The sequence below is a fragment of the Paraburkholderia sp. J10-1 genome, assembly GCF_905220165.1.
Taxonomy (GTDB): domain Bacteria; phylum Pseudomonadota; class Gammaproteobacteria; order Burkholderiales; family Burkholderiaceae; genus Paraburkholderia.
In genome coordinates, this window is sequence record NZ_CAJMYW010000004.1 from 1 (window position 1) to 57671 (window position 57671).

The following is a 57671-nucleotide window of genomic DNA, read 5'->3' on the forward strand; positions in this document are numbered from 1 at the left end:
CTGGCCCGTGCTCAGACCCGAAACCTGTGCGCTCGTCAGCAGGTTCACCGACAGCGTCGCCAGCTGCGACGTCGTCAGCGCGTTGAGCGCCGTCGAGGTCAGCGATTGCACTTGCGACGAGCTCAGCTGGCCGATGCCTGCCGAACCCAGCGCCTGCACTTCAGCCGTGTTCAGCGCGTTCAGGTCGGCCGTGCTGAGCTGTGCGACCTGGCTGGAAGTCAGCGCCTTGATGCCCGCCGAACCCAGGCCGTTCACGACCTGGTTCGTGCTCAGCGCCTTGATGTCGGCGCTATTGAGCGCATCAACCTGGGCCGAGGTGAGATTCGACAGTTGAGCCGTGCTCAAACTGGCGATCTGGAACGTCTGCAGCGTGCCGATCGCGTCGGTGCCAAGACCGACGATGGCGCTTGCATTGATCGCTGCGATCTGATTCGTCTTCAGCGCGTGGAGCGCCGAAGTGGACAGTCCCGCAAGTTGATCGGAGTGAAGCTGGTTGATCGCTGCGCTGCTAAGCGAAACGATCGCCGATGCACTGATCGCGTTGAGCTGGCCCGAACTGAGGCTGCTCATGTCCGCTGTTGTCAGTGCTGCGACATCGGCCGTAGTAAACGTCGCAAATTGCTGTGTTGACAGCTGCCCGACCTGCGTCGGTGATAGCGACGAGATGATCGAAGTCATGTTTTATTTTCCTTCCGATTGCATCCAGTGAGGTTCGCGTGTGGCCCAACTGCAGCCTTTGCCGCCGACAGTCACACCAAACCAAAAAGTGTCGGCCCTTTGTAAACAATGGCCACTGCCCAAGCTCTCAGCGCTAGAGTGCAGCCTCCGTGCATAACGGCACCGGCCAGGGCGAGTTAAGGGTTTGGAAGAAAAATTTGGTAAGAACTTCAGAATATTGGTAAGGATGTCGATGAGATGACCACTGCCGACAATTTGCATTGGAGCGGCGCAAACGTTTCAACAGAGAAAATCGATGCTTTCAGAGGGGAAACTGCATGACTGGCGGCCGTTCGGCGGCGATTGCCGAAGGCAAGCGCCATGCGATGCCAGGTCGATTCGACACGCTTTCGAAGGCGTGTTCGGCCCTGCCATTTCCGATATATTTGCTGCGGCCGCCCAAGCCGGGCGCGCAGGAACGCCGGCTTCAGGTCATTTTCGCGCCGTAAGTCTTACCAATTACCACCGCAGTAAGTAATACGTGTCGCCGCACGAGTCATCGATGACGGCAATGCGCAGTCACAACCTTACAGTTGAATAACGCGATCGATCATGCGCACTGGAATTGTCACAATACAAAAGAACCGGGCTCCCTGGATTCCGGAATGGATTGCGTTTCATCACCTGGCCGGTTTCAACCAATTTTATTTTTACGCCCACAACTGCACCGACGATACGGCGCAGGTATTGCAGACTTTGGGCCAGTTTTACGACATCAAGTCGTTCACGCTTACCACGGATCAAAATCACGTCCAGCTCAGCGCCTATCAACATGCCTATGAGAATTTCGGGCACGAGTGCGACTGGCTTGCGTTTATTGATGGGGACGAGTTTTTGTTTCCGGTTGCGGACCCAACGATCGGCGCGGCGCTCGACCGATTCAACTACGAGAGGATTTCCGCAATCGGCGCGTATTGGGCGTGCTTTGGAAGTTCAGGCCACGTTGTCGAACCCGCGGGCCTGATCGTCAAGAACTACCGACACCGGTTCGCCCTCGACGCGCCGGCCAACCGGCACGTCAAGAGCATCGTGAGAGGAAGGCAAAATACGTCGGTCGGTCCCAACGCCCACCTTTTCAACACGCCATACGGAACCGTCGATGAAAACATGCGGCCGGTAACCACGGGGGCGGCCCCTTACGATCCCACCCACCAGTATTTCCGGATCAATCACTACGCCTGCCAAAGCCTTGAGTTTTTCCGCAAATTCAAGCAGCGCTCAGGCGCGGCCGATGCAGGCCAGGCATTCGTCAGGCCCGATAGCTGGTGGACCGAATACGATCGCAACGACTGCTCCGACGCTTCGCTGGAGGCGTGGTACCCCCAACTGGAAGCCGAAGTTCAGCGCATCGGCTTCACTGATTTCGCCGGGCGATTTACGCCGCCTTCCGACGCTTGACCTTGGCTCGCGGAGCCGGCGGCGCTTGATCGGCTAACGGCTCGGCAACCGCTTTGACCACGTACTGAAACGCGATGGCGTCCTGCTTCGCCTGTTCCGGGTCGACGCCGGTCGCTTGAGCCATCTGACCAATGGCGGCCAGTACCTGAGGATCGGGCTGATGGAAGATGCGGGCGCGCATATCGACGACCTGGAATCCACTCGAGTGGAACAGATCGATCAGCGTTAGCCGCGTGAACCAGCGAATATGCGTACGGTCCAGCAGCCCCAAGTCCTGATAGATGAACCGGCCGGAGTTCAAGCAGGTCTGCAGACTCCAGTTCTGTGCGTTCGGCACACAGGCGATCACCTCCACAGGACCGCTCGCGTTCTGCCTGATCTTCTTCAGAAGCTTCCACGGATCGTACAGGTGCTCGAGCGCGTCGGCGAATACCCAGCTTTGGGCCGAGGAAAGGTCGCTGAAGGTCTCGTCGTCCAGCTTTTCGACGTTGCCGCAAATCACGTCCGTGCAATGGCGCCTGGATGCCTGCGCATATTCCTCGACAATTTCGATCCCGACGTAGCGGCAATCGGCGTTGATCTCGCGATAAGCGCGTGCCAGCGCGCCGCTGCTGGATCCGACCTCCGCCACGCAGGTGGCGTCCTTGCGCATCAAATGAAGGACATCGGCATTGTGAATGTCGTTAATCGGTGTTTGCTGGATGTCTTGAACGGGTTGCACCGCGAACCTCTCGTAGGAGCGACTGGATTGAATAGCGTGTGGGGACTAGGCCTGCGCCGCGCGCTGGGCAGCAAGACGATCGAGCAGACTGGCTCGCATCAGGAAAAAGGCCGTGAGGAATTCTGGATGCCCGGTTTCCGTGGCCGCGCGTTTGAGCGCGTCCATTGCGACGAGATCCAGGGCATTGCCCATTAGCGGAGAGTTGTATGAAAACGGCAGTTTCATTCCGTTGAAACTGCGCACTTTCCATTGCGGCTCAGTCCCGAGGATCAGTGAAGCGATTCGCTCGACGAGAAAAACCTTTGCCGGCGCAGCCTTGTGGTCGTATTTGACATCGCCGCTCAGCAGCCGGCCGAACTCGCTGGTTTCGTCCTCCGCGAGATTGAACAGAAGCTCGCATTTTTCCAGCCAGCGGCGCCAGAACGCCGGCTTCGCGACGAGGTAATTGCAGAAAATCGTGCTGGCTGTGCTCATGACGACGCCATCGACATCAACGCCCGGCGCGACCAGCGCGAGCGCCTGCTTGATGATTTCGTCGCTCCCGGCGTGCAGAAACTTCATCTGCTCGAAAACGTTTAGAAAAAGCGCAGAGTGATCGAAAAATGGCGAAAACGTCACGACATCGACGTCATCGTGAGTTTCCGCGAGAAATTGCATGACCTGCGCGGAACTCAAACCCGTCTTGCCGGCGAATTTGGGTGAAAGAAATCCGTAGCGCGTGTTTTCGTCGAGCGATTCGCGCATCAGAAAACGTCTGATCGGCCAGTATTCGTACCAGTCTGGCCGCTCTCCCGTGTTGTCGAGCGGGAGAAAGCCGGAATCGAGACCCGCGTAAGTTTCCGGAGAATAAAAGATCTGAAAGACGCGATTGTTCATTGCCCGCACGCTCGTCGCCGCGACCGACTCCTGCGGGACGGCTTCTTCCGGGGTGGCGTCCCCGCTCTGGGGGTGGATATCGGACATGGGCAAACTGGCGCTGTTCTGGATGCAATTGGGCTGCGGGGCAGTCTAAGGCATGCCCTTGCGCCGCAATCCTCCAAGCTGGCACCGAGTTCACCGGTAATTCATCGTTTGACGCCGCACCCATGCGCAAGCGCAAGCGAGCTTCCCCGGCAGGCCGGATAGCGGCAAATCTGAAGAGGGAAGCGACGGGCGGGAAAAGCGGTAGATTCTTGGCGCGCCCGGCTGGGATCGAACCAGCAACCCCTGCCTTCGGAGGGCAGTACTCTATCCATTGAGCTACGGGCGCATTGACTTGCTGGCGCCGCCGTTTGACCGAGGAACCCGGAAAAAGCAGCGCCGAAGAGAGACCGAGAGAATAACCGGTTTCGATTAAACCGTCCACCGCGCGGCCTGGCTGCAGGTTATTCGGGGTCATATTGCACGGCGACTATGCACAGGTGCGCTGCGTGGCCCCGCCAGCCCTCCCGCTTCGGGTAAACGCCCGCTGAACTACGCCCGCACACGCCCACCAGCCGGAAAACCTTCCGTCTATAATCGTCGGTGTTTGATCCGCCGCATGGCCATTGCCGTCCTGCTGTACCGCTCACCATAAAACCAACGGGAGTCGAGACAAGCATGAGCGAAGCACCCCACGGAGCCCCGATCAAAACGCCCGGCCAGCTGATCGCCGCTGTCATCGCCGGGTTTGCCGTCCCCATCGTCATCATCATTCTGCTCGCGTATTACGTCGACAACACGACGCGCACCGGCGCGGGCACCGACGAACTCTCGACCCAGCAGGTCGCCGCGCGCATCGCGCCCATCGCGCAAGTCAACGTGCGCGACGCGAACGCGCCGCGCGTCTACAAGACCGGCGAGCAGGTCTTCCAGGCTGTCTGTTCCGCATGTCACACGTCCGGCGCCGCTGGCGCACCGAAGTTCGGCAATTCGGGCGACTGGGCGCCGCGCATTGCGCAAGGCTTCGATACGCTGTGGAAAACGGCGCTTTCGGGCAAGGGCGCGATGCCCCCGCGCGGCGGCACGAATCCCGACGACTACAGCGACTACGAAATCGGCCTGGCCGTCGCCTATATGGCGAACCACGCCGGCGCGAACTTCCAGGACCCGCCCAAGCCCGCACCGGGCGCCGCCAATGCGGCCAATGCCGCTTCGGCCGCGCCTGCCGCTGCGCCGGTTGCAGAGGCATCGGGCGCCGATGCGAACGCGGCCCAGGCGCAAGCCGCCGCGGCGGCGATCGCGGCCATTCCGCAAGCGTCGTCGGCTGCTGCGGCAGGCGGCGACTCGCAAAGCGCCGACGCTTCGCAGGCGGGCAAGGCGCTCTATCAGCAGGTCTGCCAGGCGTGTCACGCCGCGGGCGTGCTGGGCGCGCCGAAGTTCGGAAACAAGGCCGACTGGGCGCCGCGTCTGAAGGACTCGATGGACACCGTCTACAACTATGCGCTGCACGGCAAGGGCCAGATGCCGCCGAAGGGTGGCTCGACCGCGTCGGACGCCGACGTGAAGGCCGCCGTCGACTACATGGTCAGCTCGGTGAAATAGGCCGTCGCAGCGCCAGCGCGCGCAACGATCCCCGCCCGTAGCGATACGGCGCGGGGATTTTTATATCCATCGATAGAAAGGCCGTCGCGCGTCAGCGTACGGGATGCGCAAATGCGAGCGCGAATTCGAACGCACCCGACGCGTCCTGCGCAAGCGCACCGTAACGCGCGGCGAGCTCCCCAGCAGCGAGCCACGGATAGCTCAACCCGTCTTGCAGCCGCTCGAGCCGCGCACCATCCGGGTCGTCGATCACGTCCATCCGCGCGATGTGAATGTGGAATGCCGATACGCGCGGCGCGGCGTCGTTCGCATCGAACGTCCAGCGATAGGTGCCGTGACCGATGCGCAGCGCGCCTGCCGCGTCCTCACGCATCACGACGAGCCAGGGCAGCGCATCGATCGTGCGCTCGCGAACAACGAGTGCATCGGCCGCACCAAGGTAGTACGTGCGGCAGCGCGAATAACGCTCACCGAAATCGCTGACCAGCGTCTTTGCGATCGCCTCTGCGCCAACGCTACGCGCCGGAAACGTGATATTCGGCGTGGCCAGCGAGAACGTCAGTTCTGCATCCGGTGCGAACGCTTCGTGAATCCGTGCGGGCTTCGTGTTGTCCTTCGCGTCGATATACGTCTCGAGCGCGTGACGGTAATGCGGCAATAGTGGGTTTTCCATCGGCGGCAGCGAGCGGAACAGGGGCGTTCACTCTACTGCCGCCCGCGTCCCAATAAACCAAACACCCGCTGCACGTCAGGGTCATCACCCCTTCTGCAACAACGCCTTCAAGCTCGCCAGCCGGTCCTTTGGCGTCATCGGCGCCTCTTCGGCGGTTGGCGGCGGCGCGTCGTCGAGGCCCATTTCCGGAATGAAGCGCGACGCCTCGCACACCACCGTCTCGCGCGCCCGCTTGCGCTTCTTGCACCAGTTCAGATGCAGGCTGCGCTGCGCACGCGTGATCGCCACGTACATGAGGCGGCGTTCTTCTTCGATGCGCCCTTCGTCGATCACGTCGTCTTCCGAGCCGCCGCGGTGCGGCATGATGCCCTCTTCCACGCCTACGAGGAACACGTGCGGATACTCGAGCCCCTTTGACGCGTGCACGGTCGAAAGCCGCACGGCGTCCGGGTCCTCTTCCTTGCCTTCGAGCATCGACATCAACGCGACAGTTTGAATGAGGCCCATGAGGTTCTTGCCGGTGTCGGCGAGACCGTCGGCGTTGTCGTAGCCGGTCGCCTCACTGTCTTCGCCGATCTCCTGCTCGGGCTTCGTGCCCTTGCGCTTGAGCCACTCCATGAATTCGAGCACGTTCTGCCACTTCGACTGCGCCTGGCGCTCGTCGAAGGCGTCGTACAGATACGCCTCGTAGTGAATCGCGTCCATGAGCTCGTCGAGCACGACGGTCGCCGGGTCTTTATGCGCGCGCTCGGCGAGGCGCTGCATGAAGTCGCAGAACACGCGCATCGGCTCGACCTGGCGCGCCGAAAGCCGCGCCTCGATACCGCCCATGTACACGGCCTCGAACAGCGACACCTTCGCCTGCCCCGCGAACGAACCGAGCGCTTCGAGCGTGGTGTTGCCCACGCCACGGCGCGGCGTGGTGATCGCGCGGATGAACGCGGGATCGTCATCGTGATTGGCGATCAGACGCAGGTAAGCGCAGATGTCCTTGATCTCGGCCTTGTCGAAGAACGACTGGCCGCCCGAGAGCACGTAGGGAATGCGCTCGCGGCGCAGCACCTGCTCGAAAATGCGCGCCTGAAAGTTGCCGCGATAAAGAATGGCGTAGTCGCGAAACTGCGCGCGCCGCTCGAACTTGTGCGCCGAAAGCCGGAACACGACCGACTCGGCCTCGTGCTCTTCGTCGTTGCAGGGCGTGACGGTGATGGTGTCGCCCATGCCGTGCTCGGACCAGAGCTTCTTTTCGAAGAGCTTCGGGTTGTTCGCAATGACGTTGTTCGCTGCCGTGAGAATGCGCACCGTCGAACGGTAGTTCTGCTCGAGCTTGATGACGTGCAGCTTCGGAAAGTCCTTGCCGAGCTGCGCGAGGTTTTCGAGCGTGGCGCCGCGCCAGCCGTAGATCGCCTGGTCGTCGTCGCCCACGGCCGTAAACGCCGCGCGCGGGCCCGCCAGCAGTTTCAGCAGCTCGTACTGGCAGGCGTTGGTGTCCTGGTACTCGTCGACGAGCAAATAGCGCAGCTTGTTCTGCCACCGGTCGCGCACCTGCTCGTTCTTCGCGAACAACTCGGCAGGCAGGCGGATCAGGTCGTCGAAGTCCACGGCCTGATAGGCGTGCAGCGTCGCCATGTAGTTGCGATACACGATGGCCGCCTGGTGCTCGTCCTCGTTCGAGGCCGTGGCCAGCGCCTGCTCGGGCATCACGAGACCGTTCTTCCAGAGCGAGACGATCGACTGGATCTTGCGGATGAAGCCTTTGTCCGTCGAGCCCACCTGTTCCTGGATCATGGCGAAGCAGTCGTCGGAATCCATGATCGAGAACTGCGGCTTCAGGCCCAGGTGTTCGGCTTCCTGGCGCAGGATCTGCACGCCCAGCGAGTGGAACGTGCAGACGGTGAGCTGGTTGGCCGGCACCTTGCGGCCTTCCTTGCCGGGCGTGGTGAGCGTCTTGCCTTCGAGCAGCTTGCCCACGCGCTCGCGCATTTCGGCGGCGGCCTTGTTGGTGAAGGTGACGGCGGCGATATGGCGCGGCTCGAAGCCTTTCGCTTCGATGAGGTGCGCGATCTTCTGCGTGATCACACGCGTCTTGCCACTGCCCGCGCCGGCGAGCACGAGACAGGGACCGTCGAGATAGCGCACCGCTTCGTTCTGGGCGGAATTGAGGCCTGCGGACATCGTTGCTGGATTGGAAAAACGGGTGGTACGGCTGGGATGCGGGAATTCGTGCCGCCGTGGCTTCGGGCAACAACCGCCGAAGCACGGCGAACCGCACGGCGCGAGGCGTGCGAACGTCGCAGCGGCCTCTCACGCGGGAGGTGCGATGTTAACACGGCCGGCGTTACGCCGATGCCGCCCCTCATGCTGTGCCACCTGGTCCCTTGCTTCGCCGCCCATCCGTCCCTCGCCGCGTTCCGCACGCTCTGCGCGCCGTGCCACAATAACGGGCTCCCGCCACCCGCACTCGCTGGAAAAAGGAAGCGCTAAATGACTGCACCGCTGCAAATCGGCCTGATGGGCTACGGCTTCGCCGGCCAGACCTTCCACGCCCCCGTGATCGCGCATAGCGGCGCCGCGCAGCTCGCGGCCATCGCAACGAGCCAGGGCGAGCGCGCCCAGGCCGACTATCCCGACGCCGCGATCGTGCCCGACCTCGACGCGCTGCTCTCGATCGACGCGATCGAATGCGTCGTGATCGCCACGCCCAACGACACGCACTACGAACTCGCGCGCCGCACGCTCGAGCGCGGCAAGCACGTGCTCGTCGACAAGCCGGTCACGCTCACTGCCGACGAGGCGCGCACGCTCGCGTCCATCGCGAAGCAGCGCGGCCTCGTGTTCGCGCCGTTCCACAACCGCCGCTGGGACGGCGACTTCCTCACCGTGCGCGAGCTGATCGCGCGCGGTGAACTCGGCCGCGTCACGCACTACGAATCGCATTTCGACCGCTTCCGCCCGCAAGTCAAGCAGCGCTGGCGCGAAGACGCCACGCGCGGCGGCGGCCTGCTCTACGATCTCGGCCCGCATTTGATCGACCAGACGCTCGCGCTCTTCGGCGCGCCCGAGTCGATCACCGCCTTCGTCCACACGCGCCGCGAAAACGCGAGCGCGCCGGACTACGTCCACCTCGTGCTGCGCTATCCGAGCCACGACGCCGTGCTGCACGCCAGCGCGCTCGCCGCGTACGCACCGCGTTTTGCGATTCATGGCACGCGCGGCAGCTATTTGAAGAACGGGCTCGACACCCAGGAAGATCAGCTCAAGGACGGCCTGCGTCCGGGCCAGCCCGGATTCGGCGCGGGCAACGAGGCCGGCCGCCTGCATGTGCTGCGCGACGACGGCCAGGAAGCCGATATCGAAGTGCCCAACGCAGCCGGCAATTACGCCGACCTGTACCGCGCGCTCGCTGCCGCGATCCGCGAGGGCAAGCCGTTCCCGGTGAGTCCGCAGGACGCCATTGACGTCATGGCGCTCATCGAGCTCGCCATGCAAAGCGCGCAGGAAGGCCGCACGCTGGCGTTCGCGCGCCGGTCCTGATCGCCCTGGCTTGCGCCTTCGGCGGCGGCGTCGACCTTGCATGGCGCCGACGCTGCTGAAAGGTCCACACAAATGGTTACATCTGGTTGCCGCTGCCGGGTCATCACGCGGCAATAGCCAGACGTTTGTAGACGTGCAGGCAAAAAGCTGCAACGACAAGACAAAGGAGAGTCTGAATGACCCGCTACACCCACGCGCTACGTTTTATCGCCGCTGGCGCGCTCGTCTCGACCCTCGCCGCGTGCGTGGTGAACCAGCCAGCGCCGCGCCCCGCGCCGCCTGGCCCCGCTGCGGGCCCAAGCGCGCACGAAGTCGCCGTCGATCGCCTGCATCAGGTCGATGGCCGTATCGACAACCTGGGCCATCGCATCGACATGCGCGTGAATCAGGGCTACTACCCGCCGCCGCAGGGCAACGCACTCCATCACCGCCTCGAAACGATCCGCGGTGAGGCGCACGACATGGCCGCACAGCATGGCGGAGGCATTTCGCCCGACGAGCAGCGCGTGCTGAACGAAGAACTCGACACGGCCGCCCGCGCCATCGGCGAGTAAGCATTACACGCGTTGGCGCCCCGGCCTGCAGGCACGGACCGCGCTCGCGGTTCGTGCACCGCTGCGGTCCACATTCGAACCGCCCCCGTTTTTAATCTGCGACGCACAACGCGTGCTGCCGCCGGGCGCAAGCCAATACCAACACGGCTCACGGCCCGCTACCCGCGCCGCACGCAGAATTCCGCATTGACATAGCCCCGAGGCGTCGCGCACAATCGCTGCGCGCGCCGGGAGAGCGCGCCGCTTGTCTTAGCTTGTTTTCGCTAGTGCAATCGGCGCCGCCGAAGGGGCAACCCACAAACTCTCAGGCAAAAGGACCGTGCGCGCCGGACCGCTGATTCGCCGTCTTTGCGCTTTTTGCGCGACATAACGCGAAGCAGCTAATTAGTCCGCAACTCTGGAGAGCGGCAGTAGAACGAACGGCGGCGGAAAATTTCCCCCAATGCGTTCAGGCTGCCCACCGAAGGGGCGCGCGCCAGCATCAACGGCGCAATCTCTCAGGTACCGAGGACAGAGGGGCCATGCAAGAACCGACCACGGGCATCGTGCCTGCGGCGCTTCCTGCATGGCCTTTTTCGTTTTCGCGCGACTATTCGCGACCGCCTGAGGCCCCATGACCGAACTCAAACGCACCCCGCTGAACGACACGCACCGCGCGCTGAACGCCCGCATGGTCGACTTCGGCGGCTGGGACATGCCCGTCAACTACGGCTCGCAGATCGACGAGCATCGCGCCGTGCGCACCGACGCCGGCATGTTCGACGTCTCGCATATGTGTGTCGTCGACTTTTCGGGCCCGAAGGCGCGCGAGTTCTTCTCCCGCGCGCTCGCCAACAACGTCGCCAAGCTCACCACGCCGGGTAAGGCGCTGTACTCGTGCATGCTGAACCCCGAAGGCGGCGTGATCGACGACCTGATCGTCTACTTCTTCGCCGACGACCAGTTCCGCACCGTCGTCAACGCCGGCACGGCCGAAAAAGACATCGCGTGGTTCGAAAAGCTCAACGCCGAAGGCGGCTTCGGCCTCACCATCACGCCGCGCCGCGATCTCGCGATCGTCGCCGTGCAGGGCCCGAACGCGCGTGAAAAGGTCTGGCAGGTCGCGCCCTCGTCGCGCAGCGCCACCGAAGCGCTCAAACCCTTCAACGCCGCGAAGATCGAAGCCACGCCGTTTGGCGAACTGATGATCGCGCGCACCGGCTACACCGGCGAAGACGGCTTCGAAATCGTGCTGCCCGACGCCGCCGTGTGCGAATTCTGGGACGCCCTGCAGCGCCAGGGTGTGAAGCCGTGCGGCCTCGGCGCGCGTGACACGCTGCGCCTCGAAGCGGGCATGAACCTCTACGGCCAGGACATGGACGACGGCGTCTCCCCGCTCGACGCCGGCCTCGCCTGGACCGTCGACATGAAGGAGCCGCGCGACTTCGTCGGCCGTGCGGTGCTGGAAGCGAACGGCTCGCGTTCGGCCTTCGTCGGCCTGATCCTGCAGAAGGAAAACGGCAAGGCCGGCGGCGTGCTGCGCGCGCACCAGAAAGTGCTCACGCCGCATGGCGAGGGTGAGGTCACGAGCGGCACGTTCTCGCCGAGCATGCAGGAATCCATCGCCTTCGCACGCGTGCCGCAAGGCGTGCAGCCGGGCGATGTCGTGCAGGTGCAGATCCGTGACAAAGCCCTTCCCGCAAGCGTGGTAAAACTGCCGTTCGTGCGCAACGGCAAGGTGCTCGCCGCCTGATCCGCGAGGATCCTGCCGCCGCGCACGCACTCCCCTTTCAAGCAACAAAAACCGAACCACGCACTGGAGCAACCATGAGCATCCCGGCCGATCTGAAATACACCGAATCGCACGAGTGGATCCGCACCGAAGCCGACGGCACGCTGACCATCGGCATCACCGACCACGCGCAGGAAGCGCTCGGCGACATCGTCTTCCTCGAGCTGCCGGAAGCCGGCCGCGCGGTCGCCGCTGGCGACGCCGTTGCCGTGATCGAGTCGGTCAAGGCCGCCTCGGACATCTACGCGCCGGTCGCTGGCGAGATCATCGAAGCCAACACGTCGCTCGTCGACACGCCCGACCAGGTGAACGGCGCGCCGTACGAGTCGTGGCTCTTCAAGATCAAGCCCGCCGCCGACGCCAAGCTCGACTCGCTGATCGACGCCGCCGCCTACGAAAAGGCGATCGGCGCGTAAATCTCAACCGCACCGGCGCGGCGGCGGACTTAGCCAGTTCCGTCGCCCGCGCCAGCAGTAAAACCCGGAACCCCTATGAAGCTCGAACACCCGGATCGTCTGATGAACTCCCCGCTCTCGCTTGCTGCGCTCGAAGCGCACGACGCTTTCGCCGCCCGCCACATTGGCCCCGACTCGGCCGACCAGCAGGCGATGCTCGACGCGCTCGGCTTCGCCTCGCGCGCCGCGCTGATCGATGCGGTGATTCCGGCGAAGATCCGCCGCACCGAGACGCTGCCGCTCGGGCCGTTCTCGCAGCCGCGCTCGGAAGCCGAGGCGCTCGCCGCCCTGCGCGCGCTCGCGGACAAGAACCAGGTGTTCCGCTCGTATATCGGGCAGGGCTACTACGACACGCACACGCCGGCCGTCATCCTGCGCAACGTGCTCGAAAACCCGGCGTGGTACACCGCGTACACGCCGTACCAGCCGGAAATCTCGCAGGGCCGCCTCGAAGCCCTGCTGAACTTCCAGCAAATGATCACTGACCTGACGGGCCTCGCGATCTCGAACGCATCGCTGCTCGACGAGGCCACGGCCGCCGCCGAAGCCATGACGCTCGTGCAGCGCGTGGGCAAGTCGAAGTCGAACGTGTTCTTTGTCGCCGACGACGTGCTCGCGCAGACCATCGAAGTCGTGAAGACGCGCGCGAAGCCGATCGGCATCGAGGTGAAGGTCGGTCCGGCCGCTGAAGCCGCTCAAGCGGGCGCCTTCGGCGTGCTGCTGCAGTATCCGGGCGTGAACGGCGACGTGCGCGACTACCGCGCGCTCGCGCAAGCCGTGCACGCCGCCGGCGGCGCGGTCATTGCCGCCGCCGACCTGCTCGCGCTCACCGTGCTCACGCCCCCGGGCGAATGGGGCGCGGACGTGGCCGTGGGCAACTCGCAGCGCTTTGGCGTGCCGATGGGCTTCGGCGGCCCGCACGCCGCATATCTCGCGGTGAAGGACGAATTCAAGCGCCAGATGCCGGGCCGTCTCGTCGGCGTGACCATCGACGCACAGGGCAACCCGGCCCTGCGCCTCGCGCTGCAAACGCGCGAACAGCACATCCGCCGCGAGAAGGCCACCTCGAACGTCTGCACGGCGCAAGCGCTGCTCGCGATCATGGCGAGCATGTACGCCGTCTACCATGGCCCGCAAGGCTTGAAGCGCATCGCGCAGCGCGTGAACCGCGTCGCCGCGATCCTCGCCGCGGGCGCGAAGCAACTGGGCTACACGCTCGTCAACGAAGCATTCTTCGACACGCTCACGTTCGAAGCGGGTCCGCGCACCCAGGCGCTGCACGACGCGGCGCTCGCGCGCGGCATGAACCTGCGCCACGTGAGCGAGACGCGTGTGGGCGTGAGCGTCGACGAAACCACCTCGCGCGCCGATCTGGCCGACCTGCTCGCCGTGTTCGCGCAAGGCGCGTTTGCCGGCGAAGTGCCTTCGCTCGACAAGCTCGACGCCGAACTCACGCAGAACGCCGCTTTGACGTTCCCGGCCGCGCTGGCGCGCGAAAGCGCGTACCTCACGCACCCGGTGTTCAACCGTCACCATTCGGAAACGGAAATGCTGCGCTACCTGCGCAGCCTGTCGGACAAGGACCTCGCGCTCGACCGCTCGATGATTCCGCTCGGCTCGTGCACGATGAAGCTCAACGCGACCTCGGAAATGCTGCCGGTCACGTGGCCCGAGTTCGGCCGCATCCACCCGTTCGCGCCGGCTGAGCAAACGGTCGGCTATCGCGAGATGGTCGATCAGCTCGAACAAATGCTCGTGGCCGCTACCGGCTACGCCGCCGTCTCGCTGCAGCCGAACGCGGGCTCGCAGGGCGAGTACGCGGGCCTGCTCATCATCCAGGCGTACCACGCCTCGCGTGGCGAAGCGCATCGCAACGTCTGCCTGATTCCCGCTTCGGCGCACGGCACGAACCCCGCTTCGGCGCAGATGGCCGGCATGCAGGTGGTCGTGGTTGCCTGCGACGCGCAAGGCAACATCGATATCGCCGACCTGAAGGCCAAGGCCGGGCAGCACGCGGCGAAGCTCGCGGCGATCATGATCACGTACCCCTCGACGCACGGCGTGTTCGAAGAGAACGTGCGCGAAGTCTGCGAAATCGTGCACGCGGCGGGCGGCCAGGTGTACGTGGACGGCGCGAACATGAACGCAATGGTCGGTCTCGCGGCGCCCGGCCAGTTCGGCGGCGACGTCTCGCACCTGAACCTGCACAAGACCTTCTGCATTCCGCACGGCGGCGGCGGCCCGGGCGTAGGTCCGGTCGCGGTTGGCGCGCACCTCGCGCAGTTCCTGCCGAACCAGCTTTCGTCGGGCTACAAGCGCGACGATCACGGCATCGGCGCGGTCAGCGCGGCGCCCTACGGCTCGGCTTCGATCCTGCCGATCTCGTGGATGTACATCGCCATGATGGGCGCGGCCAACCTGACCGCCGCGACCGAAAACGCGATCCTCAACGCGAACTACGTGGCAAACAAGCTCGCGGCGCACTTCCCGGTGCTCTACAGCGGCCCGGGCGGCCTGGTCGCGCACGAGTGCATTCTGGACCTGCGCCCCATCAAGGACGCGAGCGGCATCAGCGTGGACGACGTGGCCAAACGCCTGATGGACTACGGCTTCCACGCGCCGACCATGAGCTTCCCGGTGCCGGGCACGCTGATGGTCGAGCCGACCGAGTCGGAGTCGAAGGAAGAGCTGGACCGCTTCATCGACGCGATGGTTGCAATCCGTGAGGAAATCCGCGCCGTGGAAGAAGGCCGCGCGGACAAGGAGGACAACCCGCTGCGCCACGCGCCGCACACGGCTGCCGTCGTGGTCGCCGACGACTGGAAGCACGCCTACTCGCGCGAGCAGGCCGCATACCCGGTCGCGTCGCTCGTCGCGCGCAAGTACTGGCCGCCGGTTGGCCGCGCCGACAACGCGTATGGCGACCGCAACCTGTTCTGCTCGTGCGTGCCCGTTAGTGAATATGCCGACGAAACGGCAGGCGAATAAGCCTGGTCCCGGCCGCTGCGTTATCCCCGGATAACGCAGCGGCAGTCATCCCTCTCACATTTGCCGCCGCAAACCGCTAACATCACACACCTGTCAGCCTTGAATCAGGGAGTCGCGCATGGCGCGGAAGGTGGGAACGGATCTACTGCGGGTTCCACTGCGGGACTTGCCGCATACCGCAACGCGCAATTCGGTCCGGCAGACCCGGCACGCGCGCGGCACGTTGCAAAGCCGCCCGCAACGCGTTGCCGCCGCGCTGGCGTTCGCCTGCGCAACGCTTACCGGCACGTTCGCCGGCACAGCCCACGCGGCCATGAACTTCTGCGCGGCACCCGCGCTGCAATCGAGCGAGCGCACCAACGCCGACCCGGGCGTGAAGGCGCTCGTGGCCGAGGTGCTGACGCACGTGAACGACACGCCGCGTCCGCTGGCACGCCTTCACACCGAGGGCACGCTGCCGCACGAGGGCATCTACGATCAGAGCGTCGAGGCCGCGAAGGAACTCGACCTCATGCGCAACGCCGCGCTCGCGTGGCGCGCGACGAGCGACGAACGCTTTCTGAGGCTCGTGGACCGTTTTCTGCTCGCGTGGGTCACCACGTACAAGCCGAGCTTCAATCCGATCGACGAAACGCGCTTCGAAGGGCTGATACTCGCCTACGACATGACTGCGAGCGCGCTGCCTGTGAAAACGCGCAATGCGACCATGCAGTTCCTGAACAGCTTCGCGAACGGCTACATCGCGCAGATCGACGCGCAGCCGCGCCCGCTCAAGGGAACCTTCGCGAACAACTGGCAGAGTCATCGGGTCAAACTGGTCGCGATGATCGCGTTCACGCTCGACAACCGAAAAATGATCGCGACGGCGCAGCGGCTTTTCGTGGAGCATCTCGGCGACAACGTCGCGCCCGACGGCTCGACACTCGACTTCACCGAGCGCGACGCGCTGCACTACGTAACCTACGATCTGCAGCCGCTCGTGACGGCCGCGCTCGCCGCGCGACGCCACAACCGCAACTGGCTGACCGAGCGCGCGGCCAACGGCGCCACGCTCGCGGCTGCGCTCGATTGGCTCACGCCCTATGCGCTCGGCCAGAAAACGCACGAAGAATTCGTCCATTCGAACGTACCGTTCGACGCGAAGCGGCGCGAAGCGGGCCTGCCCGGCTACACCGGACAGTGGGACCCGAAGAACGCCGCGGAACTGTTTCACCTGGCCGCGCGGCTCGACGGCCGCTTTGCGCCAGTCGCGCTGAAACTCGCGCCCACGCCACCCGCGTGGCTCGCCGTCTGTCTGCCGTTGCCGGCGCGCTAACAAGCGCACGGGTTGCGGCGGCGGCACGGAACTAACGATGCCGCCAAAAGCGTCGCATCCCCACAAACGTCAGACAAGCAGGAGCAGTACCCATGGCAGTAAGCGTTTTCGATCTCTTCAAAGTCGGCATCGGGCCTTCGAGCTCGCACACGGTCGGGCCGATGCGCGCGGCGCTGATGTTCGCCGAAGGACTCGAGCGCGACGACCTGCTCGCGCGCACCGCCGCCGTGAAAGTCGAGCTGTACGGCTCGCTCGGCGCAACCGGCAAGGGCCACGGCACCGACCGCGGCGTCATGCTGGGCCTCATGGGCGATGCGCCCGACACCGTCGATCCCGACACCATCAACGCGCGCCTCGAAGCGGTGCGCACCTCGCGCCTGCTCGCGCTGCTAGGCCGTCATACGATCGGCTTCGTGCCGAAGGAGCATGTGGCGTTTTATCGCCAGGCGCTGCCCGAGCACCCGAACGGAATGAAGCTGCGCGCGCTCGACGCGACTGGCGAAACGCTGCGCGAGAGCACGTATCTCTCGGTGGGCGGCGGTTTCGTCGTCACGGCCGGCGCGCCGAACACGAAGGTGCTCGCCGCCGCGCAGCAATTGCCGCATCCGTTCACCACGGGCGCGCAGCTGCTCGCGCTGTGCGCCTCGACGGGCAAGAGCGTCGCGCAGTTGATGCTCGAAAACGAGCGTGTCTGGCATAGCGACGAGCAAATCCGCTCAGGTCTCCTGCGCATTTGGGACGTGATGCAGTCGTGCGTCTCGCGCGGTTGCGGCGTCAACAATCCCGACGCCGACGGCACGCTGCCCGGCCCCTTCGCCGTGAAGCGCCGCGCGCCGCAGCTGTATCGCGCGCTCACCAGCAACCCCGAACGCGCGCTGCAAGACCCGCTCTCGATGATCGACTGGATCAACCTGTACGCGATCGCCGTGAACGAGGAAAACGCCGCGGGCGCTCGCGTGGTGACCGCGCCGACCAACGGCGCAGCGGGCATCATCCCCGCCGTGCTGCACTACTACGTGCGCTTTACGCCTGGCGCGAACGAGCAAGGCGTGATCGACTTCCTGCTCACCGCAGCCGCCATCGGCATTCTCTACAAGCTCAACGCGTCGATCTCCGGCGCGGAAGTGGGCTGCCAGGGCGAAGTGGGCGTGGCCTGCTCGATGGCCGCGGGCGCGCTCGCAGCCGTCCTGGGCGGCACGCCGCTGCAAGTGGAAAACGCCGCCGAAATCGGCATGGAACACAACCTCGGCCTCACCTGCGATCCCGTTGGCGGCATGGTGCAGATTCCCTGCATCGAACGCAACGCCATGGCTTCCGTGAAGGCCGTAAACGCCGCGCGCATGGCGCTGCGCGGCGACGGCGCGCACTATGTCTCGCTCGACTCCGTCATCAAGACGATGCGCGAGACCGGCGCCGACATGAAAACGAAGTACAAGGAGACCTCGCGCGGCGGCCTCGCGGTGAACATCGTCGAGTGCTGATGCGTTAAAGCGCTGTCGCCTTGCCTGAGCTATCCAGACGTAATCACGTAACGATTGAAGGAGACTTGACCGCCATGCAGCAGCCGAACGCATCCGCCACCACCGAAGCCACCACCACCGGGGCTCGCCTCGTCGTCGATGCCCTCGTCGCCAATGGCGTCGAGCGCGTGTTCTGCGTACCGGGCGAGAGCTATCTCGCGGTGCTCGATTCGTTATCCGACGAAACCGCGAAGATCGAAACCGTGGTGTGCCGTCACGAGGCGGCGGCGGCGAACATGGCGGAAGCGATCGGCAAGCTCACGGGCAAGCCGGGCGTTGCGCTCGTCACGCGCGGGCCGGGCGCCACGCACGCCTCGATCGGCGTACACACGGCGTTCCAGGACTCCACGCCGATGATCCTGCTGATCGGCCAGGTCGCGCGCGAGCAGATGGACCGCGAGGCGTTCCAGGAGATCGACTATCGACGCATGTTCGGCCAGATGGCCAAGTGGGTCACGCAGATCGACGACGCGCGCCGCGTGCCTGAATATCTGAGCCACGCGTTCCATATCGCGATGTCGGGCCGGCCGGGCCCGGTCGTGCTCGCGCTGCCCGAAGACATGCTGAGCGGCGCGATTCCTGCATCCGAAGCGCAACCCATCGCGCCGCCCGCGCAACGCGTGCAGGCCTCGCCTTCGGCCGCGCAGATGGAGCGCGTGCGCGAACTGCTCGCGGGTGCGAAGAAGCCCTTCGTGATCGCGGGCGGACATGGCTGGAACACCCAGGCGTGTGCTGATTTCCAGCGCTTCGTCGAAAACTGGCAATTGCCGGTCGGCCTCGCGTTCCGCTTTCAGGACACGCTCAACAACGAGCATCCGAACTACGCGGGCGACGTGGGTCTCGGCGTGAATCCGGCGCTGGCCAAACGCATTCGCGAAGCGGACGTGCTGCTCGCGCTCGGTCCGCGTCTGGGCGAATCGACGACGGGCGGCTATACGCTCTTCGACATTCCCAAGACGAAGCAAACGCTCATTCACGTGCACCAGGGCGCGGAAGAACTCGGCCGTGTGTATGCAGCGGATCTGCCGATCGTCTCCGGCCTCGCGGAAATTGCGGCGCTGCTCGCCGAACTGCCCGCACCGGCTCAACCCGCGTGGGCCGGCAGCGCCGCCGAAGCGCACGAGGCATGGCACGCATGGCGCAAGCCGCTGCCGATGCCAGGCGACGTGCAACTCGGCGAAATCATGCAGCAACTGCGCGCACGCCTGCCCGACGACGCGATCGTCACGAACGGCGCGGGCAACTACGCGACATGGCTGCATCGCCACTTCGCGTATCGCCACTTCCGCTCGCAACTCGCGCCCACGAGCGGCGCGATGGGCTACGGCGTGCCGGCCGCGATCGCCGCGAAGTCGCTCTATCCTTCGCGCACCGTGGTCGCGCTCGCGGGCGATGGCTGCTTCATGATGGCCTCATCGGAACTCGCCACGGCGATGCAGTACGGGCTCAATGTCGTGTTCATCGTCGTGAACAACTCGCACTACGGCACGATCCGCATGCACCAGGAGCGCCACTATCCGAATCGTGTGCACGGCACGCAGCTCACGAACCCTGATTTCGCGGCGTTTGCGCAGTCGTTCGGCGCGCATGGCGAAGTCGTCACGGCCACGGCGCAATTCGCAGGCGCACTGGAGCGCGCGCTCACGGCCGGCAAGCCTGCGCTGATCGAAATCCGCGTGACGAAGGAAGCGAGCACGCCTGCGGCGACGCTCGAACAGATTCGCGAAGCGGGCAAGAAAATGCGCGGAGAGTGACTGAAAAGGAATCCTGAATAAGCTCACCTTTCGAGCCGGACGGGTAGTCCTGAGCACACAAACAAAAGCCCCGCAGATCTTTCGATCGTGCGGGGCTTTTGACTTCAGCCGAACGTCAGGCGCTTACTTGCCGCCCACGCTTTGCAGCGTCGTCCACTTGCCGTCGACAACCTTGTACAGCGTGATGCCACCGTTCTTCAGGTCGCCGCGCTGGTCGTACGCGAGGTCCGACGTCGTGACAGCCGGCATGCTCGTCTTCGCGAGGAACGGCAGGTACTTCGCCGGGTCCGTCGAGTTGGCCTTCTTCATTGCCGCGAACATGGCCATTGCGCCGTCATAGGCGTACGGCGAGTACGTCTGGACGTCTTCGCCGAAGCGCTTCTTGTACTTCGCGACGTAGTCCTTGCCACCCGGCATCTGGTCGAGCGGCAGGCCGGCGAGCGATGCCACCGTGCCGTTCGCCGCGTCACCCGCGATCTGCAGGAAGGTCGGCGTGTGCACCATTTCGCCGCCCATCAGCGGAGCCTTGATGCCGAGCGACTTCATCTGCTTGACCATCGGTGCCGCTTGCGAATCCGCGCCGCCGAAGTAGACCAGGTCGGGGTTCATCGCCTTCGCCTTCGTCAGCACCGACTTGAAGTCGACGGCCTTGTCGTTGGTGTACTCGCGGTCGATGATCGTGCCGCCCGCAGCCTTCGCTGCCTTCGAGAACTCGTCGGCGAGACCCTGGCCGTAAGCCGTGCGGTCGTCGATCACGACGATCTTCTTCATGCCCAGGCTCTTCACTGCGAACGCGCCCGCGACCGAACCTTGCTGCGTGTCCGAGGTCATCATGCGGAACGTCGTGTTGAAGCCTTGCTGCGTGTACTCAGGCGCCGTCGCCATGGCGATCTGCGGGATGCCCGCGTTCGCGTAGATGCGCGAAGCCGGGATCGTCGTGCCCGAGTTGAAGTGACCGAGCATGCCCTTGATGCCGTCGTCGACGAGCTTCTGTGCGACCGTCGTGCCCGTGCGCGGGTCAGCCTGATCGTCGGCCGAGTCGAGCACGAAGTGAACCGGCTTGCCGCCGATCATGGGCTTCGTCGCGTTGATGTCTTCGACTGCGAGCGTGATGCCGTTCTGGAAGTCCTTGCCATAGTGCGCCTGCGCACCCGTCATCGGACCGGCGAAACCGATCTTCACGTCTTCGGCTTGTTGTGCGTGCGCAGTCCCCGCCAGCGACAGGGCGGCGACAAGCGTCGCGCCTGCCAGCTGCTTCATCGTGTGTTGCATTGCTTCTCCTTGGTACCAGGTATCGAACGAGCGGCTTCGGATTCGTGAGCCTTGCCGCTTCCTTGTCTTGAGACGACCGACAGTATGGCTTGTGGTTAACCGATCGTCATCAGATTTGCATTACCGCCTGCTGCTGCCGTATTCACGCTGACCGAACGTTCCGCGAGCAGTCGTTCGAGAGCGTAATCTTCATCGCCGTTGGCGAGTGCGTGCGCGGCCACCCCCTGCACCGAGACGATCGGGCCAGGACGCTTCGCCACTTCCTTCACGAGTGCGAGCAGCTCGTCGCTGTCGCCTTCGAAGAGGACCGCATCGAAGTCGGCGTCGGCCGTCTTCTTGATCGCCACGTGCGCCTTGAGCGCCGCCGGGAGCGCGTTCACCAGCGCTTCGCCCGCCGCGCCCTGGAACAACGCGCGGTTGCCCGTTGCCAATGCAACGGCGAGTTGTGCGCGTGCGCCCGTTGCCGTGGAGGGCACGCACAGCACGGTGCCGCGCGCCGAAAGCGTGTACGTGTTGCGCTCGCCCGTCGGGCCCGGCAGAACCGCCGTGGCGCCTGCGAGCACGTATTCGAGGTAGCCGTCGCAGCGTGCCGCGAGCGCGGGCTCGCGCTCGGCGATGAGCCAGTCGCGCAGCGTCGTGAGCGCAGTCTGCGCCGATTGCGGCGCGCCGTTGTTGCCTTCTGCAGCTTGCGGCGCATCCACGACGAGCACATCGGCGAGCGACTTCGGCAGACCGGCCGGACGCTTCGCGAGCAAACGCGAGAGATACAGCGCGCCACCCGCCTTCGGACCCGTGCCCGACAGGCCCTCACCGCCGAACGGCTGCACGCCCACCACCGCGCCGATCACGTTGCGGTTCACGTAGATGTTGCCCACGTGCGCGCGGCCGATCACATGCGCGATCGTTTCGTCGATACGCGTGTGAATGCCGAGCGTGAGGCCGTAGCCGGTTGCGCGGATCTGCTCGAGCAGCTTGTCGAGCTGGCTGCGGCGATAGCGCACCACGTGCAGCACCGGGCCGAACACTTCGCGCTTGAGTTCGTCGAGGCTGTCGAGCTCGATGAGCGTGGGCGGCACGAACGTGCCTTGTGCGCAGGTTTCGGGCGTCGGCATCTGCTGGACCTTGCGGCCCTTCTCACGCATGCCGGTAACGTGCGTGTCGATGCCGCGCTTCGCGTCGACGTCGATCACGGGGCCAACGTCGGTCGAGAGGCGGTCGGGGTTGCCCACCGCGAGTTCCTTCATGGCGCCCGTGAGCATTTCGAGCGTGCGGTCCGCCACGTCATCCTGCAGGCACAGCACGCGCAGCGCGGAACAGCGCTGGCCAGCCGAGTCGAACGCGCTTTGCAGCACGTCGGCCACGACCTGCTCCGCGAGCGCCGACGAATCGACGATCATCGCGTTCTGGCCGCCGGTTTCGGCAATCAGCGGAATCGGGCGGCCTTCGGAGTCGAGGCGCTCGGAAAGCGTCTTGTTGATGAGGCGCGCAACTTCGGTCGAGCCCGTGAACATCACGGCACGCGTGCGGTGATCGGCGACGAGCGCCGCGCCCACGGTTTCGCCGTTGCCCGGCAGCAGTTGCACCGCGCCGGCCGGCACGCCGGCTTCGCGCAGGATGCGCACGGCTTGCGCGGCGATCAGCGGAGTTTGTTCAGCGGGCTTCGCGAGCACCGTGTTGCCGGCTGCGAGCGCGGCGGCCACCTGACCCATGAAGATCGCGAGCGGGAAGTTCCACGGGCTGATACACACCACGGGGCCGAGCGGACGATGCGTGTCGTTCGAGAACTCGTCGCGGATCTGCGTGGAGTAGTAGCGCAGGAAGTCGATTGCTTCGCGAATTTCGGCCACGGCGTTCGGCAGCGACTTGCCCGCTTCGCGCACGATCAGGCCCATTAGCGTGTGCATCTGCGCTTCGAGCAGATCGGCGGCGCGCGCGAGGCAATCGGCGCGCGCTTCGACGGGCGTCGCCTGCCAGATCGGCGCGGCGGCCACGGCATGCGAAAGCGCGGCGCTCACGTGCTCGCTCGTGGCTTCCACGACGGTCCCGACGAGATCGCGATGATCGGCGGGATTGCGCACGTCGCGCGCGGCGCCGTCCGCGATGTCGTTGTCGGCGAGCATCGGCGCGGCGCGCCACGGGTGATGAGCGCTCGCCAGCAGCGCCGACGAAAGCGACGCAAGACGATGCTCGTTCGAGAGATCGAGGCCCATCGAATTGGAGCGCTCGTTGCCGTACAACTCGCGCGGCAGCGCAATCTTCGCGTGCGGCGCGCCGAGCGGCACGACCTTCGCGGCTTCGTCGATCGGGTTCGCGACCAGTTCGCTCACCGGCACGGTCTCGTCGGCAATGCGGTTCACGAACGACGTATTCGCGCCGTTTTCGAGCAGGCGGCGCACGAGATACGCGAGCAGCGTTTCATGCGTGCCGACCGGCGCGTAGACGCGGCACGGACGGTTGAGCTTGCCTTGCGCGAGCGGGCCCGTGACTTCTTCGTACAGCGGCTCGCCCATGCCGTGCAGGCACTGGAATTCGTACTGGCCGGGATAGTAGTTCTGGCCCGCGAGGTGATAGATCGCCGAGAGCGTGTACGCGTTGTGCGTGGCGAACTGCGGATACACGGCATCAGGCGCGCCGAGCAGCTTCTTCGCGCAGGCGAGGTACGACACATCGGTGTAGATCTTGCGCGTGTACACCGGGTAGCCTTCGAGGCCATCCACCTGCGCGCGCTTGATTTCCGTATCCCAGTAGGCGCCCTTCACGAGGCGCACCATGATGCGGTGACGGCTGCGGCGCGCGAGATCGACGATGTAGTCGATCACGAACGGGCAGCGCTTCTGGTAAGCCTGCACCACGAAACCAATGCCGTTCCAGCCCGCCAGTTCCGGATCGAAGCACAGCGCTTCGAGCAGGTCGAGCGAGAGTTCGAGGCGGTCGGCTTCTTCGGCGTCGATATTGAGGCCAATGTCATAGCGGCGGGCGAGCACGGCGAGCGCGCGCACGCGCGGCAGCAGCTCGCCCATCGTGCGTTCCTGCTGCGCGCGCGAGTAGCGCGGGTGCAGCGCGGAGAGCTTGATCGAGATGCCCGGGCCTTCGTAGATCCCGCGCCCGCCCGCAGCCTTGCCGATGGCGTGGATCGCCTGCTCGTACGATGCGTAGTAGCGCTGAGCATCGGCTTCCGTCGTTGCGGCTTCGCCGAGCATGTCGTACGAGTAGCGGAAACCGCGCGCTTCGAACTTGCGGCTGTTGGCCAGCGCTTCCGAGATGTTCTCGCCCGTCACGAACTGCTCGCCCATCAGGCGCATGGCCATGTCCACGCCCTTGCGGATCAGCGGCTCGCCGCCCTTGCCAATCATGCGCGTGAGCGCCGACGACAGGCCGGTTTCGCTGTTCGTCGTCACGAGCTTGCCCGTGATCATGAGGCCCCACGTGGCGGCGTTCACGAACAGCGACGGCGCGTGGCCCACGTGCGACTTCCAGTCGCCCTTGCTGATCTTGTCGCGAATGAGCGCGTCGCGCGTGGCGCGGTCGGGAATGCGCAGCAGCGCTTCGGCAAGGCACATCAGCGCCACGCCTTCCTGGCTGGACAGCGAAAACTCGTGGATCAGGCCTTCCACACCGCCGCCGGTGCCCTTCGCGCGCAGCGTTTCCACGAGCTTGGTGGCGAGCTTCGTGACGTCGCCGGTGAGGTTGACCGGCAGGCGCGCCTCGCCGATCAGGAACGGCACGCACTCCGGCTCCGGGCGGCGGTACGCGGCCGTGATGGCCGCGCGCAGCACCGACTGCGGTTGCACGTTCTGCGCGAATTCGAGGAACGGGTGCGAGGCTGCGTCGTCGTCCTCGGCGGTAGCACCTTCCGCGAGATCGGTCGCACCGACATGCCCGTTGAGTTCGGGAGGCAGCTGGCCGTGCTCGATTTTCTCGAGGTAGGCAAAGATGGCTTGCTTGATGAGCCAATGCGGCGTGCGCTCGAGCCGCGTGGCGGCGTCCTTGAGGCGGGAGCGGAGGAGATCGTCGACTTTGACGCCAAGTGTGGTGCTAGCCATGTTTCCTTCGTATGCCGGCACATCCGCACCGGCGGTGACTAAAAAGTTGGCGAATCGTAACCCTACAAATAAAAAGGTGCAACCACTCTCTCAATATGGTTGCACCACTGTGGAAACCTTGTACAGCCGGGCTTTGCGGCCGATGGCCGCCCACCGGGCCGCGCGGGTTGCGCTCGGTATTTTCCCTGGTCCAGCAACACGCAGGACAACCCTAATCGATTCCGCGGCCGTGCCGTTATACAAACAAAGCGGGGGTTGTTCACAAGAAAGAGCGAAGGGACCGGAAAATGGAAAAGCTGCTGGTAATCGCAGGGATCTGGACGATGTGCGCCATGTGCGCCGTGCTTTTCATGCGCGGCGCGACGGCGCCGGATGAACGCCGCATGAGCTTGAAGCGCGCGGCGCATAGGGACGCGGCCGATACGGTCGGCCAGTAAGGAAGGAAACGGGAAGTCGATGCCGGGTGGCCCCGCTGTTGCCTTAGGGTGCACGTCAGCGGGGCCACGTCCGCGGCTAGATGTCGAGCGGATCGACTTCGAGATTCCAGCGCAGCACGCCGCGCAACGCGCGCAGCGCGGGCTGCCACGCGCGCAGCGTCGCCTGCAGCGCGGCGCGCGACTGGCTTTCCACGAGCAGTTGCGCGCGATGCACGTTCATCACCTTCACGATGGTGAGCGGCACCGCGTCGTAGGCCATGACGCGCTCGGCGCCCGGAATCGCGGCGAGCGCTTCTGCGGCCTGGGCAAGAAACGCCAGCGCGGCTTCCAGCGTGCGCCCTTCGGCGCGCAATAACGCCTGATAGACGAACGGCGGCAGGTGCGCATCGCGCCGCTCCGCGATCTGCGTATTCGCAAAACCCACATAGTCCTGGCGCGCCAGCGCGTGATAGAGCGCATGGCGCGGATAGCGCGTCTGCACGAGCACCTCGCCGGGCAGTCCGGCGCGACCCGCACGCCCGCTCACCTGCATCAGTTGCGCGAACAGGCGCTCGCTCGCCCGGAAATCGTGCGAGAAGAGCGCATTGTCGGCGTTCAGCACGCCAACTAGCGACACGCGCTGGAAGTCGTGCCCCTTCGCGATCATCTGCGTGCCCACCAGGATGTCGACTTCGCCCGCGTGCACGTCGGAGAAAAGCGCCTGCGCGCTGCCCTTGCGGCGCGTGCTGTCGGCGTCGATGCGCAGCACCCGCGCTCCCGGCACCGCACTCGCGAGCGCCTCCTCGATTCGCTGCGTGCCGCGCCCCATGGGCGCGATGTCGACGTTGCCGCACTCGGGGCACGAATGCGGAATGCGCGATTCCCAGCCGCAGTGATGGCAGCGCAGTGCGCGCTCGGGCTTGTGCAGCACGACGTAGGCGCTGCAGCGCGGGCAACCCGCCACCCAGCCGCAGGCATCGCACGCGAGCGTGGGCGCGTAGCCGCGACGGTTCAGGAACACGAGGCTCTGCTCGCCGCGCTCGAGACGCGCCTTCATCGCCGCGACCAAAGGCCCGGACAGCCCCTCGAACGAGGCTCGGCCGCGCCGGCGCTCCTCTTCGAGGTCGATCAGCTTGACAGTGGGCAGCACCGCGTCGGCAATGGCGCGGCGCGTGAGCGTGAGGCGCGTGTAGCGCCCCTGCTCTGCCTGCCACCAGCTTTCGAGCGACGGCGTGGCGGAGCCCAGCACGACCGGCACGCCGAGCTGCTTGGCGCGCCATACGGCGAGATCGCGCGCCGAGTAGCGCAGCCCTTCCTGCTGTTTGTAGGCGGGGTCGTGCTCCTCGTCGACCACGAGCATCTTGAGACGCGGCAGCGAGGCGAGCACCGCGAGCCGGGTGCCGAGCACGATGCGCGCGCGGCCCGTGTGCGCCGCAAGCCAGTTGCGGGCGCGCTCGCCTTCGGCCAGCCCGCTGTGAAGCGTCACGATGGCGTCGCTCGCGAGCATGGCCGCGAAGCGCGTGCGAAAGGCCGCCTCGAACTGCGGCGTGAGATTGATTTCGGGAACGAGCACCAGCGCCTGAGCGCCCGGATCGCGCTCGAGCAGCGCCGCGAGCGCGCGCAGATAGACTTCGGTCTTGCCGCTGCCCGTCACGCCATGCAACAGGAACGGTGCGAAGCCGCTCGCCGCGCCGATCGCCTCCACGGCGTCGGCTTGCTCGTCGCTCAGGCGCGGGATCTCAACAACGGCGGTGGCGTCCGCGGCGCTGCTGGCCATGCTTGCGGCCGAGCCGAACTCGATGCATTCATGCTCGACCCAGCCAGCGTCGCACCAGGCTTCGAGTGTCGCGATCGCCTTGGGATGCAACGCGCGCGCCGCGGCTGCGTCGAGTTCGCCGGCATCGGTTAGCGCCTGCGCGAGACGGCGCAGCGCCTGCGCGCGCGCCGGCAACGCGTCGGGCAGCGCGGCGCGCCCTTGCGGCAACAGCCGGTAGCGCTCCTCCGGGGCGAGGAGACGCGCCCAGCGCGACGGATCGCGCAACGCCTGAGGCAGCGCAGGCAACGCGACCTCGCCCAGGCCCCGCTGATAGTAGTCGGCGGCAAAGCCTGCCAGCGCGAGCCATTGCGCCGAAAGTGGCGGGCAGGCGGCGCACACCGCGCTCGCGTCACGGAGCTTGTTCGCGGGCACGTCGCTGTGAGCGTTCACTTCGCAGATGAGGCCGACCACATCGCGGCGTCCGAACGGCACACGCACCAGCATGCCGGGTTCGGGCGCGGTATCGAGGCTATAGCGATAGTCGTAGAGCGCGTCCAGAGGATGGTCCAGCGCCACGCGCACGAACGGCCCTGTCATGCTGCGCCCCCAGGGAAGTTCCGTACGCTAGCGCACAGACACGCAAACCTAAAGTAATACTTGAGATTTCGCGCTAAGTTTTGGATTCCGCAGAACAATCGCGCCCCCGAATCTGCGCCTGTGGATAACTTTGTTGAGAACTCGCCGGGCGTCGTCGCAGGGCGCCCGCGCAGGCTCGTTATGTGGGATACCGCACAGAGCGCCGTGGAGCGGCGAAAGCCTTGTCTGTCAAGGGTCTGATTGATTCTGCTCAGACTTAAGCGGGCGCCTGCGACAACCTTTCCCTCTTGCGCGCCGCAACGAGGCAAGTGTGCATAAGTCAAGTCTTGACAGGACCGCAATGGCGTCTGGGTGGCCTCTTGAGCCCGGTCATACCCTGATGCCCGGAGCCCAGCTTGATGCGGCGCACCAAAATGTCACGCACCGGCTGCGCGAATCGCGCGGCTGTGACGATGCACTTCGTCCACGAGTTCAGCCACGCTTTCGGGCGGCGTGAACTGCGAAATGCCGTGGCCGAGGTTGAACACGTGGCCCGGGTGCGCGCCAAAGCTGTCCAGTACCGCGCGCGCCTGCTCGCGAATCGCGGCAGGCGACGCGAACAGCACCGTGGGGTCGAGGTTGCCCTGCAGCGCCACGCGATCGCCCACGCGTTCGCGCGCACGGCCAAGGTTGACGGTCCAGTCGAGGCCCACTGCGTCCACGCCCGTGTTGGCGATTTCATCGAGCCAGAGTCCGCCGCCCTTCGTGAACGTGATTACCGGCACGCGCTCGCCGTCGTGCTCGCGCTTGAGCTGCGCCACGACCTGAGCGATGTACGCGAGCGAAAAACGCTGATAGACGCCGTCCGCAAGCGCACCGCCCCAGGTGTCGAAAATCATCACGGCCTGCGCGCCTGCTTCGATCTGCGCGTTCAGGTAAGCCGCCACGGCCTGCGCGTTGACTTCGAGAATGCGCTGCATGAGGTCCGGCCGCGCGTACAGCATCGACTTCACCGTGCGGAAGTCGTCCGAGCCGCCGCCCTCGACCATGTAGCACGCGAGCGTCCACGGGCTGCCTGAGAAGCCGATGAGCGGCACGCGCTGGCGCCCTTGCGCATTGGTGAGCGCGCGGCGAATTTCGCGCACGGCGTCGGTCACATAGCCGAGCGTCGCGCCGATGTCCGGCACGGCGAGGCGCGCCACGTCTTCTTCCGTGCGCACGGGGTGCGCAAACTTCGGCCCTTCGCCCGCCTGGAACGAGAGGCCGAGGCCCATTGCATCCGGGATCGTCAGGATGTCGGAGAACAGGATCGCGGCATCGAGCGGATAGCGCTCGAGCGGCTGCAGCGTGACCTCGGTCGCGTAATCAGGATTCTTCGCGAGGCCGAGGAAGCTGCCCGCGCGGCTGCGCGTGGCGTTGTACTCCGGCAGATAGCGGCCTGCCTGGCGCATCAGCCAGATTGGCGTGTACTCGGTCGGCTGGCGCAGCAGCGCGCGCAGGAAGGTGTCGTTCAGGAGAGTGTGGGCCACGTGCTGGATGCGCGAAGTCGCGCCAAGGTTCGAAAGCGAGCGCCCATTTTACCGGAGCGGCCGCCGTGCCATACCGCTGATGGGCGGCATCAGAAAGCGCAATAACACCGAAGTATAGGTCCTTGCATACCCAGGTAAGTCCGCGCTTATCTGTCAGGGCAAGCGAGGACTATGATCAGACGGCTTTCTAAAAAATTACATCGATCAAAACCATAGAAGGAGACACGATGAAAAAAGTCGCCCTCGGCCTGACGATCGTTAGCGCCGTTTTGTTGAGCGCATGCGCCACGAGCCAATCGGCCGGCACGCCAACCAACGCTACGCAGGCCGCCGCTCCTGCCGCTAATGCTTCACGCCTCGATGAAATCCTCGCGCGCGGCACGCTGCGCGCCTGCACGACTGGCGACTACAAGCCCTATTCGTTCTACAGGCAGGACGGTACATTCGAAGGCATCGATATCGACATGACGGAGTCGCTCGCGAAGTCGCTCGGCGTGAAGGCCGAGTTCGTGAAGACGTCGTGGTCGAACCTCATGACCGACTTCCTCGCGAAGTGCGACATTGCGGTGGGGGGCGTCTCCACGACGCTCGATCGCCAGAAACGCGCGTTCTTCACCGAGGCGTATCAAGTCGACGGCAAGACACCGATCGTGCGCTGCGACGACGTCAAGAAGTACCAGACCATTGCGCAGATCAACCAGCCTTCAGTGCGCGTGATCATGAATCCGGGCGGCACGAACGAGCGCTTTGCGAAGCAGTTCTTGCCGCATGCGAACCTCATCATGTATCCGGACAACGTGACGATCTTCAAGCAGATCCTCGCAGGCAAGGCCGACGTGATGGTGACCGACGCTTCCGAGACGATGCTGCAGCAAAAGCTCAACCCGGGCCTGTGCTCCGTGCATCCCGACAAGCCATTCCAGTACGGCGAGAAAGCGTGGATGGTGCCGCGCGGCGACGTGGTGTTCCAGCAGTATGTCGATCAGTGGCTGCATCTTGCGCGCGCAAGCGGCGAATATCAGGCAATCTCCGACAAGTGGCTGAAGTGAGGTGTTGACTCGCGCCACGTTGTTATGGCCCTTCGAATTGCTACGATGAGTTGCAAGACGATGCCGTAACACGAGGCGCGCAAAGTTTGCATTTCGCGCATGCGAGCGATGTCGACGCATTGCGCATGTGCGCAACCGGTAATTCCGTACGAAGCGCGTCACGCGCAAAAGGCCCATGCTGTGGGCCTTTCTTCATGCGATACGAATCCTCTCGCGCGAACGGCGATTCGGGCTGTCAAACCGCCTCGGAAAATAGCGGTAAAAATGACTTCCGTAAAACGCTCAGGATGGCAAAAAGAGGCTCTAAGCCTTATCTGGCGGGCGTTACAACCTGAAACACTTTGTTACCGCGAAGCCATCTTAATTCGCCCACAATGGCTTTCAACGGTTTCAACACGGATGTGGCTCGGTGCCAGTGTGAGCGGACACAAAACACCTGCCGGTCGGCACTACGCCGAAGCCCTCTCGAGGGGCATCCTTGTTGGAGCCGTGACCGGCGTCGAAGACGTTTCATGACCCGGCTCCTCCTTTGGTCTCCTCGCGCTAACCCCGTAGCGTGTGGTTTTTAGCGGGCTCCAGGCCCGCTTTTTTTTCGCCTGTATGTTTCGTTATTCAACAGGCATCGCTACGCACCCACTCCCTCCACCGCCAGATAATCGTTCGGTTTCCCGATTATTTTTGCGCGCCCATGCATCGCGCCGCGACGGGGCGATCTGTCCGCCGCGGCATTGCATTAAACCAGGCGTCAAGCCGTCTTCTGCTCACTGATCTTGAGTTCGTCGATCATGCGCGCGCGCATCACGAACTTCTGCACCTTGCCTGTCACGGTCATCGGCAGTTCGTCGACGAAGCGGATGTACTTCGGGATCTTGTAGTGCGCAATCTGCCCCTGGCAGAACGCCTGAATGTCTTCAGCTGTTGCCACCTCGCCCGGCCGCAGCACGATCCACGCGCACACTTCCTCGCCGTACTTCGCATCGGGCACGCCGAATACCTGCGCCGATTGCACCTTCGGATGGCGGAACAGAAACTCCTCGATCTCGCGCGGATAGATGTTCTCTCCTCCTCGAATGAGCATGTCCTTCAAGCGGCCGACGATGTTGCAGTAGCCTTCGGCGTCGATCGTGGCGAGATCGCCCGTATGCATCCAGCCGTCGACGATCGACTCTGCCGTCTTCTCCTCATCGCCCCAGTAGCCCTGCATCACCGAATAACCCTTCGTACACAGCTCGCCCGTTTCGCCCACAGGCACGGTGTTGCCGAGCGCATCGACGATCTTGACTTCGAGATGCGGCTGAATGCGGCCCACGGTGGTCGTGCGCTTGTCGAGCGGGTCGGTTGTCGAGCTTTGGAACGACACCGGGCTCGTTTCCGTCATGCCGTAGGCAATCGTGATTTCGGCGAGATGCATCTTCGACACTACGCGCTTCATCGTCTCGATCGGACAAGGCGAGCCGGCCATGATGCCCGTGCGCAGCTTCGAAAGATCGAAGCTCGCGAACTCCGGATGATCGAGTTCCGCGATGAACATGGTGGGTACGCCATGCAGTGCCGTGCACCCCTCTTCCGAGACGGCTGCGAGCGTCGCGCGCGGATCGAAAGCCTCGCCTGGGAACACCATGTTTGCGCCCACCGAAACGCACGCGAGCACCGCGAGCACCATACCGAAGCAGTGATAAAGCGGCACCGGAATGCAGAGCGAGTCTTCCTCCGTGAGGCGCATTGCCTGGGCGATGAAACGCCCGTTGTTGAGCACGTTGCGGTGCGTGAGCGTCGCGCCCTTCGGATTGCCGGTCGTGCCGCTCGTGAACTGGATGTTGATCGCGTCGTCGGGCGACAGCGCCGCATCAATCGCGCCGAGCCACGCCGTGCCGTCGCGGGCAATGCGCTCGCGGCCCATCTCCACGAGTTCGCTGAAGCAGAGCATGCCGGGCGTGGCCGTGTCGCACATGCGCACGACCGCACGCAACTCGGGCAGGCGCGCGGCCTGCAACTGGCCGGGGGCAGCGGTCGCAAGCTCCGGCGCAAGCGTCTGCAGCATCTCCAGATACTTCGAGGTCTTGAAGCTCTCCGCGGAAACAATGGCCTTGCAACTCACCTTGTTCAGCGCGTATTCGAGTTCGGCGAGGCGATACGCGGGATTGATGTTGACGAGCACCGCGCCGATGCGCGCGGTCGCAAACTGGGTGAGCAACCACTCGACGCGATTGGGCGACCAGATGCCAACGCGATCCCCCTTGACGATGCCGAGCTCGGCGAAACCTGCGGCGAGCACGTCCACTTCGGCGGCAAACTCACGCCAGTTCCAGCGGATGCCCTGCTCGCGAAATACCACGGCGGGCCGCTCGGGAAACCGCTTCGCCGTCTCCTGCAGGAAGGTGCCTAGGGTCGCGTCGCTGAGCGGCACGTCGATCGTGCCTCGTACGTATGAAAGCCCGTCTTTCGGCGCGATGAGCGGCTCATGTACACCGGGCGCTGCGGGCGCGCCTGCTGCGTCGATTGCCATGATGGCTGTCTCCTGGGGAGCGTCACTCCCGCGTTTGAAATGAATTTGAAATCCATTGTGCCACCGGCTTTCCCGGGGGCGGCATCAAGTCTTACCCGCGGAGCACGCATCTGGGCCGGCCGCGAACGCATGATTTGGCATTACCTTTCCGTAAACGTCAAGTATGTCAGAGCGTTTTTGTCGACCACCGTGGCTCAGGGCATTTATGCCGCGTTTTTCATCGCAATGCCATCGGGCCGTGCCCGTTCAGCTGCGCGCAAATGCAAAAAGGGCTCCCCGATTGGGGAGCCCTTTTTGCTTCGGACTACGCGCCGCAAAGGCGCGTGTACGAGAACCAATTAATGCTGGTTCATCTTGCGCAGGCGCTGGATCGCCGCGAGTTGCGCGACCGCGTAGGCCAGTTCGGCCTGGGCAGTGGCGTACTCGAGGTTCGAGCCGGCGTTCTGCAGCGTCTCTTCAGCGCGCTTGCGCGCTTCCGTGGCCTTCGCCTCGTCGAGGTCCTTGCCGCGGATCGCCGTGTCAGCGAGCACCGTGACGGCGCCCGGCTGCACTTCGAGAATGCCGCCTGCGACGAACACGAACTCTTCACCGCCGTCTTCCGCCACGATGCGCACGGCACCCGGACGAATACGCGTGATGAGCGGCGTGTGGCCCGGCAGAATGCCCAGCTCGCCCGCCTCGCCCGGAAGCGCGACGAACTTCGCCTGGCCGTCGAAGATGTTCTCTTCGGCGCTGACGACGTCTACCTTGATGGTTGCTGCCATATGTGTCGACTCCTGTGAATTGGTTGCGGCGGCGGATAAGTCACACGTGACTTATCCGCCCGTTGGCAACTCAACCCTTACTGGATCTTCTTGGCCTTTTCGAAGGCTTCGTCGATCGTGCCGACCATGTAGAACGCCTGCTCCGGCAGGTGATCGCACTCGCCGCCAACGATCATCTTGAAGCCGCGGATCGTTTCCTTCAGCGGCACGTACTTGCCCGGCGAGCCCGTGAAGACTTCCGCGACGTGGAACGGCTGCGAGAGGAAACGCTGGATCTTGCGTGCGCGGGCGACCGACAGCTTGTCTTCCGGCGACAGTTCGTCCATGCCCAGAATTGCGATGATGTCGCGCAGTTCCTTGTAGCGCTGCAGCGTTTGCTGCACGCCACGCGTGATCGAGTAGTGCTCTTCGCCAATCACGTTCGGGTCGATCTGACGCGAGGTCGAGTCGAGCGGATCGACTGCCGGGTAGATACCCAGCGAAGCGATGTCACGCGACAGCACGACGGTTGCGTCAAGGTGGCCGAAGGTCGTAGCCGGCGACGGGTCGGTCAAGTCGTCCGCAGGGACGTACACGGCCTGAACCGACGTAATCGAGCCCTTCTTCGTGGACGTGATGCGCTCTTGCAGCTTGCCCATTTCTTCAGCCAGCGTCGGCTGATAGCCCACTGCCGAAGGCATACGGCCAAGCAGTGCCGACACTTCGGTACCGGCCAGCGTGAAACGGTAGATGTTGTCGACGAAGAACAGCACGTCGAGGCCTTCGTCACGGAAGTACTCTGCCATCGTGAGGCCCGTCAGCGCGACGCGCAGACGGTTGCCCGGCGGCTCGTTCATCTGGCCGTACACCAGCGCGACCTTGTCGAGAACGTTCGAGTCCTTCATTTCGTGGTAGAAGTCGTTGCCCTCACGGGTACGCTCGCCCACGCCCGCGAACACGGAGAAACCGCCGTGCTCCTTTGCGATGTTGTTGATGAGCTCCATCATGTTGACGGTCTTGCCCACGCCAGCACCGCCGAACAGACCGACCTTGCCGCCCTTTGCGAACGGGCAGATCAGGTCGATAACCTTGATGCCGGTTTCGAGCAGTTCCGCCGAAGGCGACAGATCTTCGAACGCCGGAGCCTTCTGGTGGATCGCGCGCGTGTTTTCGCTAACGATCGGACCGGCTTCGTCGATCGGACGGCCCAGCACGTCCATGATGCGGCCAAGCGTCGGCTTGCCGACCGGCACGCTGATGGGCTTGCCCGTGTTCTTCACCACGGTGCCGCGACGCAGACCGTCCGAAGCGCCCAGACAGATGGTGCGGACAACGCCGTCGCCCAGCTGCTGCTGCACTTCGAGGGTCAGGTCCGATCCTTCGAGAATCAGCGCGTCGTAGATCTTCGGCATGGTCTCGCGCGGGAATTCCACGTCGATCACCGCGCCGATGCACTGTACGATCTTGCCTTCTACCAAAGCAGTTGTACTCATCGATTTTCCTTTAGATACCTGAATTCTTCACTCGCTCACCGGTTCAACACCGGCGCGGTTTCGCAATCGGTTCGCGACTATCAGACGGCTGCTGCGCCGCCGACGATTTCCGAAAGTTCCTTCGTAATCGCGGCCTGGCGGCTCTTGTTGTACGAGAGCTGCAGTTCGTTGATGACCGTCTTCGCGTTGTCCGACGCCGCCTTCATCGCCACCATACGGGCCGACTGCTCCGAAGCCATGTTTTCCGCCACGGCCTGATAGACCAGGGCTTCGACATAGCGCACCAGCAGTTCGTCCACGACGGTTTGCGCGTCCGGCTCGTAGATGTAGTCCCACGCCGACTTCGGCGTCGTGCCGTCGTCGTTCGCTTCGAGACGCTCGGCCGACAGCGGCAGCAGTTGCTCGATCACAGGCTCCTGCTTCATCGTGTTGACGAAGCGCGTGTACGCGAGGTACACGGCGGAAAGCTTGCCTTCCGAGTACTGGTCGAGCTGCACCTTGATCGCGCCGATCAGCTTTTCGAGGTGCGGCGTGTCGCCGAGTTGCACAACGTTCGAGACGACCTTCGCGCGCAGACGGTTCAGGAAACCGAGGCCCTTGCTGCCGATCGCAGTTGCTTCGATCGACGTGCCGGATGCTTCCAGATCCTTGATCTTCTGCAGCGTCGCGCGCAGCACGTTAGTGTTCATCCCGCCGCACAGACCCTTGTCGGTCGTGACGAGAATCACGCCTGCGACCTTCGCACCGGTGTTTTCCACCATGAACGGGTGGCGGTACTCGGGGTTCGCACGGCTCATGTGCGCAGCGATGTCGCGGACCTTGTCGGCATACGGGCGGGCGGCGCGCATGCGCTCCTGGGCACGGCGCATTTTCGACGCCGCGACCATTTCCATCGCCTTGGTGATCTTGCGCGTGTTTTGCACGCTCTTGATCTTGCCGCGAATTTCCTTCATTCCAGCCATTGCTTGCTCCTTTGTCGACCCGAGTCAGCGCTTGCACACTCACTCGGGTCCCAGTCCGATTATCTAGATTGATTCCCGGACGGATCAGTATGCGCCGGACTTCTTGAAGTCCTTGAGAGCCGCGTGGAGCGCGTTCTCGTCGTCCTTCGAAAGGTCCTTCTTGTCCTCGATGCGCGCGACGAGGTCAGCGTGCTTCGACTTCAGGTATTCGCGCAGGCCCTTTTCGAACGGCAGGACGTCCTTGACGTCGATGTCGTCGAGGTAGCCGTTGTTCGCCGAGAACAGCGCAACAGCCAGTTCCCACACTTGCAGCGGCTGGTACTGCGGCTGCTTGAGCAGTTCCGTCACGCGGCGGCCGCGCTCGAGCTGCTTGCGGGTCGCTTCGTCGAGGTCCGATGCGAACTGGGCGAATGCAGCCAGTTCACGGTACTGCGCGAGGTCGGTACGGATACCGCCCGACAGCTTCTTCACGACCTTGGTCTGAGCCGCGCCACCCACACGCGACACCGAAACGCCGGCGTTGATTGCCGGGCGGATGCCTGCGTTGAAGAGGTCGGTTTCCAGGAAGATCTGGCCGTCGGTAATCGAGATCACGTTCGTCGGAACGAATGCGGTCACGTCGCCGGCTTGCGTTTCGATGATCGGCAGTGCGGTGAGCGAACCCGTCTTGCCCTTCACTTCACCGTTCGTGAACTTCTCGACGTAGTCGGCCGACACGCGTGCGGCGCGCTCGAGCAGACGCGAGTGGAGATAGAACACGTCGCCGGGGTAAGCTTCACGGCCCGGCGGGCGGCGCAGCAGCAGCGAGATCTGACGGTATGCCCAGGCTTGCTTGGTCAAGTCGTCATAAATGATCAGGGCGTCTTGACCGCGGTCGCGGAAGTATTCGCCCATCGTGCAGCCGGCGTACGGCGCGAGGTACTGCAGCGCGGCCGATTCCGAAGCCGAAGCGGCGACGACGATCGTGTATTCGATCGCGCCCGTTTCTTCGAGCTTGCGCAGCACGTTCTGGATCGACGAAGCCTTCTGACCGATGGCGACGTAGATACAGATCAGGTCCTTGCCCTTCTGGTTGATGATCGTGTCGACGGCCACTGCGGTCTTGCCGCACTGACGGTCGCCGATGATCAGCTCACGCTGGCCACGGCCGATCGGCACCATCGAGTCGATCGACTTCAGACCCGTTTGCACCGGCTGCGACACGCCTTCACGCCAGATCACGCCCGGAGCGATCTTTTCGATCGCGTCGGTCATCTTGGCGTTGACCGGGCCCTTGCCGTCGATCGGGTTGCCGAGGGGATCGACCACGCGGCCGATCAGTTCCGGGCCCACCGGCACTTCGAGAATGCGGCCCGTCGTCTTGACGATGTCGCCTTCCGAGATGTGCTCGTACTCGCCGAGAATCACGGCGCCGACCGAGTCGCGCTCGAGGTTCAGCGCGAGGCCGAAGGTGTTGCCCGGGAATTCGAGCATTTCGCCCTGCATCACGTCCGACAGGCCGTGGATACGCACGATACCGTCGGTCACGGAGATCACGGTGCCCTGGTTGCGAACGTCGGCGCTCGCTTCAAGGCCCTGGATCCGGCTCTTGATCAGCTCGCTGATCTCAGAGGGATTGAGTTGCATTATTCGCTCCTGATGTTCAATTCTGTTGCGTGCCAGCCGCCGCGCCCGATTTTTGTAATCGAGGCGCTCAGGCGGTCAACGCCGCCTGCATGCTGGCGAGCCGCGCGCGGACCGAGGTATCGAGCACTTCGTCGCCGACCGTGACGCGCACGCCGCCGATGAGCGAGTTGTCGATCTCGACGGTCGGCTTCAGCTTGCATTTGAACTTGCGTTCGAGGCTGGCGACGAGGTCGTTCAACTGTGCGCCTTCGAGCGGGAACGCGCTGACGATCACTGCGTCAGCAGCACCTGCCTTGGCGTTCTTGAGCGCTTCGAACTGCGTCTGGATTTCCGGCAGCAGTGCCAGGCGATGATTCTCGATCAGCATCTGCACGAGGTTCTTCACCTCGGCCGATTCCTTGACCGGCGACTTCACCGCCGCGAGCAGCAGCTCGACGACCTGGGCATGGCTCACCTTCGGGCTCGTCGCGACCGACTGCACCTCGGGCAAGGCCGCAACCTGTGCCAGCTCCGAAACGAGCGTGGACCAGGCGGCGGTGTCACCAGCTTCGGCCACGCCAAACAGGGCTTCTGCGTACGGGCGGGCGATGGTTGCAAGTTCGGCCATGATCAGAGCTCGGCTTTCAGTTGATTCAGCAGTTCGGCGTGGGCCGACTGATCGACTTCGCGCTTCAGGATCTGCTCGGCGCCTTGCACAGCGAGTGCCGCGACTTCGGAACGCAGTGCTTCGCGTGCCTTGACGACCTGCTGGTCGGCGTCGGCTTTCGCTTGCGCGATGATGCGTGCCGCTTCGGCGTGTGCCTGGGCCTTGATTTCTTCTGCGACGGCCAGCGCGCGCTTTTCGGCGTCGGCGATACGGCTTTGACCCTCGTTACGGGCCGTGGCGAGCTCTTCGCCGACGCGCTTGTGCGCCGCTTCGAGTTCCGCCTTGCCCTTTTCCGCAGCGGCCAGGCCGTCTGCGATCTTCTTCGAGCGCTCGTCGAGGGCGTTGATCAACGGCGGCCACACGAACTTCATCGTGAACCACGCGAGGATCAGGAACACGACCATTTGCGCAAACAGGGTTGCGTTGAGATTCACGGTGTTTCCTTAATCGTTGCTATTCCGGGGAATTGAAACGGCAAGGCGCTCATCGGTTGTGAAACTCGATCAGCGCCTCGTCTCCCGTTCCGCCATGCGCCCACTACCCGTTATAGGTCAGGCGCAACCTTCCAGGGAACTTAGCCCGCGAGCTTCGAGAGCAGCGGGTTAGCGAACGCGAACAGCATTGCAACACCCACGCCGATCAGGAACGCTGCATCGATCAGACCAGCCAGCAGGAACATCTTCGTCTGCAGCGGGTTCATCAGTTCAGGCTGACGTGCGCAGGCTTCGATGTACTTGCCGCCCATCAGGCCGATACCGATACAGGCGCCGATTGCACCCAGGCCGATGATGATGCCGATACCGATGGCCGTGAAACCCTGGATGTTGGCGATGAAAGCTTGCATGATCACTCCTTTGTGAGATTTTCTGGAACTGGGGATTTAAAACTGCAAATCTGGTTTGACGAGCACTTAGTGCTTGTCGTGTGCCTGGCCGATGTACACCAGCGTCAGCATCATGAAAATGAACGCCTGCAGCAGAACGATCAGGATGTGGAAGATCGCCCAGACGCTGCCCGCAATCACGTGGCCGATGAAGCCAAGCACCGTCGTGTCCGCGCCGAAGCTCCACAGACCGCCCAGCAGCGCGATCAGCAGGAACAGCAGCTCGCCTGCATACATGTTGCCGAACAACCGCAGGGCGAGCGAAACCGTCTTGGCGACGAACTCGATGATGTTCAGTGCAAGGTTCGGGATCCACAGCAGCGGATGCGCGCCGAACGGGGCCGAGAGCAGTTCGTGTGCGAAGCCGCCAGGACCCTTGATCTTGAGGTTGTAGTAAATCATCAGCACGAACACGCCGAGCGCGATGCCGAACGTGCCGTTGAGGTCGGCAGTCGGAACGATACGCTGGTGCGGCAGCACTTCGGACAGGCCGAGCCAGCCGATCACGCGCGTGGGCAGATCGACAGGAATGAAGTCGAGCGAGTTCATGAGCGCGACCCAGATGAACACGGTCAGCGCGAGCGGCGCGATGAATGCGCGGTTGCCATGGACGATGGACTTGGACTGGTCCTCGACCATCTCGACCAGCATTTCGATGGCGCACTGGAAGCGGCCCGGTACGCCCGGGGTCGCTTTGCGCGCAGCGAGGCGCAAGATGAGGATCGTCACGACGCCACACAGGATCGACCAGAACAGCGTGTCGATGTTCCAGACGCTGAAGTCGACGATCGACGTCTGGTGCGAGGTCGCAAAGTTCTGCAAGTGGTGAGCAATGTACTCGGACGGACCCGGTCCGCTCGTTCCTTCGCTAGCTGCCATATCGTTAATGCCACCCAAATTGTCGAAAATCGTTTTCGGCCGCTCCCGCCGCAATACTGTATTGCGGGAACGCACCGCCGTGGATCGTGTCTTATCTGCTTCGCTTCGGCCGGCCGACTTCCACCTGCATCGCTTCGACGCCCTGAATTGAGGCGGCGCGATGTTGGTGGATCAGCGCCAGGCGAGCGCGATCCAATATGTCTTTAGTGCGATCAGGTACGTGACGAGCAAGGGGATCCACTGCACGTCGTGATACCAGAACGCGATGGCGACGAACATCGCAATCGTCGCCCCCATCTTGAAAGCTTCACCGAGCATCCAGTTCAGCACGGTGCCTGCACGACTCAACTGCCTGAGGCGTGCCGCGAACAGCGCGCCAGGAAACCAGCAGATCGCTCCGCCCAGGAACGCCGACAACGCAGCACTGCCCGGCGGCTTATAAAACAGCCACCACGCCAACGTTGCAACCAGGGACAAAACCACTTGCGCCGCCACGACACGAAACGGCGTGACGCGCGATGGGCGACTCACCTGCGCGCCGAAGATCTGCTCGGCTTCGGCCCGGGTGAGCGGAACGATGTCGTTATTATCTTGCTGGCTGGCGTCCAGCTCATCCCAGCGCGCGTTGTGATCAACGCGTCCGGAATGTTTTGCCGCTGCATCCTGCCCCCGGCTGGATGCTTCGACTTTGCCCGGCGGAACATCGGGCCCTTCATGCGCCTGCGGCGCTTCGTCTGGCCTCTGACCCACCATCGCTTTATTCCGGAAATTCGCCTGGCACGCTCTTTATTACAGCGCACTTACAGCATCGCCAACCAAATAAATCCGGGCGATTGTAAGCGATAGTTGCAGGCAATTCAAGACTTTAGGCCCTTCAATAACACCTGTGAAATGCGACTTCATGATGCGGGAAACGCGGCGCCGCGAAGGTGTGACCGGTAACTGTAAGGGACGAAGCAAGGAGAAAATAATCGTCAGGATGACCTGGTAATTTCGGGACCATCTGACGCGCAAACCTGACTATGCGCAGGATGTGGGATGTGGCGGCGTCAGAACAGATGCAACAGCAGCGCGCCGCCTAGAAAGGCCGCGATCCAGAAAGGCACGGCGATCAGGTGAAACAGCAGCCACACGCCGCGCTCGCCGGAAAGACGCACGGCGATGAGATTCGCCAGCGAGCCGATGGCGACTCCGAAGCCACCGACGCTCACGCCGAACGCGAGCGCGCGCCAGTCGTGCGTGAAGCCCGCGAGCACAATGGCCGCGGGCACGTTGCTGATAACCTGCGACAGCACCGCACCTGCGGCAAAAGCGCGCATAGGCGTTTGCAGCGACAACGACGTCAGTGCGTGATGAATGGCGGGCAGCGCGGCCACACTGCGCAGCACGATGAACATCAGCACGAAGATCAGCAGCAGCAGCCAATCGATCTTGAGCACGATGCGAATGCGCCAGATCACGAAACCCGCGGCGACGGCGGCCAGCGCGACGCCTGCGTGGTGTGCATCGGCGAGCAGCACGAACGCGACGAAGAGCACGGCCGCGACGCTCGCCAGCGCGCGATCGACACGCTGCGGCGCGGCGTCTTTCGAGAGATCGAGCGGCGTGGACCTGAAGAGAAACGCGGCGAGCAGGATCAGCATCGCCATGAGAAACGCGCAAAGCGGCGCGAGCCCCACGACGAATCGTCCGAACGACACCCCGCTAACCTGCCAGAGGAACAGATTCTGCGGATTGCCGAGCGGCGTGAGCACCGAGCCCGCGTTCACGGCAAGCGCAATGACGATCACGAGACGTTTGAGCGGCAGCGGTGTGAGCTGGTGGAGCGAAAGCACGAGCGGCACCACGACGAAAAGCGCCACGTCGTTGGTCACGATCATCGATAGCACTGCGGCCAGCACGACGAGCAGCAACGCGAGCCCGCGTTCCGAGTGAATGTGGTGGACGAGCTTGTGCGCGAGCCAGGTCAGCAGTCCTGAATATTCGACGCCCTTCGTCAGAATGAGCAGGCCCGCGAGCGTCATCACCGTTTGCCAGTCGACGAGGGCGGGCAGCGAGGCAACGGGGCGCGGCGCGTAAATCTGCAACGCCACGAACGCCACGACAAGAATCGCGAGCACGGGCTCCGATGCGGCGAATGCGCCGATACGGCGCAACAGGCTGAAGGGCTCGCGCGCGCCCTGCTCCGATTCACGCACCGGCTTTATGCGCCGGCTCGCGGGTATGCCGTGGCGACGCGCATCACGTCGCCGTTTCGCCGCGCAAACGCAGCAGGATGCCGTCGAGCGCGTCGAGGTCGCCGAAGTCGACCGTGAGTTGCCCTCGCCCGCGTCGGCCGAGCTTGATCTTCACCGATGCGGCAAGCAGGTCCGACAACTCCTCTTCGAGGCGGCGCGTGTCGCGGCCACCGTCGTGCGCGGCCTTCGCTTTGACTGCCGGCGCGGCCTTCGTCGTCGCCGAAACGAGCTTCTCCGTTTCACGCACCGACATGCGCTTGTTGACCACCTGGTTGGCCAGCGTGATTTGCGTGGCTGCGTCCACCGCGAGCAGCGCGCGGGCGTGGCCCATGTCGAGATCGCCGGCAAGCAGCATGGTCTGCACGGGCGCCGCAAGATTGAGCAGACGCAGCAGGTTCGACACCGCGCTGCGCGAGCGGCCCACCGATTCGGCCGCCTGTTCGTGCGTGAAGCTGAACTCGTCGAGCAGGCGCTGGATACCCTGCGCCTCTTCCAGCGGATTCAGGTCCTCGCGCTGGATGTTCTCGATCAGCGCCATCGCGGCGGCGGCCTGGTCGGGCACGTCCTTCACGAGCACCGGCACTTCGGTCAGCCCGGCGATGTGCGCCGCACGGAAGCGTCGCTCGCCCGCGATGATTTCGTAGCGCCCCGGCGCAATCGGGCGCACGAGAATGGGCTGCATCAAACCCTGCGCGCGGATGCTCGCGGCCAGTTCCTGGAGCGCGCCCTCGTCCATGCGCGTGCGCGGCTGGTACTTGCCGGCCTGCATCTGCGTGAGCGGCAGCGTGTTAGGCGCGCCTTCGATCTTCACCGCTTCGGTGATGTCCGCGCTGCCGCCGAGCAATGCTTCCAGCCCCCGGCCCAGCCCCTTCTTCCGTGCTACTGCATTCATCGTGCTTCCCCAGTCTCTCGTCAGAGTGCGCGCACGCGCTCGATCATTTCCGCGCCGAACTGCACGTAGGCTTGTGCGCCGCGCGAAGCGCGATCGAATACCACACCCGGCAAGCCGTAGCTGGGCGCTTCGGCAAGTCGCACGTTGCGCGGGATCACGGCGTCGAAGACCTTGTCGCCGAAGTGCTCTTTCAATTGCTCGGAAACCTGCTGCTGCAGCGTGATGCGCGGGTCGAACATCACGCGCAGAAGACCAATCACCTTCAGGTCGCGATTCATGTTCGCGTGTACCTGCTTGATCGTATTGATGAGATCCGAGAGCCCTTCGAGCGCGAAGTATTCGCACTGCATCGGGATCACCACGCCATGTGCGGCGCACAGGCCGTTGAGTGTGAGCAGCGAAAGCGCCGGGGGGCAGTCGATCAGGACGAAGTCGTACTCGGCGTCGACTTCGGCGAGCGCAGCCTTCAGGCGCCGCTCACGCTGCTCGACCGTCACCAGTTCGACTTCGGCACCGGCCAGTTCACGGTTGGCCGGCAACACGTCGTAGCCAACCTGTTCGGGCCGCGTGCGCGCGGTGTTCACCGTGACGCCGTCGACCAGCACTTCATACACCGTGTTCTCGCACGCGGCCTTGTCGATGCCGCTGCCCATCGTGGCGTTGCCCTGCGGGTCGAGGTCGATGAGAAGGACACGTTGTCCCTGCGATGCGAGGCTCGCGGCGAGATTGACCGTTGTCGTCGTCTTGCCGACGCCGCCCTTCTGGTTCGCAACGCAGAAGATTTTTGCCATCTTTCGGGTGTCCCTTTTACTGCCTTAAAAAGTTTGCTTACGTTATGACGCAACCGCCTCGCGCACCACTCGGCCGATTGGCCATCGCCGGGTCGGTTCAGGCCGCGGCGACCGGCTCAACCGACACTTCGATCAGGTGACGCTCCGCATCGAGCATCGGCACATTCAGGCGGATTGTATTCAGCGCCTTGGTGCCCGACGGCAAGCGCTCAATCTCGCCTTCGGGGTGCACACCCTTCATCGCCCAGATCGCGCCGCCGTCCGCAACGAGATGACGGGCCAGTGTAACGAAATCGGCGAGATCCGCGAATGCCCGGGACACGATCAAATCGAATTTTTTTGGTACTTCCACGCCAGGACGCAGCGATTCGACTCGACCGGTCACTACCGCCAGGTTCGCGAGACCGAGTTCGGCCTTGGCTTGCGACTGGAACGCCGACTTTTTCTGCACGATATCGTTGAGCGTGACCTGCCAGTTCGGCCGCACGATCGCGAGTACGATGCCAGGCAGCCCGCCACCAGAGCCGACGTCGAGCACCGTTGCGTCGGCGCGCGCCGGCAGGTGCGGCACGATCGACAGCGAATCGAGAATGTGCTGGATCAGCATCTGACGCGGATCGCGGATCGCCGTGAGGTTGTAGACGGCGTTCCACTTGGCGAGCAGCGCAACGTAGTCGAGCAACTGCTCGTGCTGGCGCTCGGTGAGTTCGACACCCAGCGCCTCTGCGCCCTCTTTCAGCAGACGAGCCAGCGCGTCACGGTCCGCAATACCGGGTTGCCTCGAGCGCCCCGTCATTGCGCCACCGGCGTCGTGTCGGTGCCGCTCTCGTCCGCAGCGCCCGGATTCTGGCGACGGCGGCCAAGGCCACGCTTGAGGTGAACCATGAGCAACGAGATCGCGGCGGGCGTGATGCCGGAAATACGCGATGCCTGGCCAATGGTCTCGGGACGGAACTGAGTTAGCTTCTGACGCGCCTCAAACGAAAGACCGCGTACTTCCGCGTAATCGATACCCTCCGGCAGACGCGTATTCTCTTGCGCGCCGTTGCGTTCGATCTCGTCGGCTTGACGATCGATATAGCCCTGATATTTGATGCCGATCTCGATCTGCTCCTTGATCTGAGCGAGCAGAACTTCGTCATCGGCAAGCGGAGCGTCTGGCGCGCAGGCGCCTTCACGCAGACCGCAAACGCCGTCATAGCTCACGCCCGGGCGGCGCAGCAGATCTGCGAGGTTGTACTCGCGATCGATCGACTTGCCGAGGAGTGCCGTTGCTTCTTCAGCCGACAGCGTCTTCGGATTCACCCACGTCGACTTCAGGCGCTCTGTTTCACGTGAAACAGCATCGCGCTTGCGGGAGAATGCGTCCCAACGAACGTCATCGATTACGCCCAGCTCGCGGCCAATCTCCGTCAACCGCATATCCGCGTTGTCTTCACGCAGGCTCAAGCGATATTCGGCTCGGCTCGTGAACATGCGATACGGCTCGGATACGCCACGCGTCACCAGGTCGTCGACCAGTACGCCGAGATATGCCTGATCGCGGCGCGGGCACCATGCGTCCTTGCCCTGCACCTGCAGGCCTGCATTCATGCCGGCGAGCAAGCCTTGCGCGGCCGCTTCTTCATAGCCCGTCGTACCATTGATCTGGCCCGCAAAAAACAGGCCGTTGATCACCTTGGTTTCGAGCGAAGCCTTGAGCCCGCGCGGATCGAAGTAGTCATATTCGATCGCGTAGCCCGGACGCAGGATGTGCGCGTGCTCGAGGCCGCGCATCGAGTGCACGAGTTCAAGCTGCACGTCGAACGGCAGGCTAGTCGAGATCCCGTTCGGGTAGAACTCGTTCGTCGTCAGGCCCTCCGGTTCGAGGAAGATCTGATGCGACTCCTTCGACGCAAAGCGGTGAATCTTGTCTTCGATCGACGGGCAATAGCGCGGCCCTACACCTTCGATCACGCCCGTGTACATTGGCGAGCGGTCGAGGCCGCCGCGGATAATGTCGTGCGTGTGCTCGTTCGTATGCGTGACCCAGCACGGAATCTGGCGCGGGTGCTGCTCCGCGCGGCCGAGAAACGAGAAAACCGGCACCGGATCGAGGTCGCCGGGCTGCTCTTCGAGCACCGAGAAGTCGATCGTGCGGCCGTCAATACGCGGCGGCGTGCCCGTCTTCAGGCGCCCCTGCGGCAGTTTCAGCTCCTTCAGGCGCGACGAGAGCGTCACGGCAGCGGGATCCCCTGCGCGGCCGCCCGTGTAGTTGTTCAGGCCCACGTGGATCTTGCCGTCGAGGAAGGTCCCCGCCGTCAGTACGACTGCACGGCTGCGGAAGCGGATTCCCACCTGCGTGACGGCGCCAACAACGCGGTCGCCTTCGACCATTAGGTCTTCCACGGCCTGCTGGAACAGCCACAAATTCGGCTGATTCTCGAGGCGCCGGCGGATCGCCGCCTTATAGAGAATGCGGTCTGCCTGCGCGCGCGTCGCCCGGACCGCCGGACCCTTGGACGAATTGAGAATGCGGAACTGAATCCCGCCCTCGTCCGTCGCAGCGGCCATGGCGCCGCCGAGCGCGTCGACTTCCTTGACCAGATGGCCCTTGCCAATGCCGCCAATCGACGGATTGCAGCTCATCTGGCCGAGCGTTTCAATGTTGTGCGTAAGCAGGAGCGTCTTGACGCCCATACGGGCTGCGGCAAGCGCAGCCTCGGTTCCGGCGTGACCGCCGCCGACGACGATAACGTCAAACTCTGTGGGATAAAGCATGGCGGGACCTCACGCATGGACGGAAACGACCGCGTGAGCCTTCTCAGAAAAAGTGGTATGCGCGAATTATAACGGCTTACGGTTTAAGGCCGTTCACACCCGAGAATCGTTCCACGCAAGGGCAAAAAAAACGGCGTGTTTCACGTGAAACACGCCGCTCATTTCTACAGCCATAGACGAAGTCAGACTGGTTTCTTCGCCAACCCCAGATACGTTTCGATCACGCGTGGGTTTTGCGCCAGCTCCCCCGCCGGCCCTTCGAGCGCCAGATCGCCAGTTTCCAGCACGTAGCCGTAGTCGGAAATCTGCAGTGCGGCACGTGCATTCTGCTCGATGAGCAACGTCGCAACGCCGGTTTGCCGCAGCGCGCTGATGATGTGGAAGATTTCCTTCACGATGAGCGGCGCCAAACCGAGGCTAGGCTCGTCGAGCATCAGCAGATCGGGCTTGCCCATGAGCGCCCGGCCGACTGCGAGCATCTGCCGCTCGCCACCCGAAAGCGTGCCAGCCGCCTGGGCGCGGCGCTCCTTCAGGCGTGGAAACAGCGTGAAAACCGGCTCGAGTTGATCGAGGAAATTGCGTTCCCCTGCGCGCTTTCGCCGGTAGGCGCCGAGCACGAGGTTGTCCTCCACCGTCATCGAGGCAAACAACTCGCGCTTCTCCGGCACGAGACACATGCCGCGCGCCACACGCCGCTCAATCGGCAACGCGCCGATCTCGTCACCCATGTAAGCGATACGGCCGCTAGCGTGCCCCGTTACGGGCAGCGCGCCCATGATGGCATTGAGCAGCGTGGACTTGCCCGCGCCGTTCGGACCGATCACGGAAACGATCTGCCCTGCGCCCACCTTGATCGCCGCCTTGTGCAGCGCCTCGATCTTGCCGTAGCGAACGGCGAGTCCCGAGACTTCCAGTACGGGTGTCGTCATCATTCCACCCCGCCCAGGTACGCTTCCAGCACAGCCGGATCCTTTTGCACCTCTTCCGGCAAACCTTCCGCGATGCGCGTGCCGAACTCCATCACCACCAGGCGGTCGGTGAGATTCATCACGAAATCCATGTCGTGTTCGACCAGCAGCACACTCATGCCCTCTTCTCTCAGCTTGCGCAGCAATGCCGCCAACTGTTGCTTTTCCTGGTAACGCAGGCCGGCCGCCGGCTCGTCGAGCAGCAGCAAGGTCGGATCGCAGCACAGCGCGCGCGCAATCTCCAGGATCCGCTGCTGACCGAGTGCGAGGCTGCCCGCTTCGTCATACATATGCTGCTCGAGGCCCACGCGGCGAATTTGCTTCGCAGCCTCGCTCATGAGCCGTCCCTCTTCCGCGGCATTGAGCTTGGCGACGCTGCGCAGCACGCCCGCATGGCCTCGCAGGTGCGCGCCGATGGCAACGTTCTCGAGCACCGTCATCGTCGGCAGCAGTTTGACGTGCTGGAACGTACGGCCAATGCCGCGCGCGACGATTTCACGTGAAGTCAGGCGGTCGATGCGCTCGCCGCGGAACGTGATCTCGCCGCTGGTCGGCTGAAGCACGCCGGTCACGAGATTGAAGGTCGTCGACTTGCCCGCGCCGTTCGGGCCGATCAGGCCGATGATCTGCCCCGCCTTGACCTCGAAGCTCACGTCGTTCACGGCCACCAGGCCGCCAAACTGCTTGCGCGCCTTGTTCACCGTCAGCAGCATCTCGCCCGTAGCCGGCTTGCTGCGCTGCGGCAAAGCCTCGGCCTGCTCGGGCACATGCGCCTGCGGGCCGCGCGGGAAGAAGCGCGCCACGAACGGCCAGACACCGCGCCGCGCATATTGCAGCAGCAGCACCATCAAGATGCCGAATACGATGATCTCGAAGTTGCCGTTCTCGCCCAGCAGCTTCGGAAGCAGCGTTTGCAGCCAGTCCTGCAGCACGGTCAGGATCGCTGCGCCCAGCACCGCGCCCCAGACATGCGCCACGCCGCCCACCACGGCCATGAAGAGATACTCGATGCCGTGATTCAGACCGAACGGCGTCGGGTTCACCGCACGCTGCAAATGCGCGTACAGGAAGCCCGAAACCGCCGCGAGCACGGCCGCATAGACGAAGATCACCACACGCATCCAGCCGGTGTTCACGCCCATTGCCTCGGCCATCATGCCGCCGCCACGCAGCGCGCGAATCGCCCGGCCCATGCGGCTATTAAGCAGATTTTGAACCGACAGCACGGACAGGAGCACCACGACCCAGATCAGGTAATAGATATGGCGGCCCGATTCCAGATCGATGCCCAGCACGTTCAGCACGGGAATGCCATTGATGCCGTCGTACTTGCCGAGCATATCGAGATTGCCGAACAGGAAGAACAGCGCGAGGCCCCAGGCAATCGTACCGAGCGGCAGGAAGTGGCCCGACAGACGCATCGTGACGAGCCCCAGAACGAGCGCCACGAGCCCCGTGATCACCACGCCGACAATAAGCGCGAGCCACGGCGAGACGCCGTACTGCGTCGTCAGATACGCGGTCGCGTAAGCGCCAAGCCCGACGAACGCGGCCTGCCCGAAGCTCGTCATCCCGCCGATGCCGGTGAGCAGCACGAGGCCGATCGCGACGATCGAATAGAGGCCGATATAGTTGAGCAGCGTGATCCAGTACTCGGGCACGTGCACCGGATGAGGCAGCACCGGCAATGCGAACATCACCACGAGGAACAGCCAGAAGAAGCGGTTGTGCATGACGAATCGTTTCATCGCGTCACTCCTCTTCCTCTTCGGCGTGCGGCGTCGAGAGCGAGCGCCACAGCAGCACGGGGATGATCAGCGTGAACACGATCACTTCCTTATAAGAGCTCGCCCAGAACGACGAGTACGACTCCAGCAGCCCCACGAGCACGGAACCTGCCGCAGCCAGCGGATAGCTCACCAGGCCGCCGATAATGGCCCCGACGAACCCCTTGAGGCCGATCAGGAAGCCCGAGTCGTAGTAGATGGTGGTGAGCGGCGAGACGAGGATGCCGCACAGCGCGCCGAGGCCCGCGGCGAGCGTGAACGCGAGCCGCCCGGCCTGCGTGGTGCCGATGCCGACGAGCCGCGCGCCAAGCCGGTTCACCGAAGTCGCGCGCAGCGCCTTGCCCGAAATCGTGCGGTCGAAATAAAGATACAGCGCGACGATCAGCACGGCGGCCGTGCCGATCACCCAGAGACTTTGCCCCGAGATCGACAGGCTGCCGATGTTGAACGTGGCGTCGGAGAACGCGTTCGTGCGCGAGCCTTCCGCGCCGAACATCACGAGCCCGAGGCCCACCATCGCGAAATGCACGGCCACCGCTACGATCAGCAGCAGCAGCGTGGTCGCCTCGGCGATAGGCTCGTATGCGAGGCGATAGACGAACGGCCCCATCGGCACCACGATCGCGAGCGTGAGCGCGATCTGCACGAGCATGGGCAGTGGCTGGCTCGCGACTCCGCGCGTCACCGCATAGAGCGCGATGGGAAAGAGCAGATACTTGCCCGCGAGCGTCACGAGCGTACGCGCGGCGTGGCGCCGCCGTTCGGCGTGCCTCACGAGCCCGGCGGTCTCGACGATGAAGCACGCCGCCCCGAGCGCGACGAGCAGCCAGCACGTGGCCGGAAACTTCTGGGACTGCAGCGCGGCGAGCGTGAGCGCGCCATACGAAACGAACTCGCCCTGCGGAATGAAGATCACCCGCGTGACGGAGAACACCAGCACCAAGGCGAGCGCTAGCAGCGCGTAAATCGCACCGGTGGTGATGCCGTCCTGCGCGAGGATCGCGGCGATCGATAAATCCATACTCCCCTCTTCCTGAAACCTTCCGGAACCTGGAAAACAGCGACGTCGAAAAACGGAAATGCTCGTGCGAACCGTCAGACGCACGGTTCGGGCTTCATGTGTGAAAAGCCGGTGCGCAGCGATGAAGCCATGCACCGGTCATGCTTGTGCGTCATTCTCTGTGGCCAGAATGACGCCGTGACAAGCGCGTGTGTTTCACGGGAAAACGCGCAGCGCTTTCCCGTGCGCCGCACGTCATTCGCTCTGCAGCTTCCACTTGTTGTTGACGATCTCGACGATCACGCGCGCGCGCTGGTCGAGGCCCGCATGATCCGTTGCGCTCATGTTGAAGATGCCATGCGCGCCGGCCACGTCCTGCGAGCTTTCGAGCGCGGCGCGCAGCGCCACGCGGAACGCCTCGGTGCCAGGCTGGCCCGCCTTCAGTGCGATCGGAATTGCGCGCTGGAGCAACTGCCCTGCGTCCCACGCATGGCCGCCGAAGGTCGCCACCGTGCCCACGCCATAGGCCTTCTCATAGGCCGCCTTGTAGGCCAGCGCCGACTTCTTCACAGGGTTCGAATCGGGCAACTGATCGGCCACCAGAATCGGGCCTGCGGGCAGCAACTCGCCTTCGCAGTCCTTGCCGCAAACGCGCAGGAAGTCGTTGTTCGCCACGCCGTGCGTCTGGTAGATCTTGCCCTTGTAGCCGCGATCCTTGAGCGTGGTCGCAGGCAGCGCCGCCGGCGTGCCGGAACCTGCGATCAAGATCGCGTCGGGATTCGCCGACATCAGCTTGAGCGCCTGGCCCGTGACCGACGAGTCCGTGCGGTTATAGCGCTCGGTCGCCACGATCTTGAGGTTATGCTTCGCGGCCGCGCTCGTGAACTCCTTGAGCCAGCTGTCGCCATAGGCGTCGGTGAAGCCGACGAAGCCCACCGTCTTCACGCCTTGCTTCTCCATGTAGCTCGCAAGCGCGTCGGCCATCAGGCTGTCGTTCTGCGGCGTCTTGAAGGCCCATTGACGCTTCGCGTCGATCGGCTCGACGATCGCGGCGGATGCGGCGAGCGAGATCATCGGCGTCTTGCCCTGCGCGACGACATCGAGCATCGCGAGCGAGTTCGGCGTGACCGACGAACCGATGATCGCGTCCACGTGATCTTCGTCGATCAGCTTGTGCGTGTTCTGCACGGCCTTGCTCGTGTCCGAGGCGTCGTCGAGCACGATGTACTGCACGCTCTTGCCCGCGATCTCCTTGGGCAGCAGCGCGATGGTGTTCTTCTCCGGAATGCCTAGCGACGCCGCCGGTCCCGTTGCCGAGAGCGTCACGCCAATCTTCACCTGCGCGGCGGCTACGCCCGCCGTGCCCATCAGCGCCGCTGCGAGTGCGGCACTAATCGAGCTCAAAACCCACTTCTTCGTTTTCATTGCGCGTCTCCAAACGCTTGGTCTGCGTGTTGTCGATTGATCCTGCGTCGATTACTAGGATGTTCGTAAATCGGCGCTGGCCTTTGAGTGTAGTAATCGGTTTCGCGCGTGTAATGCATGGTTTTCCCTGCCTGCGGCGCTGCACAAGCCGCCGCATGCCTGGGTGCGCTCGCCGCTTTTATCGACTGCTGAATTGCTGAATTGCTGAACTGCTGTACTGCCCTCTTCCCCTGCTGCTGCGAAGCCGTTGTCACGGCAACAAAAAAGGCACCTCGAATGAGCGTGCCTTTTTCGTGTTCCGTGTGTCAGTCAGCCGGCGCTCAATCGCCGGCGAGTTTCCACTTGCCGCCGACGATCTCCACCATCACGCGGGCACGTTGATCGAGGCCCGCGTGGTCGGTCGCGCTCATATTGAAGATGCCGTGCGCACCGGCCACGTCGTGCGAGCTCTCGAGCGCCGCGCGCAGCGCTTCGCGAAATGCCTTCGTGCCCGGCTGACCGGCCTTCAGCGCGACCGGAATCGCGTGCTGAAGCAGGAGGCCCGCGTCCCACGCGTGACCGCCGAAGGTCGAGATCGAGCCCGTGCCATAGGCCTTTTCATAGGCAGCCTTGTACGCAAGCGCCGATTGCTTGACGGGATTCGAGTCAGGCAATTGATCGGCGACAAGCAGCGGCCCGGCGGGCAGATACGTGCCGTCGCAGTCCTTGCCGCACACGCGCAGGAAGTCGTTGTTGGCCACGCCGTGCGTCTGATAGTACTTGCCCGTGTAGCCGCGCTCCTTGAGCGTTTTCTGCGGCAGCGCGGCCGGCGTGCCCGCCCCCGCGATGAGCACCGCGTCGGGGTGCTGCGAGATCATCTTGAGCACCTGGCCCGTGACGGAAGCGTCGTTGCGCGCGAAGCGCTCGTTGGCGACCACCTTGATGTTCTGCTTCGCGGCGGCTGCGTTGAATTCCTTGTACCAGCTCTCGCCATAGGCGTCCGAGAAGCCAATGAAGGCCACCGTCTTCACACCGTGCGCGGCCATGTGCTGTGCGATCGCGCCGGCCATCAGCGCGTCGTTCTGAGGCGTCTTGAAGACCCACGCGCGCTTCGCGTCCATCGGTTCGACAATGGAGGCCGCGGCGGCCATGGAGATCATCGGCGTGGACGTTTCCGCGGCCACGTCGATCATGGCGAGCGAGTTGGGCACGACGGTCGAGCCGATCAAGGCGTCGACGTGATCTTCGCTCGTGAGCTTGCGCGCGTTTTTCACCGCCTGCGTGGAATCAGTGGCGTCGTCGAGCACGATGTAGTCGACTTTCTGGCCCGCGATTTCCTTCGGCAGCAGCGCAACTGTGTTCTTTTCCGGAATGCCGAGCGAGGCAGCCGGCCCCGTAGCCGACAGCGTCACACCGATCTTCACGTCTGCATACGCCCCGCCGGCCGTCGCCGCGAGCACCCCGGTCGCGACGCAAGCCGCCCCCATCCAACGCAAAACCAACTGCATCTCCACTCCTTCGATATTCGTTTTCTTTATTGCTACGGATTTTGTGGCGCACCGCGGCCGATTACCTCATGCGCGAATCGATAATCCGCTGCGGGAAATCAACGCAAAAATGCTGACCGCATGGTCGGTGATTGGCGAGTGTAGCGGTCTGCGTATTCAGATGGCAAGTGCTTTCCATCAGCTTACAACGCAGGGGATTCAGCGCGCTCTTTGCGTAATGCGCAAACGCTTATGCAGCGGGGGAAGCCGGCCGCATGGACCGATTTGCGTAATTTGGGAAGGGATAATCTGTACGTGCGAAGCAACGTAAATCGCACGCCACGGCAGCAGGGAAAGATAATCGCCGTGCCGTTGAAAGAAGGTGCGTAGAAATATAAAAAGCGCTGTTGGACTCTCATCCAACAGCGCTTCCTTGTCCGGGCACTTGGTGCCTCAGTTGTCTCCTCGTTCTCCACCTGCAAATTCGGTGCATCAGAACTAGGTGAAACTTTAAACTTCGCCCCCCTCAGCAGCAACTAGCATTTACCCTAGTGGTGCAGTGCGGCACCGAAATGGGGCGCGGTGCCACCGATTTGTCGCACGGCGGGGCGCTCCGGCATGCCGCAACGCGACATGTTTGCCTGCCTTTGCCCGTTCCGCGCAAGGGCCGCTCATTCTATCGCAGTCCCGAGCAGTCATGGCACGCCAGTTCGTCACGCGCGCAAGGGCCGCACGCGCGCCACGATCTCGCCGACAATGCCGCGCCGGAACGCCAGCACGCAGGCAATGAAGATGATGCCCGTGACGATCGTTGTGGACTCACCGAGTGAGCGGAACCACTCCACGCCCGTCCCTCTTGCGAGCGCCGTGCCGATATCACCCAGCCGGTCTTCCAGCGCGACGATCAGCGTTGCGCCAAGCAGCGGCCCGAACAGCGTGCCCATGCCGCCCACGAGCGTCATGAGGATCACGAGGCCGGACATGGTCCAGTACGCGTCGCCGAGCGTTTCGAAGCCGAGCACGAGCACCTTGAGCGCACCGGCCAGCCCTGCGAGCCCCGCCGACAACACGAACGCGAGCAGCTTGAAACGGTCGGTGTCGTAGCCGAGCGAAACCGCGCGCGGCTCGTTCTCCTTGATCGCGACGAGCACCTGCCCGAACGGCGAATGCACAATGCGCACGATCAGACCAAACGCCAGCACCATTACGACGAGGACGACGTAATAAAGCGTGAGATCGGAATCGAGCGAAACCACACCGAACAGCTTGCCGCGCGGCACGCCTTGCAGACCGTCCTCGCCATGCGTGAACGGCGCTTGCAGGAACACGAAGTAGACCATCTGCGCGAGCGCGAGCGTGACCATCGAAAAGTAGATGCCCTGCCGGCGAATCGCGAAGATACCCACCACCAGGCCGATCAGCGTGGCCACCGCCGTGCCCGCAAGCACGCCCAGTTCGGGCGTGAAATTGAGCGACTGGATCGCGTAGCCGGCCGTGTAGCCCGCGCTCGCGAGAAACATCGCGTGGCCAAACGAAAGCAGGCCCGTATAGCCGATCAGCAGGTTAAAGGCCGCAGCAAACAGCGCGAAGCACAGCACCTTCATGACGAAGAGCGGATAGGCGCCGGCGAACGGCGCGACGATCAGTCCGATCAGCAACAACCCATAGAGCGCTTTTCTTTGCATCATCGTTCCTTGCCGAAGAGGCCAGCGGGGCGAATCAGCAGCACGATCGCCATGATTACGAACACCACGGTCGCGGAGGCTTCGGGCCAGAACACCCGCGTGAAGCCTTCGATCACGCCGAGCATGAGGCCCGTGAGGATCGAGCCCATGATCGAGCCCATGCCGCCGATCACGACCACGGCGAACACGGTGATGATCATCGACTGCCCCATGAGCGGCGACACCTGGATCACAGGCGCGGCCAGCACGCCCGCGAACGCCGCGAGCGCCACACCAAAGCCGTAGGTAAGCGTGATCATGAGCGGCACGTTGATGCCGAACGCCTCGACGAGCTTGGGGTTCTCCGTGCCCGCGCGCAGATACGCACCCAGGCGTGTTTTTTCGATCACGAACCAGGTGGCGAAGCACACGGCAAGCGAAGCGACCACGACCCACGCACGATAGTTCGGCAGATACATGAAGCCGAGATTGGTCGCGCCCGCGAGCAGATCGGGGACGTTATAGGGCTGCCCGGACGAACCGTAGATCGAGCGGAACACGCCTTCCACCACGAGCGTGAGCCCAAAAGTCAGCAGGAGTCCATATAAATGATCGAGCCGATACAACCAGCGCAGCATCGTGCGCTCGATCACGATGCCGAACGCCCCGACCACGAGCGGCGCGACGACGAGCATCGCCCAGTACGGCAGATCGAAGTACGCGAGTCCCATCCACGTGAGCATCGCGCCCAGCATGAACAACGCGCCATGGGCGAAGTTGATCACGTTGAGCATGCCGAAGATCACCGCGAGGCCAAGGCTCAGGATCGCGTAGAACGAGCCGTTCACGAGCCCAAGGAGCAACTGGCTCAGCATTGCCGGAAGCGGAATGCCAAAAATCATCATGAAAGCCGCCCATCGAGGCATTGACGCATTAACGGATTACGCAATCGCGCCGCGCCCGGCCCACCCAACTCGGGGCGCCGGGCGCGGCATACGACTGCGGCATTTACGCGCTCGCGCTTACTTCCACAGCGCGCACTTGCTCTCCTGCTTCGTCGTGTAGGCCTGCTCGCCCGGAATCGTCTGCAGCACCTTGTAGTAGTCCCACGGCTTCTTCGACTCGGACGGCTTCTTCACCTCGACCAGATACATGTCGTGAATCAGCACGCCGTCCTGGCGGATATAGCCGCCCTTGGTATAGAAGTCGTTGACCTTCGTCTTCTTCAGTTGCTCCATGACCTTGTCGGAATCGGTCGTGCCGGCCGCCTGCACCGCCTTCAGATACGTGGTCACCGCCGAGTAGTCGGCGGCCTGCAGTTCGGACGGCATCTTCTTCGTCTGCTCGAAGTAGCGCTGCGCCCACTTGCGCGTGTCGTCGTTCTGGTCCCAGTACCAGCCGGTCGTCAGCACGAGGCCCTGCGTGGTGTCGAGCCCGAGGCTGTGCACGTCGGGCAGGAACATCAGCAGCGCCGCGGTCTTCATCGACTTGTTGATGCCGAATTCCTTCGCGGCCTTGATCGCATTGACCGTGTCGCCGCCCGCGTTCGCGAGGCCGAGAATCTGCGCCTTCGACGACTGCGCCTGCAGCAGGAACGACGAGAAGTCCGACGCCGACAGCGGATGGCGCACTTCGCCGAGCACCTGGCCGCCGTTCGCCTTCACGACGTCCGCGGTGTTCTTCTCGAGCGACTTGCCGAACGCGTAGTCGGCGGTCAGGAAGAACCAGGTCTTGCCGCCCTGCTTGAGCACCGCGAGGCCGGTGCCCTTTGCGAGCGCGACCGTGTCATAGCCATAGTGGACCGTGTACGGCGTGCACTGCTCGTTCGTCAGCGCGTCCGTGCCCGCGCCCGTGTTGAAGTACACCTTCTTCTTCTCTTGCGCGACCTGGTTCATCGCCAGCGCCGTTGCCGAGTTCGTGCCGCCGAGCAGCATGGTGAGCCCGTCACGGTCGAACCATTCGCGCGCCTTCGAAGCGGCGATGTCGGCCTTGTTCTGGTGGTCGGCGTACTCGATCTGGATCGGCTTGCCGAGCACCTTGCCGCCGAAGTCCGCGACCGCCATCTTGATTGCCGTGAGGCCGCCCTGGCCGTCGTCGTCGGCGTACAGGCCGGACATGTCGGTGATGAAGCCGATCTTCACCGCGTCGTCGGCGGCCTGCGCGCTCCCCGCGCTGAACGCCATCGCAGCTGCCGAGGCGGCAAATAGGCCCGCGAGCCGCGCGAACGTGGTTTTCTTCATTGCAGTCTCCTTCCTTGGTTGCGTAGTTATTCAGGAACACTCCATGAACACTGGAGGCAAAGCGATTCGCGCCGCGCCCGTGCAACGCCGCGCAAAATCAGACCGAAAATTAAACGCCCAGCAGGTCGTGCAGCACCGGCATCTTCCCCTCGAGCTCGGC

The 57671-nt window shown here is 63.9% G+C and carries 44 protein-coding genes, 1 tRNA gene, 1 pseudogene and 2 riboswitches (1 of these 48 running past the window's edge); of the genes and pseudogenes, 12 read left to right on the forward strand and 34 right to left on the reverse strand.

Annotation, left to right across the window (positions count from 1 at the left end; all coding sequences use genetic code 11):
* Window positions 1–570, reverse strand: a pseudogene (locus tag U5A65_RS15165) (heme utilization protein); the annotation flags it as partial.
* A 699-nt stretch (window positions 571–1269) separates the two neighbouring features.
* On the opposite strand from U5A65_RS15165, the gene U5A65_RS15170 reads away from it, so the two are divergent.
* Window positions 1270–2115: a glycosyltransferase family 2 protein gene (locus tag U5A65_RS15170; RefSeq protein WP_321907118.1), complete on the forward strand. Its 846-nt coding sequence runs from the start codon at window positions 1270–1272 to the stop codon at window positions 2113–2115.
* Here U5A65_RS15170 and U5A65_RS15175 read toward each other — a convergent pair.
* From U5A65_RS15175 to U5A65_RS15185, 3 genes are all read right to left on the reverse strand, one after another.
* Window positions 2093–2836 (reverse strand): class I SAM-dependent methyltransferase, encoded by a 744-nt coding sequence (locus tag U5A65_RS15175; protein ID WP_321946744.1) that lies wholly within the window; start codon window positions 2834–2836, stop codon window positions 2093–2095. The genes U5A65_RS15170 and U5A65_RS15175 overlap by 23 nt on opposite strands.
* Before the next feature lie 45 nt (window positions 2837–2881).
* Window positions 2882–3799, reverse strand: a complete 918-nt coding sequence (locus U5A65_RS15180) for a hypothetical protein (protein WP_321907121.1) — start codon at window positions 3797–3799, stop codon at window positions 2882–2884.
* A gap of 210 nt (window positions 3800–4009) precedes the next feature.
* Window positions 4010–4085 (reverse strand) — tRNA-Arg (locus U5A65_RS15185).
* 329 nt (window positions 4086–4414) lie between these two features.
* Between U5A65_RS15185 and U5A65_RS15190 the strand changes: the two genes are divergently transcribed.
* Window positions 4415–5338 carry a c-type cytochrome gene (locus U5A65_RS15190; RefSeq protein ID WP_321946745.1) on the forward strand — a complete coding sequence of 308 codons (924 nt, stop codon included), beginning with the start codon at window positions 4415–4417 and terminating at the stop codon, window positions 5336–5338.
* Between the two features lie 91 nt (window positions 5339–5429).
* On the opposite strand, the gene U5A65_RS15195 is transcribed toward U5A65_RS15190, so the two are convergent.
* Both U5A65_RS15195 and U5A65_RS15200 read right to left on the reverse strand, forming a co-directional pair.
* A complete protein-coding gene (locus U5A65_RS15195) occupies window positions 5430–6011 on the reverse strand; it encodes a hypothetical protein (RefSeq protein WP_321946746.1) in 582 nt (193 codons plus the stop codon).
* Window positions 6012–6095: 84 nt separating this feature from the next.
* Window positions 6096–8186: a UvrD-helicase domain-containing protein gene (locus tag U5A65_RS15200; protein WP_321907146.1), complete on the reverse strand. Its 2091-nt coding sequence runs from the start codon at window positions 8184–8186 to the stop codon at window positions 6096–6098.
* Between the two features lie 309 nt (window positions 8187–8495).
* On the opposite strand from U5A65_RS15200, the gene U5A65_RS15205 reads away from it, so the two are divergent.
* The 8 genes from U5A65_RS15205 to U5A65_RS15240 all read left to right on the forward strand — a co-directional run bounded on the left by U5A65_RS15205 (window position 8496) and on the right by U5A65_RS15240 (window position 19902).
* A complete protein-coding gene (locus U5A65_RS15205; protein ID WP_321907147.1) occupies window positions 8496–9545 on the forward strand; it encodes an oxidoreductase in 1050 nt (349 codons plus the stop codon).
* A gap of 176 nt (window positions 9546–9721) precedes the next feature.
* Window positions 9722–10099, forward strand: a complete 378-nt coding sequence (locus U5A65_RS15210; RefSeq protein ID WP_321907149.1) for a hypothetical protein — start codon at window positions 9722–9724, stop codon at window positions 10097–10099.
* A gap of 218 nt (window positions 10100–10317) precedes the next feature.
* Window positions 10318–10428: riboswitch (glycine riboswitch) on the forward strand.
* A 58-nt stretch (window positions 10429–10486) separates the two neighbouring features.
* Window positions 10487–10623, forward strand: a riboswitch (glycine riboswitch).
* Between the two features lie 89 nt (window positions 10624–10712).
* On the forward strand, window positions 10713–11831 hold the full coding sequence (gcvT, locus tag U5A65_RS15215) for a glycine cleavage system aminomethyltransferase GcvT (RefSeq protein WP_321946747.1): 1119 nt from the start codon (window positions 10713–10715) through the stop codon (window positions 11829–11831).
* A 74-nt stretch (window positions 11832–11905) separates the two neighbouring features.
* A complete protein-coding gene (gene gcvH / locus U5A65_RS15220) occupies window positions 11906–12286 on the forward strand; it encodes a glycine cleavage system protein GcvH (protein ID WP_321907153.1) in 381 nt (126 codons plus the stop codon).
* Window positions 12287–12361: 75 nt separating this feature from the next.
* The gene (gene gcvP / locus U5A65_RS15225; RefSeq protein WP_321946748.1) at window positions 12362–15313 is read left to right on the forward strand and encodes an aminomethyl-transferring glycine dehydrogenase; all 2952 of its coding nucleotides are present in this window, start codon (window positions 12362–12364) and stop codon (window positions 15311–15313) included.
* A 313-nt stretch (window positions 15314–15626) separates the two neighbouring features.
* Complete coding sequence (locus tag U5A65_RS15230) at window positions 15627–16628, forward strand: alginate lyase family protein (RefSeq protein WP_321907782.1); 1002 nt, start codon at window positions 15627–15629, stop codon at window positions 16626–16628.
* A 92-nt stretch (window positions 16629–16720) separates the two neighbouring features.
* Window positions 16721–18109 carry an L-serine ammonia-lyase gene (locus tag U5A65_RS15235; protein WP_321907155.1) on the forward strand — a complete coding sequence of 463 codons (1389 nt, stop codon included), beginning with the start codon at window positions 16721–16723 and terminating at the stop codon, window positions 18107–18109.
* 74 nt (window positions 18110–18183) lie between these two features.
* Window positions 18184–19902, forward strand: a complete 1719-nt coding sequence (locus U5A65_RS15240; RefSeq protein WP_321946749.1) for a thiamine pyrophosphate-binding protein — start codon at window positions 18184–18186, stop codon at window positions 19900–19902.
* Between the two features lie 123 nt (window positions 19903–20025).
* On the opposite strand, the gene U5A65_RS15245 is transcribed toward U5A65_RS15240, so the two are convergent.
* Together U5A65_RS15245 and putA are read right to left on the reverse strand one after the other, a co-directional pair.
* On the reverse strand, window positions 20026–21174 hold the full coding sequence (locus U5A65_RS15245; protein ID WP_321907159.1) for a branched-chain amino acid ABC transporter substrate-binding protein: 1149 nt from the start codon (window positions 21172–21174) through the stop codon (window positions 20026–20028).
* 95 nt (window positions 21175–21269) lie between these two features.
* Entirely contained in the window at window positions 21270–25217 is a 3948-nt protein-coding gene (gene putA, locus U5A65_RS15250) for a trifunctional transcriptional regulator/proline dehydrogenase/L-glutamate gamma-semialdehyde dehydrogenase (protein WP_321946750.1), read from the reverse strand.
* Between the two features lie 287 nt (window positions 25218–25504).
* Here putA and U5A65_RS15255 point away from each other — a divergent pair, with 287 nt between their 5' ends.
* Entirely contained in the window at window positions 25505–25654 is a 150-nt protein-coding gene (locus U5A65_RS15255) for a hypothetical protein (RefSeq protein WP_321907162.1), read from the forward strand.
* 76 nt (window positions 25655–25730) lie between these two features.
* Here U5A65_RS15255 and U5A65_RS15260 read toward each other — a convergent pair whose 3' ends face one another.
* Together U5A65_RS15260 and hemE are read right to left on the reverse strand one after the other, a co-directional pair.
* Window positions 25731–27986 (reverse strand): primosomal protein N', encoded by a 2256-nt coding sequence (locus U5A65_RS15260; RefSeq protein ID WP_321907164.1) that lies wholly within the window; start codon window positions 27984–27986, stop codon window positions 25731–25733.
* Between the two features lie 416 nt (window positions 27987–28402).
* Entirely contained in the window at window positions 28403–29494 is a 1092-nt protein-coding gene (gene hemE / locus U5A65_RS15265) for a uroporphyrinogen decarboxylase (RefSeq protein WP_321907166.1), read from the reverse strand.
* A gap of 227 nt (window positions 29495–29721) precedes the next feature.
* Here hemE and U5A65_RS15270 point away from each other — a divergent pair, with 227 nt between their 5' ends.
* Window positions 29722–30543: a transporter substrate-binding domain-containing protein gene (locus U5A65_RS15270; protein WP_321934495.1), complete on the forward strand. Its 822-nt coding sequence runs from the start codon at window positions 29722–29724 to the stop codon at window positions 30541–30543.
* A gap of 745 nt (window positions 30544–31288) precedes the next feature.
* Here the strand turns inward: U5A65_RS15270 and U5A65_RS15275 are convergent.
* The 24 genes from U5A65_RS15275 to U5A65_RS15390 all read right to left on the reverse strand — a co-directional run.
* Entirely contained in the window at window positions 31289–33049 is a 1761-nt protein-coding gene (locus U5A65_RS15275; RefSeq protein ID WP_321946751.1) for an AMP-binding protein, read from the reverse strand.
* Window positions 33050–33387: 338 nt separating this feature from the next.
* Window positions 33388–33813: a F0F1 ATP synthase subunit epsilon gene (locus U5A65_RS15280; RefSeq protein WP_158758930.1), complete on the reverse strand. Its 426-nt coding sequence runs from the start codon at window positions 33811–33813 to the stop codon at window positions 33388–33390.
* 77 nt (window positions 33814–33890) lie between these two features.
* The gene (atpD, locus tag U5A65_RS15285; RefSeq protein WP_321907171.1) at window positions 33891–35285 is read right to left on the reverse strand and encodes a F0F1 ATP synthase subunit beta; all 1395 of its coding nucleotides are present in this window, start codon (window positions 35283–35285) and stop codon (window positions 33891–33893) included.
* An 80-nt stretch (window positions 35286–35365) separates the two neighbouring features.
* Window positions 35366–36247, reverse strand: a complete 882-nt coding sequence (atpG, locus tag U5A65_RS15290) for a F0F1 ATP synthase subunit gamma (protein ID WP_233883441.1) — start codon at window positions 36245–36247, stop codon at window positions 35366–35368.
* Between the two features lie 84 nt (window positions 36248–36331).
* Entirely contained in the window at window positions 36332–37873 is a 1542-nt protein-coding gene (atpA, locus tag U5A65_RS15295; protein ID WP_069264448.1) for a F0F1 ATP synthase subunit alpha, read from the reverse strand.
* 67 nt (window positions 37874–37940) lie between these two features.
* Complete coding sequence (locus U5A65_RS15300) at window positions 37941–38480, reverse strand: F0F1 ATP synthase subunit delta (protein ID WP_158758934.1); 540 nt, start codon at window positions 38478–38480, stop codon at window positions 37941–37943.
* Between the two features lie 2 nt (window positions 38481–38482).
* Window positions 38483–38953 (reverse strand): F0F1 ATP synthase subunit B, encoded by a 471-nt coding sequence (locus U5A65_RS15305; protein WP_133183351.1) that lies wholly within the window; start codon window positions 38951–38953, stop codon window positions 38483–38485.
* Window positions 38954–39093: 140 nt separating this feature from the next.
* On the reverse strand, window positions 39094–39363 hold the full coding sequence (gene atpE, locus U5A65_RS15310) for a F0F1 ATP synthase subunit C (protein WP_028203308.1): 270 nt from the start codon (window positions 39361–39363) through the stop codon (window positions 39094–39096).
* 66 nt (window positions 39364–39429) lie between these two features.
* The gene (gene atpB / locus U5A65_RS15315; protein ID WP_042265988.1) at window positions 39430–40281 is read right to left on the reverse strand and encodes a F0F1 ATP synthase subunit A; all 852 of its coding nucleotides are present in this window, start codon (window positions 40279–40281) and stop codon (window positions 39430–39432) included.
* A gap of 171 nt (window positions 40282–40452) precedes the next feature.
* Window positions 40453–41034, reverse strand: a complete 582-nt coding sequence (locus U5A65_RS15320; RefSeq protein WP_321907176.1) for an ATP synthase subunit I — start codon at window positions 41032–41034, stop codon at window positions 40453–40455.
* A gap of 296 nt (window positions 41035–41330) precedes the next feature.
* Window positions 41331–42479 carry an SLC13 family permease gene (locus tag U5A65_RS15325; RefSeq protein ID WP_415764933.1) on the reverse strand — a complete coding sequence of 383 codons (1149 nt, stop codon included), beginning with the start codon at window positions 42477–42479 and terminating at the stop codon, window positions 41331–41333.
* 43 nt (window positions 42480–42522) lie between these two features.
* Window positions 42523–43410 (reverse strand): ParB/RepB/Spo0J family partition protein, encoded by an 888-nt coding sequence (locus tag U5A65_RS15330; RefSeq protein WP_321907178.1) that lies wholly within the window; start codon window positions 43408–43410, stop codon window positions 42523–42525.
* A gap of 20 nt (window positions 43411–43430) precedes the next feature.
* Window positions 43431–44201, reverse strand: a complete 771-nt coding sequence (locus U5A65_RS15335) for a ParA family protein (RefSeq protein WP_321907181.1) — start codon at window positions 44199–44201, stop codon at window positions 43431–43433.
* Window positions 44202–44298: 97 nt separating this feature from the next.
* Window positions 44299–44997 (reverse strand): 16S rRNA (guanine(527)-N(7))-methyltransferase RsmG, encoded by a 699-nt coding sequence (rsmG, locus tag U5A65_RS15340; RefSeq protein WP_321907183.1) that lies wholly within the window; start codon window positions 44995–44997, stop codon window positions 44299–44301.
* Window positions 44994–46961, reverse strand: coding sequence for a tRNA uridine-5-carboxymethylaminomethyl(34) synthesis enzyme MnmG (gene mnmG, locus U5A65_RS15345; RefSeq protein WP_321934492.1), 1968 nt, complete (start codon window positions 46959–46961; stop codon window positions 44994–44996). The genes rsmG and mnmG overlap by 4 nt, the downstream gene beginning before the upstream one ends.
* 182 nt (window positions 46962–47143) lie before the next feature.
* On the reverse strand, window positions 47144–47893 hold the full coding sequence (locus U5A65_RS15350) for an ABC transporter ATP-binding protein (RefSeq protein ID WP_321946752.1): 750 nt from the start codon (window positions 47891–47893) through the stop codon (window positions 47144–47146).
* Entirely contained in the window at window positions 47890–49677 is a 1788-nt protein-coding gene (locus tag U5A65_RS15355) for a branched-chain amino acid ABC transporter ATP-binding protein/permease (RefSeq protein ID WP_321934490.1), read from the reverse strand. Before U5A65_RS15355 ends, U5A65_RS15350 begins: the two co-directional genes overlap by 4 nt.
* 4 nt (window positions 49678–49681) lie before the next feature.
* Window positions 49682–50737 carry a branched-chain amino acid ABC transporter permease gene (locus U5A65_RS15360; RefSeq protein WP_321907191.1) on the reverse strand — a complete coding sequence of 352 codons (1056 nt, stop codon included), beginning with the start codon at window positions 50735–50737 and terminating at the stop codon, window positions 49682–49684.
* A 234-nt stretch (window positions 50738–50971) separates the two neighbouring features.
* The gene (locus U5A65_RS15365) at window positions 50972–52141 is read right to left on the reverse strand and encodes an ABC transporter substrate-binding protein (protein WP_321907193.1); all 1170 of its coding nucleotides are present in this window, start codon (window positions 52139–52141) and stop codon (window positions 50972–50974) included.
* A 320-nt stretch (window positions 52142–52461) separates the two neighbouring features.
* Window positions 52462–53628 (reverse strand): ABC transporter substrate-binding protein, encoded by a 1167-nt coding sequence (locus tag U5A65_RS15370; protein ID WP_321946753.1) that lies wholly within the window; start codon window positions 53626–53628, stop codon window positions 52462–52464.
* A gap of 692 nt (window positions 53629–54320) precedes the next feature.
* On the reverse strand, window positions 54321–55292 hold the full coding sequence (locus U5A65_RS15375) for a branched-chain amino acid ABC transporter permease (protein ID WP_321907787.1): 972 nt from the start codon (window positions 55290–55292) through the stop codon (window positions 54321–54323).
* Window positions 55292–56176, reverse strand: a complete 885-nt coding sequence (locus U5A65_RS15380) for a branched-chain amino acid ABC transporter permease (RefSeq protein ID WP_321907196.1) — start codon at window positions 56174–56176, stop codon at window positions 55292–55294. Before U5A65_RS15380 ends, U5A65_RS15375 begins: the two co-directional genes overlap by 1 nt.
* A 117-nt stretch (window positions 56177–56293) precedes the next feature.
* Window positions 56294–57511, reverse strand: a complete 1218-nt coding sequence (locus tag U5A65_RS15385; protein WP_321907198.1) for an ABC transporter substrate-binding protein — start codon at window positions 57509–57511, stop codon at window positions 56294–56296.
* Between the two features lie 109 nt (window positions 57512–57620).
* On the reverse strand, window positions 57621–57671 hold the final stretch of the coding sequence (locus tag U5A65_RS15390; RefSeq protein ID WP_321907200.1) for an ABC transporter ATP-binding protein. The gene runs 720 nt beyond the window's last position; 51 of the gene's 771 nt are visible here — the last part of the coding sequence; its start codon lies beyond the right edge, outside the window; its stop codon occupies window positions 57621–57623.

Bases quoted from the DNA above. Each gene is read 5' to 3' on its own strand.
- U5A65_RS15190 (WP_321946745.1), top strand. From the start codon at position 4,415: ATGAGCGAAGCACCCCACGGAGCCCCGATCAAAACGCCCGGCCAGCTG.
- U5A65_RS15180 (WP_321907121.1), bottom strand. From the start codon at position 3,799: ATGTCCGATATCCACCCCCAGAGCGGGGACGCCACCCCGGAAGAAGCC.
- U5A65_RS15385 (WP_321907198.1), bottom strand. From the start codon at position 57,511: ATGAAGAAAACCACGTTCGCGCGGCTCGCGGGCCTATTTGCCGCCTCG.
- U5A65_RS15350 (WP_321946752.1), bottom strand. From the start codon at position 47,893: ATGATGACGACACCCGTACTGGAAGTCTCGGGACTCGCCGTTCGCTAC.
- mnmG (WP_321934492.1), bottom strand. From the start codon at position 46,961: ATGCTTTATCCCACAGAGTTTGACGTTATCGTCGTCGGCGGCGGTCAC.
- U5A65_RS15380 (WP_321907196.1), bottom strand. From the start codon at position 56,176: ATGATGATTTTTGGCATTCCGCTTCCGGCAATGCTGAGCCAGTTGCTC.
- atpG (WP_233883441.1), bottom strand. From the start codon at position 36,247: ATGGCTGGAATGAAGGAAATTCGCGGCAAGATCAAGAGCGTGCAAAAC.
- U5A65_RS15235 (WP_321907155.1), top strand. From the start codon at position 16,721: ATGGCAGTAAGCGTTTTCGATCTCTTCAAAGTCGGCATCGGGCCTTCG.
- U5A65_RS15245 (WP_321907159.1), bottom strand. From the start codon at position 21,174: ATGCAACACACGATGAAGCAGCTGGCAGGCGCGACGCTTGTCGCCGCC.
- atpE (WP_028203308.1), bottom strand. From the start codon at position 39,363: ATGCAAGCTTTCATCGCCAACATCCAGGGTTTCACGGCCATCGGTATC.
- gcvP (WP_321946748.1), top strand. From the start codon at position 12,362: ATGAAGCTCGAACACCCGGATCGTCTGATGAACTCCCCGCTCTCGCTT.
- U5A65_RS15200 (WP_321907146.1), bottom strand. From the start codon at position 8,186: ATGTCCGCAGGCCTCAATTCCGCCCAGAACGAAGCGGTGCGCTATCTC.
- U5A65_RS15240 (WP_321946749.1), top strand. From the start codon at position 18,184: ATGCAGCAGCCGAACGCATCCGCCACCACCGAAGCCACCACCACCGGG.
- U5A65_RS15375 (WP_321907787.1), bottom strand. From the start codon at position 55,292: ATGCAAAGAAAAGCGCTCTATGGGTTGTTGCTGATCGGACTGATCGTC.
- U5A65_RS15170 (WP_321907118.1), top strand. From the start codon at position 1,270: ATGCGCACTGGAATTGTCACAATACAAAAGAACCGGGCTCCCTGGATT.
- U5A65_RS15300 (WP_158758934.1), bottom strand. From the start codon at position 38,480: ATGGCCGAACTTGCAACCATCGCCCGCCCGTACGCAGAAGCCCTGTTT.
- rsmG (WP_321907183.1), bottom strand. From the start codon at position 44,997: ATGACGGGGCGCTCGAGGCAACCCGGTATTGCGGACCGTGACGCGCTG.
- U5A65_RS15205 (WP_321907147.1), top strand. From the start codon at position 8,496: ATGACTGCACCGCTGCAAATCGGCCTGATGGGCTACGGCTTCGCCGGC.
- U5A65_RS15210 (WP_321907149.1), top strand. From the start codon at position 9,722: ATGACCCGCTACACCCACGCGCTACGTTTTATCGCCGCTGGCGCGCTC.
- U5A65_RS15260 (WP_321907164.1), bottom strand. From the start codon at position 27,986: ATGACAGGGCCGTTCGTGCGCGTGGCGCTGGACCATCCTCTGGACGCG.
- U5A65_RS15230 (WP_321907782.1), top strand. From the start codon at position 15,627: ATGAACTTCTGCGCGGCACCCGCGCTGCAATCGAGCGAGCGCACCAAC.
- U5A65_RS15360 (WP_321907191.1), bottom strand. From the start codon at position 50,737: ATGGATTTATCGATCGCCGCGATCCTCGCGCAGGACGGCATCACCACC.
- atpB (WP_042265988.1), bottom strand. From the start codon at position 40,281: ATGGCAGCTAGCGAAGGAACGAGCGGACCGGGTCCGTCCGAGTACATT.
- U5A65_RS15320 (WP_321907176.1), bottom strand. From the start codon at position 41,034: ATGGTGGGTCAGAGGCCAGACGAAGCGCCGCAGGCGCATGAAGGGCCC.
- U5A65_RS15365 (WP_321907193.1), bottom strand. From the start codon at position 52,141: ATGAAAACGAAGAAGTGGGTTTTGAGCTCGATTAGTGCCGCACTCGCA.
- U5A65_RS15355 (WP_321934490.1), bottom strand. From the start codon at position 49,677: ATGAAACGATTCGTCATGCACAACCGCTTCTTCTGGCTGTTCCTCGTG.
- U5A65_RS15330 (WP_321907178.1), bottom strand. From the start codon at position 43,410: ATGAATGCAGTAGCACGGAAGAAGGGGCTGGGCCGGGGGCTGGAAGCA.
- U5A65_RS15255 (WP_321907162.1), top strand. From the start codon at position 25,505: ATGGAAAAGCTGCTGGTAATCGCAGGGATCTGGACGATGTGCGCCATG.
- gcvH (WP_321907153.1), top strand. From the start codon at position 11,906: ATGAGCATCCCGGCCGATCTGAAATACACCGAATCGCACGAGTGGATC.
- U5A65_RS15195 (WP_321946746.1), bottom strand. From the start codon at position 6,011: ATGGAAAACCCACTATTGCCGCATTACCGTCACGCGCTCGAGACGTAT.
- U5A65_RS15280 (WP_158758930.1), bottom strand. From the start codon at position 33,813: ATGGCAGCAACCATCAAGGTAGACGTCGTCAGCGCCGAAGAGAACATC.
- atpD (WP_321907171.1), bottom strand. From the start codon at position 35,285: ATGAGTACAACTGCTTTGGTAGAAGGCAAGATCGTACAGTGCATCGGC.
- putA (WP_321946750.1), bottom strand. From the start codon at position 25,217: ATGGCTAGCACCACACTTGGCGTCAAAGTCGACGATCTCCTCCGCTCC.
- U5A65_RS15275 (WP_321946751.1), bottom strand. From the start codon at position 33,049: ATGGCAATCGACGCAGCAGGCGCGCCCGCAGCGCCCGGTGTACATGAG.
- gcvT (WP_321946747.1), top strand. From the start codon at position 10,713: ATGACCGAACTCAAACGCACCCCGCTGAACGACACGCACCGCGCGCTG.
- atpA (WP_069264448.1), bottom strand. From the start codon at position 37,873: ATGCAACTCAATCCCTCTGAGATCAGCGAGCTGATCAAGAGCCGGATC.
- U5A65_RS15370 (WP_321946753.1), bottom strand. From the start codon at position 53,628: ATGCAGTTGGTTTTGCGTTGGATGGGGGCGGCTTGCGTCGCGACCGGG.
- U5A65_RS15335 (WP_321907181.1), bottom strand. From the start codon at position 44,201: ATGGCAAAAATCTTCTGCGTTGCGAACCAGAAGGGCGGCGTCGGCAAG.
- U5A65_RS15270 (WP_321934495.1), top strand. From the start codon at position 29,722: ATGAAAAAAGTCGCCCTCGGCCTGACGATCGTTAGCGCCGTTTTGTTG.